Source organism: Neisseria cinerea (assembly GCF_900475315.1).
Taxonomy (GTDB): domain Bacteria; phylum Pseudomonadota; class Gammaproteobacteria; order Burkholderiales; family Neisseriaceae; genus Neisseria; species Neisseria cinerea.
Window position 1 is genome coordinate 1555932 of sequence record NZ_LS483369.1, and the last position, 57671, is coordinate 1613602.

A 57671-nucleotide genomic window follows, 5' to 3' on the forward strand; every position below is an offset into this window, starting at 1 on the left:
TCGGCACCGCGCACAACGGAATAAGAATAGTGATAATAGCCGCCGCCGTTGGCACACGAGCCCATAGACAATACCCAGCGCGGCTCGGCGAGCTGGTCGTATACGCGGCGCAGGGCAGGCGCCATTTTGTTGGTCAGCGTACCTGCCACAATCATCAGGTCGGCCTGACGGGGGGACGGACGGAAAATGATGCCAAAGCGGTCAAGGTCGTAACGCGCCATGCCCGCATGCATCATTTCTACGGCGCAGCAGGCCAAACCGAAAGTAACCGGCCACAATGAACCGGTACGCATATAGTTCAACACCGTATCCGCGCTGGTGGTGATGAAACCTTTTTTCAAAACGCCTTCTATTCCCATTCCAGCGCACCTTTTTTCCATTCGTAAATAAAGCCTACCGTCAGAACGACGATAAACACCAGCATAGACCAAAAGCCGTACGCGCCCAAATCTTTGAACACGACTGCCCACGGCAACATGAACGCGACCTCCAAATCGAAGAGGATGAAGAGGATGGCGACGAGGTAATAGCGCACGTCGAACTTCATCCTTGCGTTTTCAAAGGCTTCGAAACCGCATTCGTAAGGCGCGTCTTTTTCGGCGTAGTGGCGTTTCGGGCCTAAAATCGTGCCGAGCAGGATAAACAGCACGCCGGCTGCAAGACCGACAAGGATAAAGACAAAGACGGGAAAGTAAGCGGACAACATGGTTACACCCAAATCCGTTAACAAAATTTCTACAATAATTTCGTATTTTAGCGAATTTCAAAAACCTTTAAAAGGAAAACAGGCAAAAAAGTCCAATAAATACAATTATTTTATGATAACGATTATTATTTGAGTTTTTTGTAAATACCCTATCTGATTTTCCCTTTTCCGCTTACCCCTCGCATTCTTCCTTACCCGCATACAACAATGCCGTCTGAAAGCTTCAGACGGCATGGGATAATGTATGGTAAAACTATCGGACAGTCTGCAAGACTTCACGCACGCCAGCTTTAAGTTCTGCCCCAAAACGCCTGCCCAATAGTGTGCCGAAATCGTCCTGCCGTGTGTAATCGACCAAATCCGGAGCTTTGACGACATTGCGCGCCACGCTGTAGACATTGCCGATACCGTCTATCAACCCGACTTTCTGCGCATCCGCACCCGTATACACTCGACCGCTGAACACATCGGGATACTGTTGGAACTTAAGTCGGCTGCCACGTCCTGCTTTAACAGCCTTGATAAATTCTCCGTGTATGCCGGTCAGCATTTCTTCCCAGATTTTCGACTGTTCGGGCGTTTCGGGAGAAAACGGATCGCCCATACCTTTGTTGCTGCCTGCAATTTTAACCCTGCGTTTCACGCCGATTTTTTCCATTAATTCAGTAGCATCAAAACTGCTGCCGATAACGCCGATGCTGCCGACGATGCTGGACGGGTCCGCATAAATTTTGTCTGCCGCCGCCGCAATATAGTAGCAGCCTGATGCACACATATCCTCCGCCACGAGATAAACGGGAATGTCGGGATGTTGCGCTTTCAGACGGCGTATTTCATCAAAGGCAGTATTGGATACGACGGGAGAGCCGCCCGGACTGTTGGCGCGGATGATAATGGCCTTTGCCTGCGGGTTCTTGTAGGCGGCTTCCATGCCGTCTTTCAGTTTCTTGACCTGATCTTCGACGCCGTTGCCGATTTCTCCGTACAGGTTGACGACTGCCGTATGCGGCGTATTGCCTTCCAGCCGCAACGCCGTTTCATCTTTACGGAAAATGCCGGCAAGCAGGGCAATCAAAATCAGGGTGCCGACGGCACGCCAAATGTTTTTCCACATCCGTTCCCTGCGCCTGTCCCGATAGGCGGACAGCAGCACTTCACGCATGATGTCGCGCTCCCAAGAAGTTTCCATGGTATTTTGGGCTTCAGAGGCTTCGTTTTCCCTCCTAATCCGATATTGCATACTTGACCTTTCTTAAAATATCCCGAAGGGCAGAACTGTTCATTCTGCCCGATTTTTCCGTTCTACGCCCATTGCGTCCAAGTTGTCGGACACTTCTTTCCACGCAGCATCCAGAAGCTGCACCACCTCACCCTCTGCCTTAATGCCGAACTCGATATGCGGCCTGACTGCCGTTCCGTCCGCATTGGTCCAACCGACGCTGGGCAGGCTGTAAGAACGCACGCCGGGATAAGTTTGTTCGATATACTCCATAAGCGGCGTCAGCCGTGATTCCGGCTGCTCGAACACATACACGCTGCGGCTGCCGCGTTCGGTTTGGTTGAAGCGGTCGGCGTAATAAGTATTCAAAACCCATTCGGCCATTGGGTGCGCCATCACAGGGAAGCCGGGGAAGAAATAATGCTCGCGGATGGAAAATCCGGCGATATTATTAAACGGATTGGGCACCAATTCCGCGCCTTCGGGAAAATCCGCCATCTTCAGGCGTTGGGCGTGTTCGGGCGAATCGAGCGGCTCGCCGCGTTTAAGGGTCACGCCTTCGATAAACTTAGCGGCTTCAGGATGGCGGACGACGGGCAAATCCAAAGCGGCGGCGGCCGCTTGGCGGGTATGATCGTCGGGCGTGGCGCCGATACCGCCGGTAACGAAAGTCGGCATGCCGTCTGAAAAGCTGCGGCGCAGTTGTTTGACCAGCAAATCGGGTTCGTCGGGCAGATATTGCACCTGATTGAGCTTCAGTCCGTGCGATTCCAATAAGGATTTGAAAAAGGCGAAATGCTTGTCTTGACGGCTGCCATGAAGAATTTCATCGCCGATGATGATGAGGTTGAACAAATGCTGTCGGTCTTTCATAATCTTTCCTTCTGCCTAAAGGCTATATTCATGATTCCCCATGATTACTGTTCCAATATTGCTTATTAGGTGCAACGGATAGGAGAGACTCATGTCTGTAATCGGCATTGTTGCGTTTTTCATGTTCATTATCAGCCTTTTTGTGTGTGCGTTTGTGCTGATTGTTCAGTATTTGATTATTCGCCGTAAAATTCATCAAGACAAACGTGCAGTCAATTTTCGCGCCAAATATGCTACGCTTTCCACATTTTTTATACAATGGGTTGTTCTGAGCGCATTCAGCTCCTTACCTGCAAACCGTATGATTTTTTCACTGGCAGTCTTTACGGATATTTTACTTGGTTTTTTGTGGTTGTTTTTTGTTGCAACCAATGCAGATGAAATGTGGCGTTTGACCGGGCAAAAAGGCTACTTGTTGTGGCCTTTGGCAGCTGCTTCGGTTTGGGCAGCATGCTTCATTATATTCAGCTTCGGATAGCGTCTCAATAATTGCGGACAAATGCCGTCTGAAAACCTGAATGCTTTTTCAGACGGCATTAAACTAGATTATCTCATCTATTTATAAGATAATAAGTTCAAATCATGTGCAGAGCGGTTTACCTCGTTCTGCTTTTATTTTTAGTCCGAAGGATTCCACATGAGTCAAAACAATACTATCCTGCAACACCTCCCCATCGGTCAAAAAGTCGGCATCGCCTTCTCGGGCGGTCTTGATACCTCTGCCGCGCTGTTGTGGATGAAACTCAAAGGCGCGCTGCCTTATGCCTACACTGCCAACCTCGGCCAGCCCGACGAAGACGACTACAATGCCATTCCCAAAAAAGCAATGGAATACGGTGCGGAAAACGCCCGCCTGATCGACTGCCGCGCGCAGTTGGCACACGAAGGTATCGCCGCCATCCAATGCGGCGCGTTCCACGTTTCCACCGGCGGCATCGCCTATTTCAACACCACGCCTCTGGGCCGCGCCGTGACCGGCACCATGCTCGTTTCCGCCATGAAAGAAGACGACGTCAATATCTGGGGCGACGGCAGCACCTACAAAGGCAACGACATCGAGCGTTTCTACCGCTACGGCCTCTTGACCAATCCCGCGCTGAAAATCTACAAACCTTGGCTCGACCAACAATTTATCGACGAACTCGGCGGCCGTCACGAAATGAGCGAATTTCTGATTGCCAACGGTTTCAACTACAAAATGTCGGTTGAAAAAGCCTACTCCACCGATTCCAATATGCTCGGCGCGACGCATGAAGCCAAAGATTTGGAATTCCTCAACAGCGGCATCAAAATCGTTAAGCCCATCATGGGCGTTGCCTTCTGGGACGAAAACGTCGCAGTCAAACCTGAAGAAGTCAGCGTACGCTTTGAAGAAGGCGTGCCGGTTGCATTGAACGGCAAAGAATACGCCGACCCCGTCGAACTCTTCCTCGAAGCCAACCGCATCGGCGGCCGCCACGGCTTGGGCATGAGCGACCAAATCGAAAACCGCATCATCGAAGCCAAATCGCGCGGCATCTACGAAGCCCCGGGCATGGCGTTGTTCCACATCGCCTACGAACGTTTGGTGACCGGCATCCACAACGAGGACACCATCGAACAATACCGCATCAACGGCCTGCGCCTCGGCCGTTTGCTCTACCAAGGCCGCTGGTTTGACAGCCAAGCCCTGATGTTGCGCGAAACCGCCCAACGCTGGGTCGCCAAAGCCATTACCGGCGAAGTCACCCTCGAACTGCGTCGCGGCAACGACTACTCGATTCTGAACACCGAATCGCCTAACCTGACCTACCAACCGGAACGCCTGAGCATGGAAAAAGTCGAAGACGCCGCGTTCACCCCGCTCGACCGCATCGGCCAACTCACCATGCGCAACCTCGACATCACCGACACCCGCGCCAAACTGGGTATCTACTCGCAAAGCGGTTTGTTGTCGCTGGGCGAAGGTTCGGTATTGCCGCAGTTGGGCAATAAGAAATAAAGCAGCCCTGTCATTTTGAACTGTTTCAAACGGGAAAGGTCGTCTAAAATTCAGTTTTCAGACGACCTTTCTATTTTTTCCTCAAATCATTTGAAATCATGAAATTCTTTTCCCACTTTTATCTTGAAAACCATATGTATTTCAACGACTACTTGAAATACGTCCTGATTTTCGCCGCTCTTGTCGTCCTACTGCTCGCCGTATCGCAATACCTGCGCCACCGCATGGACACCAAATACCGCGACCTGAGCATTATCGCCTTACTGCTGCTTATCCTCATCAGCGGCATCCAATACCTCTCATACAGCGAACGCCAAAACTTCGCCGCGGACACCTCGCGCATGGTCGGTTTTCTCAATGCACTGATTGAAAATCAAAAAGTGGAGAAACAAGACATCATCGTCAACAGCACGCACCTATACAACGGCATGATTATCGGCATCAAAAGCCAATATTACGAAGTCCATTTCAATCAAGACTTCTCCGCCTACACCCTGACCCCCACCAATCTGGTCAACAACAACATCGAACTCATCGACAAAGAATAACAGGACACACTCATGGAAGCATACTCCCTCCTTGCCCTCAAACTCCTCATGGGTATTTTAGGTTTGGTCTTTCAAATTAATATCTTGGGAAAAGGAAACCTCGCCCCCACTTCCGCTATGGACCAAGTACAAAACTATGTGCTTGGCGGCATCATCGGCGGCGTGATTTACAGCGACAGCGTCGGGCTGTTGCAATTTTTCCTCGTGCTGATTTTGTGGACGCTGTTGGTCTTGAGTCTGAAATTCATCAAAAACCACAACCGCTGGATCAAATCCGTAATTGACGGCAAATCTGTTTGGGTCATCATCAACGGTAAAATCCAAGCAGAAGAATGTATGAAAAACGGCATCAGCGCACACGACCTCATGTTCAAACTCCGCGCCGCCGGCATCTACGAAATCTCAGCCGTCAAACGCGCCGTGATGGAACAAAACGGGCAACTTACCGTCATCCAATACGGCGACGAAAGCCTGCGCTATCCGCTGATTACAGACGGTCAAGTCGATCCCGACATCCTCGAAATCATCAACCGCGATGAAGCGTGGCTGCAACAGGAACTCGACCGCCTCAAGCTCACTGCCGTGCAAGTCTATATCGGCGAATACATCGATGGGAAACTGGTGGCACATCCTTATCCGTAACTGCCGGAAATCCGATAACGGATTTATCTCCCGCCTTCCCAAGAAAGCGGTGCGGACAACCGTCAAACACCTAAAAAAATGCCGTCTGAAACTTTACTGTTTCAGACGGCATTCCATATCCAAGCCTATTTCCTCTGTCTGCCCATATCGGCGGCGGCAGTAAACAAAACATCGGTTGAAGAATTCAACGCTGTTTCTGCCGAATCCTGAATCACGCCGATGATAAAGCCGACTGCAACCACCTGCATAGCGACATCGTTATTGATACCGAACAGGCTGCACGCCAAAGGAACCAGCAGAAGGGAACCGCCTGCCACGCCGGATGCGCCGCACGCACTGACGGTTGCCACCAGGCTCAAAAGCAACGCAGTGGCAAAATCAACATGAATCCCTTGAGTGTACGCGGCCGACATTGCCAACACGGTAATCGTAATCGCCGCACCCGCCATATTGATGGTTGCGCCCAAAGGAATGGAAATCGAATAAGTATCTTCATGCAAACCCAACTTTTTCGCCAAAGCCATATTGACAGGAATATTGGCGGCAGAAGAACGGGTAAAGAAAGCATATACGCCGCTTTCGCGCAAACAGGTAAACACCAGCGGATAAGGATTACTGCGGATTTTCCACCATACAATGACCGGATTGACCACCAATGCGATAAACACCATACAGCCAAGCAGGACAGCAAGCAGCTTCACATAACCGGAAAGCGCGCCGAAACCTGTTTCCGCAATCGTGGACGATACCAAACCAAAAATACCCAGAGGGGCAAAGCGGATAATCCATTTCACAACAGTAGAAACCGCTTCCGCCAAATCGGCGACGACCTGCCGCGTTACGTCCGAACCATGATTGCGCAATGCCGCACCCAAAACCAAAGCCCAAGCCAAAATACCGATATAGTTGGCATTGGCAATCGCGTTAATCGGGTTGGCAACCAAACTCATCAGCAGGGATTTCAAAACCTCCACAATACCGGAAGGCGGCGCATTGGATACCTCGCCCGCACCCGCCAATACGATGTGTACGGGAAACACCATGCTGGCCACTACCGCCACGACGGCGGCGGCAAACGTTCCAATCAAATATAAAATGATAATAGGCTTGATAAACGCCTCATTGCCTTTTTGATGCTGCGCAACGGCTGCTGCGACCAAAACAAAAACCAAAACAGGGGCAACGGCTTTAAGCGCACCGACAAACAGGCTGCCGAAAAGACCTGCCGCCAAACCCAGTTGCGGTGAAACCGAACCGATTACAACACCCAACACCAAACCGACGGCAATCTGTTTGACCAGGCTGACACTGTTAATCGCATTAAGTAAGGATCTGCCGAATGCCATTATTCTTCCTTATGTTGTTATATGTTAAGAAACGTTGTATTTTAAAAGAAATCTCATCTCCCGTGTTTTTTTATTTTTTCCGCATGCCGATTTAAAACAAAATACCATCAAACAAATAAATAAAGACACAACAAACCACAACCGTTAAAATGCCCGAAATTTATATGCCGTCTGAAATACCTTATCCCTTTCAAACAATATAAGGCAGCCGTTCAAAACCCAGTAGAAACAATGTTAGAATCAAAAAGACCGATACCACCGCCCGACACGCATACCATTATGATCAAATTGACCGCCCCGCTCCTTCTGGCTCTATCTTTCTTCCCATCAGCACATGCGCTTGCCGCCGACCATACCGAAAATAAGGCAGAGGGTTCCATACTGACGAAAAATAAAAATACAAACACCGAATCGGTCAAATTAAAACCCAAATTTCCCATCAGTATCGATACGCAAGACAGTGAAATTAAAGATATGATAGAAGAACACCTGCCACTCATCACACAGCAGCAGGAAGAGGTTTTGGATAAGGAACAGGTGGGCTTCCTTGCCGAAGAAGCGCCGGACAACGTCAAAACCATGCTCCGCAGCAAAGGCTATTTCAACAGCAAAGTCAGCCTGACGGAAAAAAACGGCGGCTACACAGTACATATCATACCCGGCCCGCGCACCAAAATCAGCAATGTCAGCGTCGCCATCCTCGGCGACATCCTTTCAGACGGCAACCTTGCCGAATACTACCGCAACGCTATGTCAAACTGGCAGCAGCCGGTGGGCAGCGATTTTAATCAGGACGACTGGGAAAGCAGCAAAACATCCGTTCTCAGCGCGGTAACGCGCAAAGGTTATCCCCTGGCCAAACTCGGCAATACGCAGGCTACCGTCAACCCGGATACCGCCACCGCCGATTTGAACGTCATTGTAGACAGCAACCGCCCCATATTATTCGGCAACTTTGAAATCACCGGCACACAGCGTTACCCTGAACAAATCGTTTCCGGCCTTGCGCGTTTCCAGCCCGGTATGCCGTACGACCTAGACCTGTTACTCGACCTCCAACAGGCCCTCGAACAAAACGGACATTATTCCGGCGCATCCGTACAAGCAGACTTCGACCACCTTCAAGACGACCGCGTTCCCGTCAAAGTCAGCGTAACCGAAGTCAAACGCCACAAACTCGAAACCGGCGTACGGCTTGATTCGGAATACGGTTTGGGCGGCAGGATCGCCTACGACCATTACAACCTCTTCAACAAAGGCTATATCGGTTCGGTCGTTTGGGATATGGACAAATACGAAACCACGCTTGCCGCCGGTATCAGCCAACCCCGCAACTACAGGGGCAAATACTGGACAACCAACGTTTCCTACAACCGTTCGACCACTCAAAACCTCGAAAAACGCTCCCTCTCCAGCGGCATCTGGCATGTACGCGACCGTAACGGCATCGATGCGCGGCTGGGTGTGGAATTCCTTGTAGAAGACCGAAAAATTCCCGATACGGATTACGATTTGGGAAAAAGCCATGCCACCATGCTGACCGCATCATGGAAACGACAGTTGCTCAACAGCGAACTGCACCCTGAAAACGGCTATTACCTGGACGGCAAAATCGGTACGACTTTGGGCAAATTCCTGTCCTCTACCGTTCTGACGCGTGCCTCCGCCCGTGCCGGCTATTTCTTCACGCCCGAAAACAAAAAAATCGGTACGTTCATCATACGCGGTCAGGCAGGGTACACCGTTGCCCGCAAAGATGCCGAAGTTCCTTCAGGGTTGATGTTCCGCAGCGGCGGCGCGTCCTCCGTACGCGGTTACGAACTCGACAGTATCGGACTTGCAGGTCCGAACGGATCGGTTCTGCCCGAGCGTGCCGTCTTTGTGGGCAGCCTGGAATACCAACTGCCGTTTACGCGCACCCTTTCCGGCGCGGTGTTCCACGATATGGGCGATGTCTCCACCAATTTCAAACACATGACGCTGAAACACGGCTCCGGTTTGGGTGTGCGCTGGTTCAGTCCGCTCGCACCGTTTTCCTTCGATATTGCCTACGGGCACAGCGATAGAAAAATCCGTTGGCACATCAGCCTGGGAACACGCTTCTAAACCGGTATAGCCGTTTCAGACGGCACCGACGCAACTATTTTGAAACAGACACCATGACCGATACTTCACCGACCGTCAACGACACACGACAAATGCCGTCTGAAAACCGCCCTACCCCGCCGGTAAAAAAACGCAAACTGTTCCGTAAATCGGCAGCGGTATTGCTGTGCATCCTCATCCTGATAACGTCGTTTGCCGGCTGGCTTGCCGGTACGGAATCCGGTTTACGCTTCGGTCTGTACAAGATTCCGTCATGGTTCGGCGTAAACATCTCTTCCAAAAACCTCAAAGGTACGCTGATAGCCGGATTTGACGGCGACAACTGGTCGATAGAAACCGAAGGTGCCGACATCACCGTCAGCCGTTTCCGATTCGATTGGAAACCGTCCGAGCTGATACGCCGCCGCCTGCACATTACCGAAATATCCGCCGGCGACATTTCCATCGTTACCAAACCGACCCCGCCTAAAGAAGAGCGTCCGGCACAAGGGCTGCCGGACAGTATAGACCTGCCTGCCGCCGTATCCGTCGACCGCTTTGAAACAGGTAAAATCAGCGTGGGCAAAGCCTTTGACAAACAAACCGTCTATCTCGAAAGGCTGGATGCTTCATACCGTTATGACATCAAAGGACACCGCCTCGACCTGAAAACCGCCGACACCCCGTGGAGCAAATCGACCGGTGCAGTCGTAATCGGTCTGAAAAAACCTTTTGTCCTCAACACCGCCATCTACACCAAAGGCGAACTGGAAGGCGAAACCATACACGGTACGGCGCGCCTGTGGGGTAGTTTGCAGGATATGCACACCGACCTGATACTGGATGGCGACAATATCCATTTATCGGGGAAATCCATCATCCACCCGTTTGCCGAATCATTGGATAAAACATTGGAAGAAGTGCTGATTAAAGGATTCAACATCAATCCGTCCGCCTTCCTGCCCTCCCTACCCAAAGCAAGGCTTAACTTTGACCTGACCGCCATTCCGTCTTTTTCAGACGGCATCGCACTGGATGGTTCTCTCGACCTGGAAAATACCGAGGCCGGTTTTGCCGACCGCAACAGCATCCCCGTCCGACAGATTTTGGGAGACTTCGTCATCGGTCAGGATGGTGTGGTACATATTGATAATGCGGGCATTGCCCTGCTCGAACGGGGAAATATCAACCTGTCCGGCGATATCGATACCGGAAAAAACATCCTGCAACTGGATATAGGCATAGACTCTGTCGGCTCGGATGATGTGATTCAAACCGCAATCAACGGCAAGTTGAACGGAAATATCGGCATCAAAGGCCCAACCGCCTCACCAGGCATCACTTGGAAACTCAGCAACGGTACGGCACGCACGCACGGCAGTCTGGGTATTGAAAGCGACCCCGCAAACGGACAGCAAAAACTGGTGTTCGACACCGTTGGCATTGAAGCAGAGCAAGGCAGTTTGACCGCGCAAGGCTACCTCGAACTGTTTAAAGACCGCCTGCTCAAACTCGATATCCGCTCCCAAGCATTCAACCCCGCAAATATCGACCCGAAGTTTCCGTCAGGCAATATCAACGGCTCAATAAACCTTGCAGGAGAACTCGCAAAAGAGCAGTTTTCGGGAAAAATGCGGTTTTCCCCCAGCATACTCAACGGCGTACCGCTTAACGGTCATGCCGACATTGTTTACGAATCCCGCCACCTTCCGCGTGCCCTGATTGATTTGCGTCTGGGACAGAACATTATTAAAACAGACGGCAGCTTCGGTAAAAAAGGCGACCGTCTCAACCTCAATATCACCGCCCCCGATTTATCCCGCTTCGGTTTCGGACTGGAAGGCTTGTTAAACATACACGGCCATCTTTCCGGGGACCCATCCGAAGGCATCAAAACATTTGAAACCAACCTTTCCGGTACGGCACGCGGCCTGCATATCGGCAAGGCGGCAAACATTCGTTCCCTCGATTTCACACTCAAAGGTTCGCCCGATATAAACCGTCCGCTCCATGCCGACATAAAAGGCAGCAGCCTCTCCGTATCCGGCGGGGCGGCAGTTATCGACACTGCCGACCTGACACTGGACGGCACGGGCGTGCAACACCGTATCCGTACGCATGCCTCCATGACTCTGGACGGCAAGCCGTTCAAATTCGACTTGGACGCTTCAGGCGGTATCAACAAGGCACTTACCCTATGGAAAGGCAGTATTAGTGTTTTCGACATCGGCGGCGCATTCAACCTCAAGTTGCAAAACCGTATGATGCTTGAAGCCGGTGCGGAACGTGTGGCCATGAGTACGGCAAACTGGCGAGCCATGGGTGGCAGCCTGAATCTGCAACACTTTTCCTGGGATAAAAAAAGCGGCATATCGGCAAAAGGCAACGCACACAGCCTGCACATTGCCGAGCTGCACAATTTCTACAAACCGCCCGTCGAACACAATCTGGTTTTAGACGGAGATTGGGATGTCGCCTACGGGCATAATGCGCACGGCTACCTCAACATCAGCCGCCAAAGCGGGGATGTCGTATTGGACGGGAAACATGCTTTGGGCTTGAATGCGCTTTCCTTGAAAACCCGTTTCCAAAACAACCGCATCGAAACCCTGCTTGACAGCGGCACGCGTTTCGGACGGATTAATGCCGATTTGGATATCGGCAACGCCTTCGGCGGTAATATGGCTGCCGCACCGATTGGCGGGAGGATTACCGTTTCCCTTCCCGATTTCGGTGCATTCAAACCCTTTCTGCCCGCTACCGTACAAAATATCACCGGCAACCTGAACGCCGACGCGCATATCGGCGGACGGGTGGGCTCTCCGTCCGTCAACGCCGCTGTCAACGGTAACAGCAACTACGGGAAAATCAACGGCAACATCACAATCGGGCAAAGTAATTCTTTCAGTACCTCGCCCCTGGGCGGGAAACTCAACCTGACCGTTGCCGATGCTGAAGTATTCCGCAATTTCCTACCGGTCGGACAAACTGTCAAAGGCAGCCTGAATGCCGCCGTAACCCTTGGCGGCAACATTGCCAATCCGCACTTGGGCGGCAGCATCAACGGCGAAAAACTCTACTACCGCAACCAATCCCAAGGCATCATCTTGGATAACGGTTCACTGCGTTCCCATATAGAGGGTAGGAAATGGATAATTGACAGCTTGAAATTCCGTCATGAAGGGACGGCGGAACTCTCCGGCACGGTCAGTATGGAAAACAGCGAACCCGATGTCGATATCAGCGCGGTATTCGACAAATACCGCATCCTGTCCCGCCCTAACCGCCGCCTTCTGGTTTCCGGCAATACGCGCCTGCTCTATTCTCTGCAAAAAGGCATATCCGTTACCGGTATGATTAAAACAGATCAAGGATTGTTCGGCTCGCAAAAATCCTCAATGCCGTCTGTCGGAGATGATGTCGTCGTATTGGGAGAACCCAAAAAAGAAGCCGCCGCAACCCTCCCCGTCAGCATGAACATTACCTTGGATTTAAACGACAATATCCGCTTCGTCGGTTATGGTGCAGACGTTACCGCAGGCGGAAAGCTGACTCTGACCTCGCATCCCGGAGAGAGCGTACAGGGAATAGGTACGGTACACATTGTCAAAGGACGTTATAAAGCATACGGGCAGGATTTGGACATCACCAAAGGCAGGGTTTCCTTTGTCGGACCGCTCAATGCCCCCAACCTCAACATCCGTGCCGAACGCCGCCTTTCCCCCGTGGGGGCGGGTGTAGAAATTTTAGGCAGCCTCAACAGCCCGCGCGTTACCCTGACGGCAAACGAACCGATGAGTGAAAAAGACAAGCTCTCATGGCTCGTCCTCAACCGTGCCAGCAGCGGCAGCAGCAGCGACAACGATACCCTGTCTGCCGCCGCAGGCGCACTACTTGCCGGACAAATCAACGACCGAATCGGACTGGTGGATGATTTGGGATTTACCAGCAAACGCAGCAGAAACGCGCAAACCGGCGAACTCAATCCTGCCGAACAGGTACTGACTATCGGCAAACAACTCACCGGCGACCTCTACATCGGATACGAATACGGCATTTCCAGTGCAGAACAATCCATCAAAATGGTTTACCAGTTGACCCGTGCCATACAGGCGGTTGCCCGCATCGGCAGCCGTTCGTCGGGCGGCGAGCTGAAATACACCATACGTTTCGACCGTTTCTTCGGTTCAGACAAGAAAGACACCACGGAAAACGGCAAAGAAAAATAGTCGGATTTCAGACGGCAAAGCCAACGATTCAAGCTGCGCCGTCTGCAAATCACACCGTCAAAAAGAGCTTTTGCTTAAATACAATTAATTGAATTTAAACGATTATTAAATAAATTCAACACAAAAAACCGTAATAATCTATTTGACAATACATAAAAATATCGGTTACAACCGGATTTGATACAAGAAAAATACTGATGCCGTCTGCAACCGTTTCAGACGGCATTACGAGAAAATCTTTTAGGAGAATCCACATGTCCCAACACTCCTCCTGCTCCGAAGAAAAAAAATTCTTTGGGCATCCCTTCCAGCTTTCCACCCTCTTCCATATTGAATTGTGGGAACGTTTTTCCTTCTACGGAATGCAGGGCATCCTGCTGATTTACCTCTACTACACTGCCAACAAAGGAGGTTTGGGGATAGACAAAACCCTTGCAGGCGGTATTGTCGGCGCATACAGCGGCAGCGTGTACCTGTCCACCATTTTGGGCGCGTGGTTTGCCGACCGAGTATGGGGTGCGGAAAAAACCCTCTTCCTCTCGGGCATCGTCGTGATGCTCGGACACATCGTCCTTGCCGCAGCACCGGGCCTGTACGGCCTTTTAATCGGGCTGATATTCATCGCATTGGGCAGCGGCGGCGTGAAATCTACGGCCAGTTCAATGGTGGGCGCATTATACGAACAAGACGAAATGCGCCCGCTGCGCGATGCAGGTTTCTCCATCTTCTACATCGCCATCAACATCGGCGGCTTCTTAGGCCCCTTATTGACCGGACTGCTTCAAGAAAATATCGGTTTCCATTATGGCTTTGGCGCAGCAGCGGTCGGTATGGCATTCGGCTTGTGGCGTTATTCCTTAGGTCGTAAAAACCTCCCACATCCCACGGTTCCCCATCCGCTTTCAAAAGGACAAGGCAAAACTGCGGCTGCCATCGGCATTGCCTTTATTGCCGCACTTGCAACCGCTATCAAAACCGGGCTTATCAACGTCGACAATTTCTCCACCGTCCTACTGTCTACCATCATCCTTGCCGTAATCGTCTATTTTACCCGGCTGCTGACCAATCCCCACGTTAGTTCCGACAATAAGCGGCACATCATCGCCTATATGCCCCTTTTCCTGACCATCTGTATGTTTTGGGCGGTCTGGTTTCAAGTCTATACGGTCGCCACGGTCTATTTTGACGAAACCGTTAACCGCACCATAGGATCATTTACCATACCGGTCTCATGGAAAGACTCCATACAAAGCATGTGGGTTATCCTCTTTTCCGGCGTGATGGCGGCTATTTGGACCAAAATGGGGCGTAAACAGCCTAAAACTCCCCTTAAATTTGCTATGGCGGTATTTGTAACCGGCGCATCCTTTCTATGTTTCATTCCCTTTATCTCATCAGGCACCCCGATGCCTATTATGGTTTTCTCACTGATTATCCTTGCCATCACGATAGGTGAATTAATGATTTCCCCTATTGCGCTATCCATATCCACCAAAATTGCCCCTCCTTTATTCAAAACCCAAATGGTCGCCCTCAACTTTCTTGCTTTTTCATTAGGTTTTACTTTGGGAGGAGTATTGTTTGAAAAAGGTTATCATGCCGGTAACGACATCGGATTTTACCAACTGCTCTTCTACATCGGTGCAGCAACAGGCACATTGCTCCTGCTGCTTATCCCTGTTTTAAATAAAATGCTGAAAGGTATAGACTGAAACCTGTTTTTGCCACAAAAATGCCGTCTGAAAACCTTCAGACGGCATTTTTCATATAATCCCCAATACCATTCGTATTGCAACCCGACATTAAAGGATGCCTATTTCCTTTCCGATATACGGAAATAAAATGCCGTCTGAAACATTCGTTGTATCAGACGGCACTTTTATGTCGGATGCACACAGGACAGGCGGTAAGCCGGGTTCTGTCTCGGACAGTCATTCCTCTAGGCATACCGTTGCCAGTATGCTCAAGCAACCTACCCGAACGCTCGGCGGGCAGCGTCATTGCGTTCTGTTTGGTCTTGCTCCGAATGGGGTTTGGCCTGCCGCATATTGTTACCAAATGCGCGGTGCGCCCTTACCGCACCTTTTCACCCTTACCTGTGCTGCCAAAGCAGCCATCGGCGGTTTTGCTTTCTGTTCCACTTTCCGTCGCGTTACCGCGCCCGGCCGTTAACCGGCATTCTACCCTGCGGAGCCCGGACTTTCCTCCCCGTATGCCTTACGCGATACGCAGCGACTGTCTGCCCGTCCCGTGTGCGGCGCGGATTATAACACGAAACGCAAAAATGCCGTCTGAAACGGTACAGGTTTCAGACGGCATACAGTCTAAACTACACGCCTTGTTTCAGGCTGGCTTCGATAAAGCCGTCCAAGTCGCCGTCCAATACGGCTTTGGTGTTGCCGACTTCGTAGCCTGTACGCAAGTCTTTAATGCGTGAGGAATCCAAAACGTATGAGCGGATTTGGCTGCCCCAACCTACATCGGATTTACCTTCTTCCAATGCCTGTTTCTCTTCGTTACGTTTGCGCATTTCCAATTCGTACAGTTTGGATTTCAACATTTCCATCGCGGCCGCTTTGTTGGCGTGTTGCGAACGGTCGTTTTGACATTGCACCACAATACCGGTCGGCTCGTGGGTAATACGCACGGCGGAGTCGGTTTTGTTAATATGCTGACCGCCCGCGCCCGATGCACGGTAGGTGTCAATGCGCAAATCGGCGGGGTTGATTTCGATTTCGATGGAATCGTCGATTTCCGGATAGGCAAACACGGAGGCAAACGAGGTATGGCGTTTGTTGTTCGAGTCAAACGGCGAGTAACGCACCAAGCGGTGAACGCCGGTTTCAGTACGCAGCAAACCGTAGGCGTATTCGCCTTCCACTCGGATAGTCGCGCGGTTGATGCCCGCGATTTCGCCGTCGTCTTCTTCGAGGATTTCGATTTTGAAGCCTTTGCGCTCGGCGTAGCGGCTGTACATGCGGAACAGCATACCCGCCCAGTCTTCCGCTTCGGTACCGCCCGCGCCTGCAGTGATGTCGATAAAGCAGTTGTTCGGGTCGGCAGGCTGGTTGAACATCCGTTTAAACTCCAAATCCGCCATCTGTTTTTCCAGTCCCGACACGTCTTCCTGCACGGCGGCAAAACCTTCTTCGTCGTTTTCTTCGACGGTCATTTCAATCAGCATGCGGTTGTCTTCGATGCCCGACGCGATGTTGTCGAGCGTCAATACGATGCCTTCGAGGATTTTGCGCTCTTTGCCGATTTCTTGGGCGCGTTTCGGGTCGTTCCACAGCTCAGGGTCTTCAGAAAGACCGATGACTTCTTCCAATCGGTCTTTCTTACCCTGATAATCCATATAAACGCGGATGTCTTCGCTGCGCTTTTCCAAATCGTTCAGGGTGTTGTTGAGCTGGTTGATTACTTCGGCTTCCATGATTCTTTTGTTCTTTCAAAATTTTAGGGGCGTATTGTACGGGATTCGGGTATTTTTTTCTATGGATAAAGCCTTCTGGAAACACGTTCAGACGGCATGACTGTCAATAACGGTATGCCGCCAGTTTACGTTTAATTTCAGGCAATGCGGCACGTGCGGCCTCTTCACCTAACCGGATGGCGCGTTTTTTCTGATCGAATCCGCCAACAGACCCCAAATCCAACACCTGCGGTTTGATGACAACATTTGCCTGCCCCAATTCGTTTTGCAGTGCGGAAACGCTCATTACGTTCAGTGTCTGATCGAGATAAGAGAAGAACCCTTGATTGACATTTTTGCTCGGACGTGCGGAAATATCGACGGCAATGACAAAATTCGCTCCCTGCCGCCTGGCCGAACTGACAGGGACGGGCTGCGACAGACCGCCGTCAACATATTTGTGCCTGCCGATGATGACTGGCTGGAACACATTGGGAATTGCTGCGGAAGCACGAACCGCCTGTCCGACATTCCCCTGATTAAAAGCGACGGCTTTGCCGGTTTCAAAATCAGTGGCAACGGCGGCAAATTTAATGGGAAACTGCTGGATTTGCAATCCACCGACCTTTTGGTTGATATAAGACTGCAGTTTTTCACCTTTGATAAAACCACTGGTGGACAAGGTTAAATCGACTAAATCCGTTTTACCTAAAATCTCGGCTTCCAATTCAAGGCGGTCTGGAGACATTCCTGATGCATAAAGACTGCCGACTATCGAACCTGCCGATGTACCGGTTACAACCTTCACAGGAATACCATTTTCTTTCAAAACCTTAATAATCCCTATATGGGCAAATCCTTTAGATGCCCCGCCACCGAGAGCCAAACCGACCACTGCAGTAGGTTTAGAGGTTTGTACGGGTTTGCGTGCAGTTTGGCTCCCTGTCGTACCGCATGCGGTAAACAGCAAAATTGCCGGCACAGCCCAAAACTGTTTGATTTTTGAAAAATTTAACATATTTATTATTCCTTTACCTGATACGGTCACTGCATTCTACACATTTTCCAATATTAGGAATTATCTCATAACGGCCCCATTCCCTAAACATCAACCTCATTCCCTTCACTCTATTAGTAGAATATTTATTATATATATTCAATGTGTTACTAAGATTTCAATGATTCAGTGTAAGTTTTACATAATAAATATCGTCTAATAGCATATCAATAGAAACAGGAAATTTTATGAAAAACGGAACAATCTGGCAGACGGCATTATCCATGCTGATTTTACGTTTGTTTGCCGCATATGAATTTTTAGAATCAGGTTTGCAAAAATGGAACGGGGAAAACTGGTTTTCAGAAATTAACAGCCAATTCCCTTTCCCATTTAACATCTTTCCTGACAGCTTAAACTGGAATCTCGCCATGTATGCAGAGCTCTTGTTACCTGTCTTATTGCTCTTAGGACTGGCAACACGCCTTTCAGCATTAGGACTGATAATAGTTACTGCTGTCGCATGGGCTGCAGTTCATGCCGGTTTGGGCTACAATGTCTGCGACAACGGCTATAAAATGGCTTTAATTTATATCGTGGTTTTGATCCCCCTGCTGCTTCAAGGAGCGGGTATTTGGTCGCTTGACCAACTGATCAAACACCGTTTTTGCGCCAAATGCCGTCTAAAAAACAATTGATTCGGTCGAGGAAGGCGACTTTAAAAACTTCCAACTTAACTGCCTATTTTTTATTTAGAAAGGAATTACCATGAAAAAAACCGTAGCAGCAGCCCTGGCCGGCGCATTATCCCTGTCTTTAGCATCCGGTGCAGTTGCCGCCGACAAACCTGCTACAGCAGAAAAACCTGCCGCTAAAGCAGCAGAAGGTACTTGCGGATCTGCAAAAGCTACTGAAGGAAAATGCGGGGCAAGTGCAAAAAAAGCGCCTGCCAAGCAAGCAAAAGCTACCAAAGCAGCAGAAGGTAAATGCGGCGAAGGTAAATGCGGTTCTAAATAACACCGTATTCTGAAAAGCCGCATTTTGACGATAAATGCGGCTTTTTAACAACAAATAAAGGTTGTTACAGGCTCTTTTTTAATATTCTGTTGATTTTGCATTATGATGCAAAGTAATTGTTTTGTAATTTATTAAGTTTAGATGACCAAATCGACAGTATTTTAAAACATTGCTTTTTTCATCATCAAATTTCTTTATACTGCCTCCGGATGAAATCATGATTCAACATGCAGGCTTAGGCTACCGCCGCGACTTGGCGGAAGACTTTCTTTCACTTTCAGACAACAGCCCGATACGCTTTATCGAGGCCGCCCCCGAAAACTGGATGAAAATGGGCGGCAGGGCGCGCAAACAATTTGACCGCGTGGCGGAACGGCTACCGCTGGCGTTGCACGGATTATCCATGTCGCTGGGCGGACAAGCCCCGCTGGATACCGATTTGATAGACGGCATCAAAGAAATGATGCGCCGTTATGACTGCACGTTTTTCTCCGACCATTTGAGCTACTGCCACGACGGCGGTCATCTTTACGATTTGTTGCCGCTGCCTTTCACTGAAGAAATGGTGCAACATACTGCGCGCCGTATCCACGAAGTGCAGGATCGGTTGGGCTGCCGTATTGCCGTAGAAAACACGTCCTACTACCTGCATTCTCCGCTTGCCGAGATGAACGAGGTTGAGTTCCTCAACGCTGTTGCCCGTGAAGCCGACTGTGGCATTCATTTGGACGTGAACAATATTTACGTCAACGCCGTCAACCACGGACTGTTGTCGCCTGAAGCCTTTTTAGAAAATGTGGACGCAGAGCGCGTGTGCTATATCCATATTGCCGGACATGATGTGGAAACGCCCGAGCTTTTGATTGATACGCATGGCGCGGCGGTTTTGCCGACCGTTTGGGATTTGCTCGAACTCGCCTATGCCAAACTGCCGACGATTCCGCCCACCCTATTGGAACGCGATTTCAATTTTCCGCCTTTTGCCGAACTCGAAGTCGAAGTCGCCAAAATTACCGACTATCAAACGCGTGCCGGAAAGGAACACCGCCGTGCAGCCTGAAACCTCCGCCCAATACCAACACCGCTTTGCCCAAGCCATACGCGAAGGCGAAGCCGCCGACGGATTGCCGCAAGACCGCTTGAACGTCTATATCCGACTGATACGAAACAACATTCACAGCTTTATCGACCGCTGTTATACCGAAACGCTGCAATACTTTGACAGTGAAGAATGGGGACGTCTGAAAGAAGATTTCGTCCGCGACGCGCACGCCCAAACGCCCTATTTTCAAGAAATCCCCGGCGAGTTCCTCCGATATTGCCAAAGCCTGCCGCTTTCAGACGGCATTTTGGCACTGATGGATTTTGAATATACACAATTGCTTGCAGAAGTTGCGCAAATTTCAGATATTCCAAATATTCGCTATTCAAATGACATTAAATATACTCTATCCCCTACGGCTTTTATACGGCGATATCGCTATGATGTTATTGATAGCCTGCAGGAAATAGATTGGGGCTTATTAATCTGGAGAGACAGTGAAGATAATGTAATGTACCAAACACTGGATGATTTCGAAGCTATGCTGCTGGAAATGATGAACTCATCCTCAATTTCACTTAACATGCTAACCCAAACTCTTATCGAATTTATGCCTGATACCGATAATTGGAAAAAAATGTTGATAGACAAATGGTTAAACTGGATTGATCAAAGAATTATAATCCCTGCTTTACCCGCTGCATCCCAAAATATAGAAAACAGCTCTGCATTTCAAAAGCACATATCCGCATAAAACCACCCTATTCCCGATACTATGCCGCTACCCGACCTGACCGATGCCGAATTAATGGAGTCGCGCAAACTGCTTCTGCATTTTACGCAGCTCCAATTGCCTGACTATCCTGATTTGGCTGAAGATTTAGTGCAGGAAACATTACTGTCTGCATACAGCGCAGGCAACAGTTTTCAAGGCAGGGCGTTTGTCAACAGCTGGCTTTTTGCCATATTGAAAAACAAAATTATTGACGCATTACGTCAAATCGGGAGGCAAAGGAAAATCTTTACCGCACTGGATGACGAACTGCTGGATGAAACATTTGAAAGCCATTTTTTCCCAAACGGGCATTGGACACCGGAAGGGCAACCTCAACATTGGAACACTCCGGAAAAATCATTAAATAACAACGAATTTCAAAAAATTCTGCAAAGCTGCCTATACAACCTTCCTGAAAACACCGCACGGGTATTCACCCTGAAAGAAATACTCGGTTTTTCATCCAACGAAATACAACAAATGTGCGGTATCAGTACAGCCAACTACCACACCATTATGCACCGCGCCCGAGAATCATTGCGCCAATGCTTACAAATTAAATGGTTCAACCAAGAAAACCCGAAGTAAACGTTATGAAAAAATGCCGCGATATTACCCTGCTTCTTTCCAAACATCAGGAACGGGAAACCACCCCGAGCGAGAAGATTTCAATATACATACATCTGCTGTTCTGCCCGCATTGCCGGGAATATAAAAGACAGCTTCAAACCATCAAAATATCACTGGCAAAAACAACCCGAACTTCAAAATAAATGCCGTCTGAAATATCAACCTTCAGACGGCATAGCAGGAAATAAATCAAACTAATTTACTGTTGTAGACAGTTCATCCATAATATACACTTCAAAAGCAGCATATTTTCTATAATAAGAAATACAAATATTCCAAACATGCAAAGTTACATGAGTGTTGCCATGTGTTTATCTCATTTAATAGAATATTATCTCCCTCGCTTAACCCCATATTTCTAAATAACAAATTTACAACCATCAAGGAAATCCTAATGCGTTCTACCTTACCCCTTATTTTACTTCCCATTTTACTGATCTCCTGCAGTACATTAAACAGTTCTTCTCAATGGGAAAATATCGGCACTATCTCAAACGGCAATATTCATGTATATATCAATAAAGACAATTTCAAAAAGAACGGAAATATTATAATTTTTCAAGATAAAAAAGTTGTTATCGATCTAAAACAAGAACGTTTCGCCAACACTCCCGCATATAAGACAGCCATTGCCGAATGGGAAATCCACTGCAACAATAAAACATACCGCTTAAGTTCACTACAGTTGTTTGATACAAAAAACGTAGAAATTTCCAGACAATCCTACACAGCCTCTTCGCTTCGCCCAATGAGTATCTTATCTGGAACATTAACTGAAAAACAATATGAAATCGTATGCAAAAGAAAACTATGATTGATATTTATCCACAAATTTATCCATAGGTATTCAAATTTAAATACTTTCTAAAACGCCGTAATATCAATACTCGCCGAATACTAGAAACCATTCGGATAAGTTATACTCAAACTTATCCACAGCATTTCGGATTAATAAATTTACTGCTTTAATATAAAACATTTAACATCCATCCACTATCCAACTGTGGCTTTTATATAACATTTTGCATTTTTATTCCTATTTAACTAACGCTTTTCCATATAGATATCACAGTTTAATTCAATAACCTTAACTATAAATAATTAACTGGTTTATAAAAAATGAAGGGCTGTCCTAGATACCTAGGATAGCCCTTTATCTTTCCCCATTAAGTTTCCTAACGCAAACGCTTACCTGTTTCTCCATCAATAATCTGACTCGGTAATTTTTGCCTACCTATCCTTCCTCCTATAACCCATACATTCCGTCCAAATTGTCTTTTAACTTCCCTTTCTGTCCTACATGCACGTTTACCCGCCCTATTGCATGAGGTAGAAACTAAAGGCATACCCAATACCTGACACAAACGTCTTGCTCCATCATGATCGGGAACCCTGACTGCCAACTTATTGCGCCTCTTACCACGCAACTTAGGTAATACGCCAGATTTAGCCAACAATAGGAAAGTCTTAGGAGCAGGCCATTCTTTTATAAGTATATTCTGTAAATTTTCAGATGGCATTTTAAGCAAAGGCCGTAATTGTTCAAATTGATTCCCGATGACAATCATCCCCTTATGTTGCGGTCTTTTTTTCAAATGTGTTAACTTACTAAGTGCATTAGCTAATGTTGGAAGACACCCCAATCCATAACATGATTCCGTTGGATAAGCTACCAAACCGCCTTTTTTCAAATAAACTCTTAACTTACGTTGCGCTGATGCAGCGATAATTCTCGGAAATAACATAATATAAATGCCGTCTGAAGCGTATAATTCATACTTAGCTTCAGACGGCATCATCCTCTTTCTAATTAACGATTAATAGCTTTATCAGCAATATCTTTACGGTATTGCATGCCGCCGAAGCTGATTTTTTCCAATGCGCCATACGCCGTGGCTTTGGCTTGAGCCACATCGTCGCCCAATCCTACGACACACAATACGCGCCCACCGTTGGTCAATACGTCGCCTTTCTCGTTTGCCGTTGTACCTGCATGGAAAACTTTGCCTACTTGGTTGGCAGCATCTAGACCGGAAATAACATCGCCTTTTTTAGGTGTTTCGGGATAATTTTGAGCCGCCAGCACCACACCTACGGCAGTTTGCGGGTTCCATTCCGCGGTTACGCTATCGAGTTTGCCGTCTATTGCTGCTTCAACCAAATCCGCCAAATCGCTGTTCAGACGACTCATAATCGGCTGAGTTTCGGGATCACCAAAACGGCAGTTAAACTCAATCGTATAGGGTGCGCCACTTTGATCAATCATCAAACCTGCGTACAGGAAGCCGGTAAACTCATGTCCTTCCTCTTTTATACCCGCTACAGTCGGCAAAATAATCTCGTTCATCGCGCGCTCGTACACGGCTGGCGTTACCACAGGCGCGGGACTGTACGCACCCATACCGCCTGTATTCGGGCCTTTGTCGCCGTCTAAAAGACGCTTGTGGTCTTGGCTGGTCGCCATAGGCAATACATGATTACCATCAACCATGACGATAAAGCTCGCTTCTTCGCCTTGCAGAAAATCTTCAATCACAACGCGTGCACCGGCATTGCCCATTTTGTTGCCCAGCAGCATATCGTCAATCGCAACATGCGCTTCATCCAAAGTCATCGCCACAATTACGCCTTTACCTGCCGCCAAACCATCGGCTTTGATGACGATGGGCGCACCTTTCTGATTGACGTAATCGTGTGCAGCATCGGCATTTTCAAAGGTTTGATATTGCGCGGTCGGAATGTTGTATTTCGCCATAAATGCTTTGGCAAAATCTTTAGAACTTTCCAACTGCGCCGCATATTGTGTCGGACCAAATATTTTCAGCCCTGCGGCACGAAAATCATCCACAATACCTGCCGCCAAAGGCGCTTCAGGGCCAACGACGGTAAAAGTAATATTTTCTTTACGACAGAATTCGATCAAATCCTGATGCGCAGTCAAGGCGATGTTTTGGAGCTTGGGTTCAATCGCCGTACCGGTATTACCGGGCGCAACAAATACTGTTTCCACTTTGGGCGACTGTGCCAATTTCCAAGCCAACGCGTGTTCGCGACCACCATTACCAATAACCAGCAGTTTCATGTCATCTCCTTGACAAATATGTACTTTTAACGAAAACTCAACACAAGGGGACTTTTGTCCCGTTTGAAGAAATTTTAGTGAAATCAAACAAAAAACCGCTTCATTCCACTCTGTAACCTATTCAACTTATCCACAAATTAAAAAGGACAAGCAACCATGCAAAAATGTATTGATGAAATCCAAAAAAAATACCGCGAATGGTGTCATTTACTACCGCAATTAGAAGAAGACATCCGGCGTTGGAAACATGCCATAGCTTTGATTCGCGATATGGACAATTTCTATACCCATGAGTATCAGGTTTGCCATCAGGCCATTGAAGATGGAGTAGAACTGGATTTGCGTACAGAAGGCGAATACAGCATTATGAGTGAAGATGCATTATGGAACGCGCTGGGCGAATTCCATCAATTAGCCTGGCTATATTTGCGCTCTAGCGTCGATGCCCTGGACAGATATACGCAAGAAGATTAATGAGCAAAGAGGTCGTCTAAAAACCCTAAGATATGAATTTTCAGACGACCTTTTCATTCAAAAGGCTTTTCCGTATCTACTTCAATCTGCCGTGTATTCTTCCAAGCCATAACACAAGCCTCATATTTTGCCAACGACAAACTTACCGTCAATCGGCAATCCAACTGTAAATCCTGCTCCAATATATCTGCCTGATATTGTTTAGCGATGCGTATTGCTTCGTTCAAAAACGGATACTCACATTTTAGCCAAACGGTTTTTTCAATATTCTTTTCAACCACTTCCGCGATCACCAACGCCTGAGCCGTTGCCTCTTTGTATGCGTGAATCAGACCAGGAACTCCCAATAAAGTACCGCCAAAATAGCGCACAACAACGACCAAAACATCGGTTACACCTACCGAATCAATCTGCCCTAAAATCGGCCGACCCGCGCTTCCTGATGGCTCTCCATCATCATTGGCACGAAATTGCATACCATCCACACCCAAACGATAGGCATAGCACAAGTGTCGTGCTTTATGATGTTCTTCCTTTAACGGATCAAGGTATTTTTTCACATCAGCCAATGTCCGAATCGGATAGGCAAATGCAATAAAACGGCTGCCTTTATCTTTAAACTCAGCCTGTGTCGGGGAAGTAATGGTGTTATAAGTCGTAATCATGCTGAAATGTTTTCAGACGACTTTATTAATAACAAGGTCGTCTGAACGTTTCACGTGAAACATCAATTTTTCAATGCTTCTGTTAATTGCGGGACGATTTCGAATAAATCGCCTACCAACCCGTAATCGGCCACATTGAAAATCGGTGCATCAGCATCTTTGTTGATTGCGACAATCACTTTGCTGTCCTGCATACCGGCAACGTGTTGAATCGCACCTGAAATACCGATTGCAAAATAGAGCTGCGGCGCAACCACTTTACCGGTTTGTCCGACTTGCACGTCATTCGGCGCATATTCGGCATCAACTGCCGCACGGGATGCACCAATTGCCGCGCCTAAAACATCTGCCAACGGTGTCAGCACTTCATTGAATTTTTCCGCACTACCCAAAGCACGACCACCGGAGACAATGACTTTTGCCTGAGTCAACTCGGGACGATCGGAACAGGAAAGCTTACGGCTCACAAAACGGCTCAGGTTTTGAGCAGAGATTGCTTCAACATTAACTGCCTCGGCATGACCGCCTTGTGCAGGAGCTGCATCAAAAGCCGTTGCTCGAAAGGTCAGCACCAATTGTTCCGAATCAGCTTGCACGGTTTCAAATGCATTACCCGCATAAATCGGGCGTACAAAAGTCGTGTTATCCACAATCTCGGTCAAATCAGAAATTTGCGATACGTCTAATAAGGCTGCTACGCGGGGTAGAAGGTTTTTACCGAATGTAGTCGCCGTTGCAGCAATATAGCGGTAATCCGCCGCCAATTTGACAACCAGCGGAGCCAACTCTTCAACCAAACCTTCGGCATAATGGACAGCATCTGCAACCAAAACTTTTTCCACACCCGCTACTTGTTTCGCGGATTCCACTACAGCCGATGAGCCATTTCCGGCAACCAATAAATCGACTTTACCCAGTTTGGCGGCAGCGGTAACAGCATGCAAAGTAGCAGGATTCAACTGTTTGTTATCGTGTTCGGCAATAATCAATACGCTCATTTCAGTCTCCTCAAATCACTTTGGCTTCGTTTTTCAATTTTTCAACCAATTCAGCAACGCTTGCTACTTTTATGCCTGCCTGACGCGCTTTAGGCTCTGCAAATTTCACCGTTTTCAGACGAGGTGAAATGTCGGCAACTAAATCGGCAGGAGTCAGTTTTTCCAAAGGTTTTTTCTTTGCCGCCATAATATTGGGGAGTTTGACAAAGCGCGGTTCGTTCAGACGCAAATCTGCACTGATGACTGCAGGCAGTTTCAACGCAATCGTTTCTTCGCCGCCATCGATTTCGCGCACAATCTGCACTTCGTCGCCTTCAATTTGTACTTTTGAAGCAAACGTACCTTGCGCCGCATTCAGCAAAGCTGCCAACATTTGCGCCACTTGGTTGGCATCATCATCGATCGCTTGTTTGCCCAAAAAGAAAATTTGCGGATTTTCTTTGTCCGCAACAGCTTTCAGCAGCTTAGCAACTGCCAACGGCTCCAATTTCGCATCAGTTTCAACATGAATTGCACGGTCGGCACCCATAGCCAAAGCGGTACGCAACGTTTCTTCGCATTTTTTCTCACCCAAAGAAACCGCTACGATTTCGCTTACTTTTCCGGCTTCTTTCAGTCGGACGGCTTCTTCCACTGCGATTTCGTCAAACGGGTTCATTGACATTTTGACATTGCCGATATCCACATCCGAACCATCGGCTTTTACACGAACTTTGACGTTGTAGTCCACTACGCGCTTTACTGCGACCAGTGCTTTCATTGAATTCTCCTAAAAAGAACGCTGCTTTCACCATCAAGTGAAACCAAACCTTCTTCTCTATAAAATCAAATCCGTTTTTCTTAAAAACGAATTCATTCAGAAATTTTCGGATAATGCTTGCCGATTATACCATTTTAAAGCATTTACTCAGGCTGGTAGATATACATTCTTATACTTATCAAACTGGAAAATATCAGGCGCTATATCAGCTTCAGACGACCTTTTAGCCTTTGTCTGCTGCGACACAATCCATCAGCGTTTCATAAACCAAATCTGCAGTCGGAATTTGCCCGATATTGCCCAAATTTTTTGCAACAGTCGAAACTTGAACGCCTGTTTTAATCGGATCGGTATCTGTATAAATACCGACCACAGGTTTTTCCAAAGCATTTGCCAAATGCAGCAAACCGGTATCCACGCCGACAATTCCGACCGCGTGTTTCAGCAGATACGCCGCCTGCAATAAATTCATTTTGTTGCACACGATGGCAAATGGCAGTCCGTCTGCAATCTGTTCGGCACGCGTTTTTTCAGTTTCATTCCCCCATGGCAGATAAACATTGCATTGTTGTTCTTCATTCAGCTTTTGCAGAAACGCCCGCCAGTTTTCCACAGGCCATAACTTACTGTCCCGACTGGTCGCATGCAAAGCCGCATAATACGGCTGCTCCAAATTTTTCAGACGACCTGCTTCAGGAACGATCAAGCCGAATACCTGCGTTTCCGGCATTACATACCCAAATACTTGGGCGAACAGCTCACGATTGCGCCAAACAGCATTTTTCCCCTTAGGTACAGCGTATGTTTTCGCATACGCCAACGCAGCCAACCCCTCGCGCGCGCTGTGTTTATCCAAACCATAAATAGGGGATTTTGCCATTTTAGCGAAACACGAGCTTTTAATCAGACCTTGACTGTCCAATACAAAATCAAATGTTTCCTGCCGCAAGGCCTGTTTCAGACGACCTATTTCCTGCCAAGTTTCTGCCTGAAAGAGATGTTTGCGCCATTGCCGCCATTTCATCACATGGATTTTTTTCACAAACGGATGCAGGCGCGCAATATCCGCAAATCCGGCTTCACACAGCCAATGGAGTTCCACATCAGGGCATTGTCGCGCCAAATCTTCGATTGCGGGCAAAGTGTGAATTAAATCGCCCATACTAGACAAGCGGACAAGCAAAATTTTCATATTTAGGAAGGGTGTTTCACGTGAAACAATTTTAACTTATTGATTATTAATATATTTTTTAATTTCTTCAGCGTTTTTTAAGATCATTACACCGGCAGAACGCATTTCCTGCCATGCCGTTTCAATGGTATCCGGCGCAATGCCCCGACAAGCCGCTTCATTAACGATAACCTGCCAATTGCCGCCTTTAAGCAACTGCAAAACCGTTGTTTTCACACAATAATCCGTAGCCAAACCGCCGACAATGACCGTATCCGTATTTTGACAACGCAGCCATTCAATCAATCCAGTGCTCAGTTTTTCCTCGATATCGTGAAAACACGCGCCGTAAGGATGCAATTCAGGATCAACGCCTTTCCAAACGCAATAATCGTATTCTTTGGCAGAAGGCAGTCCGTCCAACAATTCATATCCGCGTGTACCGACCATTGCATGAGCCACCCAAGTTAAATCCGCATCGGGCAAACCTGTCGGCTTCAACATATCAACAGGGTTATCCACAAGCCATTTCGCTGCCGCATGATGCGCATCTTTCGTCATCACGCGCAAATCCGCCAAAGCGGCTTGGGCATTCAACTCTTCTACAATCAAATGCCCCTCATTCACAGGAAGCTCTTTAGGACACAAAGGCGTAAAAGTTTTTTGTGCATCGACATCAATGGAAACAATCATCTCATCATTTCAACGCAATTAAAATGCCCTGTATTATAACAAATTACTGCCCAAAAGCGGTAAAACCGACTGTGATAAGATAACGTTTTTCCGAAAAACTTATCCACAACTCTCATGACTTACACCATCACCCCCATCGCCACCGCCCGCTCGCCCTACAAACAGAAATTCGGCGTCGCCCGTCAGCCCGGCTTGGTTCCCGCCGCAGAAGTTTGCATCGAGCTAAATCCCGAATTTACCGCAGACAGCGTACGCGGATTGGAACACTTCGATTATGTGTGGATAAGTTTTATCTTTCACGGCGTACTGGATGAAGGCTGGGCACAAATGGTGCGCCCGCCACGGCTCGGCGGCAAACAAAAAATGGGCGTCTTCGCCACGCGCAGCCCCCACCGCCCCAATCACCTCGGACTGTCACTCTTAAAGCTCGAACGCATCGAAACCGGCAAACCCGTCCACCTCCATTGCAGCGGCGCAGACCTACTCGATGGCACGCCGATTATCGACATCAAGCCCTACATCCCCTTTGTCGAATCCAAACCCGACGCATTATCTGGCTTCGTCAGCGGCAAACCCGAAGAGCTTGAAGTTGTATGGTTGGAAAACATCGGCGCGGAAAATTTATCTGAAAGCACCCAAAACCTCATCAGCCAAAGCATTGCTCAAGACCCGCGCCCCGCCTATCAGAATATTCCCGAACGGATTTACGTCATGAATATTGAGGATTATGAAGTCAGGTTTCAGATAGAGGGAAACCACGCGACGGTTATTGAGATAAGCGTTGTTTAAATTTAGTTATTTTATTATTTGATTCTATTAAAAAACATGCCGTCTGAAAATTTCAGACGGCATGTTTTCTTTACCCATTCCGAATGTAGGATAAATATTCAAAAACAAGGACGATTTTTCAGATGTAAGACATTTCATTATCGTACAGCTACAGTTTTCAGTAATTTCAACTTTTCAATCAATGTAAATGTTGATGAAAACACAACTAAAACAGCAGCTAATAATTAAGGTTTTGTGATATTTGCAGATTGAGTTTCGCATTTCTAATCAGTTTTATTCAAATTTGCTGATTTTTTGTTTAAATAACTTCTAAAACAAATTTAAATTTTTTTATGATGATTTTGATGATTACTGTCAGAAGCGGGTATAAGTCATAAATCTTCAAAATTTTCATAATCTTCTAAAAAAATAATATTGGGTTTAACACCTACCGTCCCGATAGAATATAAGTGGATAAAATTTATATAATTTCTTTTTTTGTGGATAAACTTAATATTTCCCTCTTTATTTCCACAAATTTATCAACAAAATTTCTGTTATTCACATGCCGTCTGAAGCATCTCCTTTTGCTACAATAATGCTGTTTTCAAAATTTATAAGCCTCATTATGTCCAAGCCCACCGTTTCCCCTATGATGCAGCAGTATCTCGCCATCAAATCGCAGCACGCCGACAAGCTGGTGTTTTACCGCATGGGCGATTTTTACGAGCTGTTTTTGGATGACGCGGTGGAAGCGGCGAAGCTGTTGGACATCACTCTGACCACGCGCGGGCAGATGGAAGGCGTGCCGATTAAGATGGCAGGCGTACCGTTTCACGCGGCGGAGCAGTATCTGGCTCGACTGGTGAAGATGGGCAAAAGCGTGGCGGTGTGCGAGCAGGTGGGCGAAGTCGGCGCGGGCAAAGGGCCGGTGGAACGCAAAGTCGTGCGCATCGTTACGCCCGGCACGCTGACCGACGCGGCGTTTCTGGAAGACAAGGAAACCAACCGCATCGCGGCAGTGAACTCGGATAAAAAACACATCGCCATCGCGTGGGCATCTTTGCAAAGCGGCGAATTCAAAACCAAGCTGACAACGGCGGACAAACTCGCCGACGAGCTGGCGCGTTTGCAGGCGGCGGAAATCCTGTTGCCCGAAGGCAAAAGCCTGCCTGATGGTTTTCAGGCAACATCTGCCAACATTACGCGCCTGAACTCATGGCAGTTTGCTGCCGACGCAGGCACGAAATTATTGACCGAATACTTCGGCTGCCAAGACCTGCACGGCTTCGGTTTGGACGGCAAGGAACACGAAGCCGCCGTCGGCGCGGCGGGCGCGCTGTTGAACTACATCCGCCTGACGCAAAACCTGATGCCGCAACACCTCGACGGCATTTCGCTCGAAACCGACAGCCAATATATCGGCATGGACGCCGCCACGCGCCGCAATCTCGAAATCACGCAAACCCTCTCCGGCAAAAAATCGCCGACCCTGTTTTCCATACTCGACGGCTGCGCCACCCACATGGGCAGCCGCCTCTTGGCACTTTGGCTGCATCACCCCTTACGCAGCCGCGCCCACATCCGCGCCCGCCAAGAAGCCGTTGCCGCGCTGGGTTCGCAATACGAAACCCTGCAAGGCCGTCTGAAAAACATCGCGGACATCGAACGCATCGCCGCCCGCATCGCCGTCGGCAACTCCCGCCCGCGCGACCTCGCCGCCCTGCGCGACAGCCTGTTTGCCCTATACGAAATCGAATTGTCCACTGAGGGCAGCAGCCTGTTGGAAACCCTCAAAGCCGTTTTCCCCGAAACCCTGCCCGTCGCCGAAACCCTCAAAGCCGCCGTGATGCCCGAGCCTGCCGTCTGGCTCAAAGACGGCGGCGTTATCAACCAAGGCTATTCGGCAGAACTCGACGAGTTGCGCCACATCCAAAACCACGGCGACGAATTCCTGCTCGACCTCGAAGCGCGCGAACGCGAACGCACCGGCCTCTCCACCCTCAAAGTCGAGTTCAACCGCATCCACGGCTTCTACATCGAGCTATCCAAAGTTCAAGCCGAACAAGCTCCCGCCGACTACCAACGCCGCCAGACCTTGAAAAACGCCGAACGCTTCATCACCCCCGAACTCAAAATCTTCGAAGACAAAGTCCTGACCGCGCAAGAGCAGGCGTTGGCATTGGAAAAACGCCTGTTTGAAGCCCTGCTGAAAGAAGTTCAGACGGCCTTGCCGCAGCTTCAAAAAGCAGCCAAAGCCACCGCAGCCCTCGACGTACTTTCTACGTTTGCTGCGATTGCGGCCGAACGCGGCTTCGTCTGTCCCGAGTTCGCCGACTACCCCGTCATCCATATCGAAAACGGCCGCCATCCCGTCGTCGAGCAACAAGTGCGCCACTTCACCGCCAACCACACCCGCCTCGACCACAAACACCGCCTCATGCTTTTAACCGGCCCAAACATGGGCGGCAAATCCACCTATATGCGCCAAGTTGCCCACATCGTCCTCATGGCGCACACCGGCAGCTTCGTCCCCGCCGATGCTGCCCAAATCGGCCCCATCGACCAAATCTTCACCCGCATCGGCGCTTCCGACGACCTCGCCTCCAACCGCTCCACCTTCATGGTCGAAATGAGCGAAACCGCCTACATACTCCACCACGCCACCGACCAATCCCTCGTCCTCATGGACGAAGTCGGACGCGGCACCTCCACCTTCGACGGCCTCGCCCTCGCGCACGCCATCGCCGAACACCTGCTGCAAAAAAACAAATCCTTCAGCCTCTTCGCCACCCACTATTTCGAACTGACCAAACTGCCCGAAGCCCACGCAACGGCAGTCAACATGCACCTCTCTGCACTCGAACAAGGACAAGACATCGTCTTCCTCCACCACATCAAACCCGGCCCCGCCAGCAAAAGCTACGGTATTGCCGTCGCCAAACTCGCCGGCCTACCCAACCGCGCCCTCAAAGCCGCCCAAAAACATCTGAGCGAACTCGAAGCCCAAGCTGCCAACGCACAACCGCAGCTCGATATTTTCAACCTCATACCATCCGAACAAGATGAATCAGACGGCAACCGACCGTCAGAAAAATATGAGGACGCAGCCCCCGAAGGGGTTTTGACGAAAGCTCTAAACCTCCTCAATCCCGACAGCCTGACCCCATTGGAAGCCCTATCCGAACTGTACCGTTTAAAGGAGTTATCCCGACAGTCATCCTAAAATTTGTTTTGACAGGCTTTGTCTCCTTTTACCCGATTCAAAGCACATAAAAAATGCCGTCTGAACCTTTCAGACGGCATTTGACAACTTTTCCTATATCTTCTCCACATCCAACATCATAAGCGTTACCCATTCCCCATTGTAAAAATGCCGTCTGACGGCTATCCAGCCGAATGACCGATAAAAGGCTTGCGCATCAGGCGTGTAAAGATACAACTGCCGTATACCTAACGAGCGCGCAGCCTCTATGCAATGCGCAACCAAGTATCTGCCCACACCTTTTCCACGGTGCTCGGAAAGCACAAAGACATCGCCCAACCAATATTCATATTGCGGGAACGTAGTAATATCATGCCGTTTGAGCGCCGCCGAACCCAGCAGTACATGAGAATGACCGATAGCGGCAAAAGCCAGTGGCAAATTATCGTCCCTCAAGCACTCGTGATAATAGCTGCGGATTTTATCCACAGAAGACCAAGGGGCAAAATCATGCCATTCTTCAAACAAAGCCTGAGCCAGATTGTCAATATGCCGCACCTCTAAACGCACAATGGAAACAACATCATTCTTGCTCAGGCCACCGTATTTTCTTTCCTCAAAATCAGAATGCATCGGTTAATTTCCCGCCGCTTTCGTCCCTCCTGCACCATAAACCGCATTCCAAGCATTGTCCAAGCGCAGTCCCGCCTGTCTCAACTCTTCCTCCTGCCGCGCTTTCATCGCCATCGCATTGGGAATTTCCGCTTCCAAACGGGTAATATCCGCCTGTGCCGCCTGCAACCGTCTGCGCGCATCTTCCAAATCCGACTGCATCCCGATAATTTTTCCATCAAGATTGTTTTGTTTTTGCAATAAGGCGCGGTAACCGGATTGGATACTAAGTAAATTGTCTTCAGCATCCCCTGCCCATACACTGGTAGAAAAAACAACCATCAGAAAATAAAATATTTTTTTCATTTTTAACTTCCGTTTAAATGCCGTCTGAAGCCGTATTCCGACATCAGACGGCATCGCCCACACCTGTGGATAACTTAAGCGCGGATACGTTTCAACACTTCTTCTTTGCCGATTAATGCCAACACGGCATCGACGCTTGGGGTTTTCGCCGTACCGCATACAGCGAGGCGCAGGGGCATGCCGAGTTTGCCCATTTTGATGCCTTCTTCGTCGCAGAAGGGTTTGAACAGGTCGTGGATGGCTTCGGCGTTCCAGTCTTCCAGCCCTTCGAGGCGTTCGGCGAAGCGCAGCATACGGGCGGCGGCTTCGTCGTCCCAGTGTTTCTGCACGTCCGCTTCGGCCGGCGTTTGTTTAACGTAGAAGTAGAGGCACTCGTCGGCAAGCGTGTTCAGGTCTTGGGCGCGGTCTTTGACCAATGCCAACACGTCCTCCAAAGCAGGCTTGCTTGTTTCGTGGATATCGCGCAGGGCGAGGCGCGGTTTCACCATTTCGGCAAGTTTTTCGTTGGCGGTAATTTTGATGTGTTCGCCGTTGATCCAGTAGAGCTTTTTCAAGTCCATACGGCTTGGAGACGGGGAAACATCTTTCAAATCAAACCATTCGATGAATTGTTCCATCGTAAAGAACTCGTCGTCGCCGTGTGCCCAGCCCAAACGCGCCAGATAGTTGAGCATGGCTTCGGGCAGGATACCCATCGCGCCGAAATCGGTAATGGCAACGGTATCGCCGCTGCGTTTGGAGATTTTTTTGCCTTGTTCGTTAAGAATCATGGGCAGGTGGCCGTATTCGGGCAGGTTTGCGCCGATGGCTTTTAAGATGTTGATTTGTTTCGGGGTGTTGTTCACATGGTCATCACCGCGGATAACGTGGGTAACGCCCATGTCGTAGTCGTCCACGACGACGCAGAAGTTGTAGGTCGGCGTGCCGTCGGCGCGGGCGATAATCAGATCATCGAGTGCTTCGTTGGGAATGGAGATTTCGCCTTTGACCAAGTCCGTCCACTGGGTAACGCCGTCCAAAGGCGTTTTGAAGCGGACGACGGGTTGCACATCGGCAGGGATTTCGGGCAGGGTTTTGCCCTCTTCGGGACGCCAGCGGCGGTCGTAAGTCGCCGTGCCTTCTTTTTCGGCTTTCTCGCGCATGGCTTCCAGCTCTTCTTTGCTGCAATAGCAGTAGTAGGCATGGCCTTTTTCTAAAAGTTCGGCGATGACTTCTTTATAGCGGTCGAAACGGCGGGTTTGGTACACGACGTTGTCGGCGTTGTCGTAGTTCAGGCCGACCCATTTCATGCCGTCGAGGATGACGTTGACGGATTCGGCGGTGGAACGCGCCAAGTCGGTGTCTTCAATACGCAATAGGAACTCGCCTTTGTGATGGCGGGCAAACGCCCATGAAAACAAGGCGGTGCGCACGCCGCCGATGTGCAGGTAGCCGGTGGGGCTGGGGGCGAAACGGGTTTTGACGGTCATGATGGCTCCAGAATCTTTTAAAACGCCTTATTTTACTGTTTTTACCGTGCTTAAGCATTAAAAATGCCGTCTGAAGCTTACTTGCGGATAAGTTTCAGACGGCATTCCGTTGTTTTCAACCAAACAGCCAATTAAAAAAACGCCTCCCCCATTTTTCCAAACGGTAAAGGGTGAGGGCATATCCTTCATGAAGGATAAAATTTTTCTTTCCGCTCGCGGTATCAAAACGTGTCGTCGGCGTGGCGGAAACATAAACCCGAACCCCTAAATCCCCGGCCATTTCCGCAGCACGGGCCAAGTGATAGGGATCGCTGACGATTACTACGCTGGAAATACCGTTGGCCTGTAAAATCGGACGGATGTTGTTCAGATTTTCATAGGTATTGCGCGACGTGTTTTCAAATAAGATATTGTGCGCCGGAACACCTTGCTTGAGCGCATACCGCCGCCCGACTTCGGCCTCCGTCATGTAACCCTTTTTACTTCTGCCGCCGGTAAAAATAATTTTACCGACCCTGTGCCCCTGATAAAGCGCGATGGCATGGTTGATGCGTTCCCGAAAAACAGGGGACGGGCGTTTGTCCCATGCAGCAGCTCCCAAAACCAATGCGGCATCCGCACGGGTACCTGCGGGTAAAACCCCTTCATTCAGCCGATACACCGTCCAAACGGATGAGGCAAACAACGAGGCAAACAAAAAAAACCAAAAGCAAAAACCGCCAAGCAGGTAATAGCGCAACCCTTCACGGCTGCGAAACAGCCGTTTTTTCACAATATTGCTTCAATATTTTCCAAAGGCCTTCCGATGGCAGCCTTACCGTTCGCCAAAACAATCGGGCGTTCCAGTAAAGCGGGGTGTTCGACAATCGCCTGCAGCAGCGCATCGTTATCCAAATCCGGATTATCCAAACCCAAATCCCGATACAAATCATCCTTGACGCGCATCATGCCCCGAACCGAATCCAAACCCAATTTGTTAAAAATATCCCGTAATGCAGGCAAATCAGGCGGGTTATCCAAATACCCGACCACATCGGCCGATATCCCGCGTTCCTCCAAAAGGGATAAGGCGGCTCGTGACTTACTGCAACGTGGATTGTGGAAAATTTTAATTTCAGACATGGTATTTCCTTATTTGTCGGCAACAGCCTCATTATCGGCTTCTGTAGAATTTTACTCAATATCCTCCTTCAAACCATAGACAGCCGCACCAAACGGTTTACAATACCCCAATCCATATACGGAGGACAAAAAATGAAACACTTACCGCTTGCCGCAATCGCACTTGCCGGCGTACTGGTTTCCCATACTGCATCGGCAGACGAGCTTGCCGACTGGAAAGACAATGCCGCACAAACCCTGCAATCACTCAAAGCCCCTGTCCGCATAGTCAATCTTTGGGCAACCTGGTGCGGCCCGTGCCGCAAAGAGATGCCGGTTATGTCCAAATGGTACAAAGCCCAGAAAAAAGGCAGCGTCGATATGGTCGGTATCGCGCTTGATACATCCGACAATATCGGAAACTTCCTCAAGCAGACCCCGGTCAGCTACCCGATTTGGCGCTATACCGGAGCAAGCAGCCGAAACTTTATGAAATCCCACGGAAACAATATCGGTGTATTGCCCTTTACCGTCGTCGAAGCCCCGAAATGCGGATACAAGCAGACCATTACCGGGGAAGTAAACGAAAAAAGCCTGACGGAAGCTGTCAAACTAGCCTATTCAAAATGCCGTTAAATCTCTTATGCCGTCTGAAATGACTTCAGACGGCATTTTTCCCTCCCAGCCTTCGGTATCCGCCAAACTTATCCACTATCTAAAAACAAACGGAATCTTTATAATCTCCGTTACTTACTTATTGTTCAGACAGCATACCGCTCCCCCCCCATTTTCAGGCAAATAACCTGATACGGTATGCCCCTCTATAGGAACTCTCATGATCCGTTTCGAACAAGTTTCCAAAACCTATCCCGGCGGTTTTGAAGCCCTGAAAAATGTCAGCTTCCAAATCAACAAAGGCGAGATGATTTTTATTGCAGGACACTCCGGTTCAGGCAAATCCACCGTCCTCAAGCTAATTTCGGGCATTACCAAACCAAGCAGGGGCAAAGTCCACTTCAACAAACAAGACCTCGGCACACTGACCGACAACCAAATCGGCTTTATGCGCCAACATATCGGCATCGTGTTCCAAGACCACAAAATCCTCTACGACCGCAACGTCCTGCAAAACGTCATCCTCCCGCTGCGGATTATCGGTTATCAACCGCGCAAAGCCGAAGAACGCGCCCGCATCGCTATTGAAAAAGTCGGCTTAAAAGGGCGAGAATTGGACGATCCCGTAACCCTCTCGGGCGGTGAACAACAACGCCTGTGCATTGCCCGCGCCGTCGTTCACCAGCCCAGCCTGCTGATTGCCGACGAACCCTCGGCCAACCTCGACCGCGCCTACGCGCTCGACATCATGGAATTGTTCAAAACCTTCCACGAAGCAGGAACCACCGTCATTGTTGCCGCCCATGACGAAACCCTTATGGCGGACTACGGACACCGCATCCTGCGCCTCTCGAAAGGACGTCTCGCATGAGCATCATTCACTACGTCTCGCTGCACGTCGAATCCGCACGCACCGCACTCAAACAACTCATGCGCCAACCTGTCGGCACGATACTGACCCTCCTGATGCTCGCCGTCGCCATGACGCTGCCGCTATTTATGTATTTGGGCATCCAAAGCGGACAAAGCGTTTTAGGCAAACTCAACGAGTCGCCGCAAATCACAATCTATATGGAAACCGCTGCCGCACAAAGCGACAGCGAGACCGTGCGCAGCCTGCTGACGCGCGACAAACGGCTCGACAACATCCGCTTTATCAGCAAAGAAGACGGTCTGGAAGAATTACAGTCCAATCTCGACCAAAATCTAATTTCCATGCTTGACAGCAACCCCCTGCCGGATGTCTTTATCGTTACCCCCGACCCGGCAACTACTCCCGACCAAATGCAGGCAATCTACCGGGACATTACCAAACTGCCTATGGTCGAATCCGCCAACATGGATACAGAATGGGTACAGACACTGTACCAAATCAACGAATTCATCCGTAAAATTTTATGGTTTCTTTCACTGACGCTGGGGATGGCGTTCGTCCTTGTCGCACACAACACCATCCGCCTGCAAATCCTCAGCCGCAAAGAAGAAATCGAAATCACCAAGCTGCTCGGTGCGCCTGCATCGTTTATCCGCCGCCCATTCCTTTATCAAGCCATGTGGCAGAGCATTCTTTCCGCCGCCGTCAGTCTGGGGCTTTGCGGCTGGCTGCTCTCCGCCGTGCGCCCGTTGGTCGATGCCATCTTCAAACCCTATGGGCTTAATATCGGCTGGCGTTTCTTCTACCCGGGAGAAATCGCGCTGGTGTTCGGCTTCGTCGTCGCACTGGGGATATTGGGGGCGTGGCTTGCCACCACCCAACACCTGCTCGGTTTTAAAGCCAGAAAATAATCCCGATAAAATGCCGTCTGAAGCCGTTTTCAGACGGCATTTCAATTTGCCAGTATAATGGCGCATTTTTCCAACAAGGAACCTACCATGCTGACCCCGGAACAAGTAAAAGCCATGATTGAAGGCGTGGCAAAATGCGAACATATCGAAGTAGAAGGCGACGGACACCATTTTTTCGCCGTCATCGTTTCATCAGAATTTGAAGGCAAAGCACGCCTTGCACGCCACCGCCTGATTAAAGACGGGCTTAAAGCCCAACTGGAAAGCAACGAACTGCACGCACTTTCCATTTCGGTAGCCGCCACACCGGCAGAATGGAATGCCAAAGCACAATAACCGCCATACAAAATGCCGTCTGAAACAAATTGTTTTCAGACGGCATTTTTTTATATCAAACCGTTTACTCGCCGCGTTTTTCCAAAGCGGCTACGGCTGGCAGCTCTTTACCTTCCAAGAACTCAAGGAACGCGCCGCCGCCGGTGGAGATGTAGCCGATTTGGTTGGTAACACCGAACTTGGCAATCGCCGCCAGCGTGTCGCCGCCGCCCGCAATCGAGAACGCTTTACTTTGGGCGATGGCTTCGGCAAGGGCTTTCGTGCCGCCTGCGAACTGGTCAAACTCGAACACACCGACCGGACCGTTCCACACCACCGTGCCGGCGGCTTTGAGCAACTCGGCAAGCGCGGCGGCGGATTTCGGACCGATGTCCAAAATCATGTCGTCTTCGGCAACGTCGGCAATGTCTTTAACGACCGCTTCGGCATCGGCGGCAAAGGCTTTGGCAACGACGACATCAGTCGGCAGCGGTACGGAGCCGCCTTTGGCCGCCATTTTCGCCATGATTTTTTTGGATTCTTCCACCAAATCATGTTCCGCCAAAGATTTGCCGATGGCTTTGCCTTCCGCCAACAGGAAAGTGTTGGCGATGCCACCGCCGACGATGAGTTGGTCGACTTTGTCCGCCAGCGATTCAAGGATGGTCAGTTTGGTGGACACTTTGCTGCCGGCGACAATCGCCACCATCGGGCGCGCAGGCTCTTTCAGGGCTTTGCCCAAAGCGTCGAGTTCGCCCGCCATCAATACGCCGGCGCAGGCAACGGGCGCGGCTTGGGCAACGGCTTCGGTCGAGGCTTGGGCGCGATGGGCGGTGCCGAACGCGTCATTGACGAACACGTCGCACAAGGCGGCGTAGGCTTTGCCCAGCTCCAAATCGTTTTTCTTCTCGCCTTTGTTGATGCGCACGTTTTGCAGCATGACGACATCGCCAGCGTTCAGGGTAGGTTTGTTTTCACGCCAGTCGTTCAATACTTTTACGTCTTTGCCCAACAGGCCGCCCAAATGCGCGGCAACGGGCGCGACATCGTCTTCGGGATGGAATTCGCCTTCGGTCGGGCGGCCCAAGTGGGTCATCACAATAACGGACGCACCGTTGTCCAAGCAGTATTTGATGGATGCGAGCGAGGCGCGGATACGGGTGTCGTCGCTGATTTTGCCGTCTTTGAACGGCACGTTCATATCGGCGCGGATGAGGACGGTTTTACCTTGCACGTCTTGTTCGGTCAATTTTAAAAATGCCATCATAAGTCCTTTTTTCCAAATAGGTTTTATTGTAGGGGAACGAATCATGCCGTCTGAATTGTTTCAGACGGCATGACGAAACATTTATCCGGAGATGCGTTCGATTGTCGCACCGACTTTACCGAGCTTTTTCTCAATATTTTCATAACCGCGATCCAAGTGGTAAATCTGTTCGACCACAGTTTCCCCCCGTGCAACCAAACCGGCGATAACAAGGCTGGCGGAAGCGCGCAAGTCCGTCGCCTTGACGACCGCACCGGAAAGCTGCTCCACCCCTTGGACAAATGCCGTATTGCCCTCGGTCGTTATTTTTGCCCCCATCCGGTTTAACTCCGGAACATGCATAAAGCGGTTTTCAAAAATTGTCTCTACCACACGGCAGCTCCCCTCAGACACGGCATTCAACGCCATGAACTGCGCCTGCATATCGGTAGGAAAGCCGGGATGGACGACCGTACGGATGTCCACCGCCTTCGGACGTTGACGCATATCGATGGCAATCCAATCGTCTCCGACTTCGATTAACGCCCCGGCCTCGACCAATTTATCCAAAACCACTTCCATGGTTTTCGGTGCGGCATTTCGCAAAACCACCTTGCCGCCGGTCATTGCCACCGCACACAGGAACGTACCCGCTTCAATCCGGTCGGGAACAACGCTGTGTTCGCAGCCGTGCAACTCATCCACTCCTTCCACAATCATGGTTGAGGTTCCTATACCGCTGATTTTCGCACCCATTTTGACCAGGCATTCCGCCAAATCAACCACCTCAGGCTCGATGGCGCAATTTTCCAAAACCGTCGTACCCTCGGCCAGAGTAGCCGCCATCAGCAGGTTTTCCGTACCGCCGACCGTTACCACATCCATTGCCACACGCGTGCCTTTAAGCTTACCCTTGGCTTTGACGTAACCGTGTTCGATAACAATCTCAGCACCCATCGCTTCCAAGCCTTTCAAATGCTGGTCGACAGGGCGGGAACCGATGGCACAACCGCCCGGCAGACTGACTTGCGCCTCACCGAAACGCGCCAGCGTAGGGCCGAGTACCAAAATTGAGGCGCGCATGGTTCTGACCAATTCGTAAGGGGCACAGGTATTGTTTACCGTACCTCCGTTGATTTCAAATTCGCTGATATTGTCGGTCAGAACGCGTGCGCCCATCCCTTGAAGCAGTTTTTGCGTGGTTTTGACATCAGCCAGCATGGGGACGTTTTTCAGGCGGAGCGTACCTGATGTCAGCAAGCCGGCACACATCAGCGGTAAAGCTGCATTTTTTGCACCGGAAACTGTAATTTCGCCGTTGAGCGGCCCGTTTGCGGAAATTTTCAGTTTATCCACGTTTGTTCTTCCATGATAATCTCGGGAGGTATCTCCCTGAATAAGGTATATTTTCCGAATGGCAGAATTATAAAGGATTTTTACCGCCGATACGTTGTACTGAAAAGAATTTGGTGAAATACCGGCTATTTTTAGCATTACATTAAAAAAACAAATAAAAAAGCCGAGCTTTAAAGCTCGGCTTTTTTATTTTATCTGGTGGGTCGTGAGCGATTCGAACGCTCGACCAACGGATTAAAAGTCCGCTGCTCTACCGACTGAGCTAACGACCCAGTAAGTTTTGAATTTTATATATCAGCTTAGTTGTTGTCAACCCCTCTCAGGAATTCAGACGGCATTTTTATTTATCAACCTGTTTTTTCGTATAAATTAATGATGTCAATATCGACGCTCCCAATGCGCCGAACACCACCGACAAAGAAATGGAAATCGGGATGTGTACCCAATGCATCATCAGCATTTTCAGACCGATGAAACTCAAAACAAATGCCAATCCATATTTCAGGAATACAAAACGTTCCGCGACATCTGCCAGAAGGAAATACATCGCCCTCAAACCCAAAACGGCAAAAATATTGGATGTCAACACGATGAACGGGTCTGTGGTTACCGCAAAAACCGCCGGTATGCTGTCCACCGCAAATATAACATCACTCAACTCAATCATGATTAAAACTAAAAACAGCGGAGTGGCTATTTTTTTGCCGTTTTCGATGGTGAAAAATTTATCTCCGTGAAATTCAGAGCCGACGGGAATAATTTTCTTCACAACACCCAACAGCCGGTTGCCGGACAAGTCTTCTTCATCCTCCTCCGACTTCATCATGCGTATACCCGTGTACAGCAGGAACGCGCCAAAAAGGTAAAGTATCCATTCAAACTGCCGAACCAGTGCCGCACCGATAAAAATCATTACGGCACGCAAAACCAATGCCCCAAATACGCCGTACAGCAAAACACGGTGCTGATACTTCGGAGCAACTTTAAAATAGCCGAAAATCATCAGGAATACGAATATGTTGTCCACCGCCAGCGACTTTTCCAAAATATATCCGGTAAAAAACTCCAAAACTTTTTCTTTAGCTACTGCGGCTCCATACACGGGATTGCCGGCAAGCTCGATATACAGCCATCCGGCAAACAGGCAGGATACGGCAACCCATAATCCGCTCCACGCCAACGCTTCTTTGATGCCGACTTTATGGCTGCCGTTTTTCCTCAGTGAAAGCATATCGACGGCAACCATAAGCAATACGGCGGTAAAAAAAACGCCGTAAAACAACGGCGTCCCGACTTCGGGGAATTCAGACATTATTCAATCTCCTATTTTGAGGATTTTATTCACCAGCTGAGATAAAACATGGCCTTCGCCAAAAACACAATCAGCAGCATATGGGTAAAGACAACGGCGTGTATGTATTTCGACCACCTCACGGTTAACGTGGAGCGCGCCATTTTGACGACGGCTATGGCAAAGTGCACCAACACGCTGCATGCAAGCAGGATTTTCAAGGCCAGCATCGTACCGAAGGATGTGGTAAACGGTTCACCCAATACAGGAAGATAACGGTTTGCCGCCATCACGATGCCGCTGGCAAACAAGAGTCCGACCACTGCCGGCATCACCCTGACGGCGCGGTAAGACATGGCTTTTTCCACTTCCCGCCGCGACTCCCTGGACACCCTGCCTGTATGCAGGACGGACAACACCAGCATTTCAAAAAATACGCCTCCGACAAAGGCAATGGCGCAATACAGGTGGACAATGTGCGCAACGGCATAAATGCTCATACGATACCCCTACCTAAATCTGTGAATGCCGATTGTATCACTCGCATACAGAATCCGCATTTCGCACTGTCTGGCAAATCATTTCCGCCATTCTCCCACTAGCCCCGCGATGTTGGGAAATGAATTTTTCGATACGCTCACTCATCGGTGCGCCGCTTCCTCCTTGCGCCAATACCGATTCGACCGCCTCACGCCATCCGTCTGCAGAATCTACCTGGATTGCCGCACCGGCCTCCAGTGCATGGCTGCATGCCTGGGCAAAGTTGTAAGTAGAAAAGCCGAATATCGTAGGAACATGACAGGAAAGCGGTTCGATGATGTTTTGACAGCCGGAATCCACCAAGCTTCCTCCGACAAAGGCGACATCGGCACTTAAATAATACGCATGCAGTTCCCCCATACTGTCCCCTATCCAGACCTGCGTATCGGCCGCCACCGGCAAACCGTCACTGCGCCGCTGAACCTTAAACCCGAAGCGTTCTGCCGTTTCAAATGCCGTCTGAAAATGCTCTGGATGCCGTGGGACAATAACCAAAAGTGCATTTCCGCGATATTTCCGCCATGCCGCCAACAGTTTCTCCGCCTCGTCCTCCCCTTTGTATACGCGCGTGCTGCCGCACACGGCAACCGGACGGCCTCCGATTCGTTTTTTAAATTTATCCGCCAGTATATTCATACTTTCAGACGGCATCATGTCGTATTTGGTATTGCCGCACACACTGCTTTCCCGTACGCCTATCCGCATCAGGCGGGCGGCATCCGCCTCCGTCTGAGCCAGACAGCCGGACAATGAAGCTGCTGCAGGACGGATCAGGCTGAGTATTTTTAAATATCCTTTCAGAGATTTTTCCGACAGCCTTGCATTTGCCAAAAACAGCGGAATCCCTTCCTCCCGACACGCCGTCATCAGGTTGGGCCAGATTTCCGTTTCCATCAACACGCCGAACAAAGGGCGGTGTTCGCGCAAAAACTGCCTCACCCATGCCTTTCTGTCATAAGGCAGGTAACGGCATTGCGCATCAGGAAACACCGCCTGAGCCGTTTCCCGCCCTGTCGGTGTCATCTGGGTAATCAGCAGCGGCACGCCGGGAAAACGCTGCCTTAACTCATTCACCAGCGGTAAGGCGGCACGCGTTTCACCGACAGACACCGCATGTATCCAAATCGCACCACTAACCGGATGCGGATGCGGTTTGCCGAAGCGCTCCCCCCAATTTTCCCTATACGCCGGAGATTTCTCCGCCCGCTTGCGAAGCCGGTGCCGTATCAATACCGGCACAAACCGCCACAACACATCATAAAGCCATTGAAACATTAAAATTTTCCGTAAAACAAATGCCGTCTGAACGGTTCAGACGGCATATCCTGAAACAGTTTTAAATATCGTACGTCGTCGAAGCGGTATCTCCGCCTTTGCCCGTCCAGTTCGTATGGAAAAACTCGCCTCTCGGTTTATCGGTCCGTTCGTACGTATGCGCACCGAAATAGTCACGTTGCGCCTGCAGTAGGTTGGCAGGCAGCCGTTCGGACGTATAGCCGTCTAAAAACGTAACGGCGGAAGCCATACACGGCATGGGGATACCGCATTCGATTGCCTTGGCAACCACTTTTCGCCATGCCGGAAGGCATGTTTCCAAAATATTTTTAAAGTAGGGATCAGTACCTAAAAACACCAAATCCGGATTGTTTTCATAGGCATCGCGGATATTGCTTAAGAATGCGCTGCGAATGATGCACCCCTCGCGCCAGAGCAAGGCCGTTTTGCCGTAGTTTAAATTCCAGTTATAGGTTTCCCCAGCTTCCCGAATCAGCATAAATCCTTGCGCATACGAAATTATTTTTGATGCAAGCAATGCTTGGCGCAAATTGTCGACCCATTGTTTTTTATCCCCATCCACAGGGAAAACTTTTTGTCCGAACAATTTACTGTTTTGAGTACGCTGTTCTTTCAGCGAAGAAACACAACGGGCAAACACGGCTTCTGAAATCAGCGTCAGCGGAATACCTAAATCCAGCGCATTGATACCCGTCCATTTCCCCGTTCCCTTTTGTCCTGCCGTATCGAGGATTTTTTCAACCAGCGGTTCGCCTCCCTCGTCTTTGTACGCCAAAATGGATGCCGTAATTTCAATAAGATACGAGTTAAGCTCGGTTTGATTCCATTCGGCGAATACTTGATGCATTTCTTCGTGGGACATACCTAGGCCATCTTTCATAAATTGGTATGCCTCGCAAATCAACTGCATATCGCCGTATTCGATACCGTTGTGTACCATTTTGACGAAATGTCCCGCCCCATCCCTGCCGACCCAATCGCAACACGGCTCACCTTGAGGGGTTTTCGCGGCAATCGCCTGGAAAATCGGTTTAACAGCTTCCCATGCACGCTCATCTCCGCCCGGCATGATAGACGGGCCGTGCCGCGCGCCTTCCTCTCCGCCGGAGACCCCCATGCCGACAAACAAAATACCTTTTTCGGAAAGGTAACGGGTGCGTCTGTTTGTATCCGGATAATTAGCATTTCCTCCGTCAATGATGATATCGCCCTTATCCAAAAGCGGCAACAGCTGTTCGATAAAGTTGTCAACCACCGAACCTGCCTTAACCATCAGCATAATTTTTCTTGGTTTTTCCAGTTTATCAACCAAGTCCTGCAACGAATATGCGCCGATAACGTCCGTACCTTGTGCAGCACCTTTTAAAAATTCGTCAACTTTAGAAACAGTCCGGTTATAGGCAACAACCTTAAAACCATGATCGTTCATATTCAGAATCAAGTTTTGTCCCATAACGGCCAAACCGATTAAACCCAGATTGCCTTTCATTCCTGGAAGCTCCGTCATTGATTTAATTTATCAACTTTAACTCTACCTGATTTACATCTATTTAACAATATTTAACGTTTAAAGTTTTGAAAAAGGTTCTTTACGCTTTTGCCAGACGTGCGTTGAAGAATTTAATTTAAATATAATTTTAAATAATAAAAAGCTGATGATATTGAGTCTGAAAACCTTCTGTGAATAACTTTTTTTTGTATTTATTTTCAATAGGATGTTTTTTTATTTTGGGTGTCGGCAAGTTAGCAGGGGTTTTGTGCATTTCTGTGGATAGATTTGCCTGGAATTTAAGACCTGTGAATAACTTTACTGTTATGCAGCGATATTCTCGGTTTTGTTCCTCTGCGGGTGTTCGTATATTTCATGGAGGACGTAGCGGGGTGATTTATGGTGGCGGATGTTGCGTATTGGTGGAAATTTTTTAAAAAATATAGGTGATTTATGCAGAACGTTCAAAACGGAAATAACAAAAAAACCATCTTGTGCATAAGTGGTGGAAAATTTATGGAGAAATCAGATTGTTTAATAAACTCAATATGTTATTTTTAATTGTAGTGTGTATAAATAAAAAATAGAAGTATGATGATATATAAAAATGCCGTCTGAAACATTGGATTTCCTTGTTCAGACGGCATTGGGGGGTAAGTTGGAAGTTATCCACACTTCTTGAGGTTTAAGTCGTGAAATGCAGGAGGCAAGTCTTCGCTGTTGGAAAATTCGACCCATTCGTAGGTGGTCTCGTCCGCCAGAACTGCGCGTAATAGTGCATTGTTAATGGCATGTCCTGATTTGTAGCCTTCGAATGCGCCGATGAGCGGATGCCCGACGATATACAAATCGCCGATGGCATCAAGGATTTTGTGGCGGACAAACTCATCGGGATAGCGTAAACCTTCGGGATTCAGGACATCCGTGTCGTCAATCACGATGGCGTTGTTCAAATTGCCGCCTAAGCCGAGATTGTGGGCACGCATCATTTCAACTTCGTGCATAAAGCCGAAAGTGCGCGCGCGTGCGATTTCATCGATGTAGGATTTGCCAGCGAAATCGATTTCAAAAGTGGGCGAGCTGCGGTTGAAAACCGGATGGTCGAATTCGATGGTCAGGGTAACTTTAAATCCGTCATACGGTGTAAAGCGCACCCATTTTCCCGCTTCTTTGACTTCGACGGGTTTGAGGATTTTTAAAAAACGCTTTTGCGCCTTTTGGTCGACAACGCCCGCATCTTGCAGGAGGTAAATAAACGGCAGGCTGGAGCCGTCCATAATCGGGATTTCGGGCGCGTTCAACTCAATCAATGCATTGTCGATACCGTAGGCGGACAGTGCGGACATGATGTGTTCGATGGTGCCGACGCGCACGCCTTTGTCGGTAACGATGGTGGAGGAAAGGCGGGTATCGTTGATCAAATAAGGGGTCAGCTTGATTTGTTCGCCCATCTCGCCGTCCAAATCGGTGCGGCGGAAGGAAATCCCGCTGTTTTCAGGCGAGGGGTGCAGGGTCAGCGCGACCCGTTCGCCCGAATGTAGTCCGACTCCGGTAACGCTGATGGATTTAGCCAAAGTTCTTTGCAGCATAAACCGCTTCCTTATCAATGGGGTAAGTTGAGGAATGATACGATAAAACCGGAAAAACAGGCTATGTTTTTCAATAGTATTTGCCAATACGGATGTTTTATTTAAAACAAAATGCCGTCTGAAACGATTTGTTTGTGTTTCAGACGGCATGGGTCAGGCAGCTTTATTCGTACACTTTCAACAGCTCGACTTCAAATATCAAAGTGGCGTGCGGGGGAATCACACCGCCGGCACCGTGTGCGCCGTAACCCATTTCCGAAGGGATGGTCAGCTTGCGTTTGCCGCCTTCCTTCATGCCGCCGAAGCCTTCGTCCCAACCTTTGATAACTTGTCCGACGCCGAGCGTGATGGTCAGCGGTTGGCGGCGGTCGAGGCTGGAGTCGAATTTGGTTCCGTTTTCCAGCCAGCCGGTGTAGTGGACGGTGATTTCTTTACCCTTTACCGCCTCTTTGCCGAAGCCTTCCTGCAAATCTTCAATAATCAGGCTGCCCATATCTGTCCTTTCGTTGCTTGTTGGTTAAAACGGCAAGGGTAACATACCGTCCGTCGAAGTCAAATGCCGCTCAAACGTCAGCTGCACCGGTGCAGCTGAAACGGCTGTGTTTGTTGGACTGTTTTATTTTTTTCGTAAAGGTTCCATGCTTTTTCATGGAAATAGAAAACGACGGTGTTGATTAGGGGCTCGACCAGTGCGACCGCCCCCGATACGCCTATACTGCCCGTCAGTACATAGGTTACACTGAAGGCGACGCTGAAATGCAGTGCGGCAAAAGTCAAGGTTTTAAGCATCATCATCTCCTTGATTGAAAAATTAATTGAAAATTTACGGAGAGATGATAAAGATTATCCTAAGGCTGCGCGGTTTAAATTTGCTATTTACTGTTAGTGTAAATGAATCATTTTTCAAATAGGGATAAAAATTATGAATCAGAAGAAAGTAGTCGTATTGGATGCGGATACTTTACCCGGTCGGGCTTTTCACTTCGATTTCCCGCACGAGCTTGCGGTTTACGGCACGACAGATGCTGCGGAAACGGCGGTACGCGTATGCGGTGCGCACATTGTCATCACCAATAAGGTTGTCATTTCTGCCGATATCATTGCGGATAATCCTCAGCTTGAGCTGATTGCCGTCAGTGCGACCGGTGTGAACAATGTCGATATTGAGGCTGCGAAGGCGGCTGGCATTGTCGTATGCAATGTCCGCGCCTACGGAAACGAATCGGTTGCGGAACATGCCTTTATGCTGATGATTGCCTTGATGCGGAATTTGCCTGCTTATCAGCGTGATGTTGCGGCAGGATTATGGGAGAAGTCGCCGTTTTTCTGCCATTACGGTGCGCCGATTCGGGATTTGAACGGTAAAATGCTGGCGGTTTTCGGACGCGGCAATATAGGACGGACGCTTGCCCGATATGCACAGGCGTTCGGTATGAGGGTGGTGTTTGCCGAACACAAACACGCGCCCGCTGTGCGTGAAGGCTATGTTTCCTTTGAAGATGCGGTACGGGCTGCTGATGTGTTGTCGCTGCACTGTCCGCTGAACGCCCAAACTGAAAATATGATAGGCGAAAACGAATTACAGCAGATGAAGCCCGGTGCGGTTTTGATCAATTGCGGGCGCGGCGGGCTGGTGGATGAAAACGCGCTGGTTGCCGCACTCAAATACGGGCAGATCGGCGGGGCAGGTGTTGATGTTTTGACGGAGGAACCGCCTAGGGGCGGCAATCCCCTGTTGAATGCCCGCCTTCCCAATCTGATTGTTACGCCGCATACCGCGTGGGCAAGCCGTGAAGCGTTGGACAGGCTGTTCGATATATTGTTGGCGAACATTAACGCCTTTGTGAAAGGCGAGGCGCAAAACCGGGTGGTTTGAGCTTGTCGGGATGACGAAAAAAATGCCGTCTGAACGCCCAAAGGGTTCAGACGGCATTTTTTTGATATTTCTGCTTAACCGACTTTGTCGCCCGGTTGCGCGCCTGCGTCGACATCGAGGAGCTTCAGTTTGCCCTCTGCTGTGGCGGCGGAGAGGATCATGCCTTCGGATACGCCGAATTTTGCCATTTTGCGCGGGGCGAAGTTGGCGACGGCGATGACCATGCGGCCGTTCAATTCGGCTGGATTTGGGTAAGACGCGGCGATGCCGGAGAAGATGATGCGTTTTTCAAAACCGAAATCGAGGTCGAATTTCAAAAGTTTGGTGCTGCCTTCGACGGCTTCGCAGTTCAATACTTTGGCGACGCGCATGTCGATTTTCATGAAGTCGTCGAAGCTGGCCTGTTCGGCGACTTTTTCGTATTTGCTCTCTTCGGCGGCAGGCGCGGCTGCCGCGGCGATGCTTTGTTTGTTGGCTTCGATTAAATCGTCCACTTGTTTTTGCTCCACTCGTTGCATTAAATGTTCGTATTTGTTGATGGCGTGTTCGCCCAAGGTTTCGCGTGTATTTGCCCAAGTGATGGCTTCCAAATTCAGGAATTTGGCGGCATTTTCGGCCACTTTCGGCAATACGGGGGCGAGGTAGGCGGTTAACACGGTAAAGGCGTTGATGAGCTCGCTGCATACTTTGTGCAGGCGTGCGTCTTGGCCTTCTTGTTTGGCGAGTTCCCAAGGTTTGTTGGCATCAACGTATTCGTTGACAATGTCCGCCAAGGCCATGATGTCGCGCAGGGCTTTGGCGTATTCGCGGCTTTCGTAGCATTCGGCAATGGCTTCGCTTTGCGCAGTTAGTTTTGCCAGCAATGCACTGTCGGCAACGTCTTTCAGACAGCCTTCAAAGCGTTTGGCGATGAAACCTGAAGCACGGGCGGCGATGTTGACGTATTTGCCGACGAGGTCGCTGTTGACGCGCGAAATAAAGTCTTGCAGGTTCAAATCGATGTCTTCGATTTTGCTGTTGAGTTTGGCAGCGATGTAGTAGCGCATCCACTCGGGGTTCAGGCCTTGTTCCAGGTAGGATTTGGCGGTGATGAAGGTGCCGCGCGATTTGGACATTTTTTGTCCGTCGACAGTCAAGAAGCCGTGTGCGTACACGCCAGTCGGGGCGCGGTGGCCGGAGAAATGCAGCATGGCGGGCCAGAACAGGGCGTGGAAATAGAGGATGTCTTTGCCGATGAAGTGGTACATCTCGGTTTGGCTGTCGGCTTTGAAGTATTCGTCAAAATTGACGCCGATGCGGTCGCACAGGTTTTTAAACGACGCCATGTAGCCGACGGGCGCGTCCAGCCAGACGTAGAAGTATTTGCCCGGCGCGTCGGGGATTTCGAAACCGAAATACGGCGCGTCGCGGGAGATGTCCCAGTCGGACAGGGTGGTTTCTTCGCCTTCGCCCAGCCATTCTTTCATTTTGTTGAGGGCTTCAGGTTGCAGATGGGGCTTGCCGTCGTGCGGATTGTTGCCGGAAGTCCATGCTTTGAGGAAGTCGGCGCATTCGCCCAGTTTGAAGAAAAAGTGTTCGGATTCGCGCAATTCGGGTTTGGCACCGGATACAGCGGAATACGGGTTAATCAGTTCGGTCGGGGAATAGGTCGTGCCGCAGACTTCGCAGTTGTCGCCGTATTGGTCTTGGGCGTGGCATTTCGGGCATTCGCCTTTGACGAAGCGGTCGGGCAGGAACATTTGTTTTTCTGGGTCGAAAAGTTGTTCGATGACGCGGCTCTCAATCTTGCCGTTGGCTTTCAGCGCGCGGTAAATGTCTTGGGAAAACTGTTTGTTTTCAGGGGAATGGGTGCTGTAATAATTGTCGTAGCCGATACCGAAACCGGTAAAGTCGGCGAGGTGTTCTTCGCGCACTTTGGCAATCATGTCTTCGGGAGCAATGCCTTGTTTTTGCGCGGCAAGCATTACAGGCGTGCCGTGAGTGTCGTCGGCGCAGCAGTAGTAGCATTCGTGGCCGCGCAGTTTTTGGAAGCGCACCCAAACGTCGGTTTGGATGTGTTCGACCATGTGGCCGAGGTGGATGCTGCCGTTGGCATAGGGCAGGGCAGAGGTAACGAGGATTTTGCGTGTCATGGTTTATGCTTTTGGGGATAGATGGTAAAGGGGAATTATACCGTAAATCCGATGGATAAATGCCGTCTGAAGCCTGAAAAATCAGGCTTCAGACGGCATGTTCGCAAACTATCCGGACTTATTCGACCGTAACGGATTTCGCCAGGTTGCGCGGTTTGTCCACATCGGTACCGCGTGCGAGGGCAACATGGTAGGAAAGGAGCTGCACGGGGATAGTATGCACGACGGGGGATAATTCGCCGACATGGCGCGGCGCGCGGATAACGTGCACGCCTTCGGTGGCATTAAAATTGCTGTCGAGGTCGGCAAAGACGAAAAGTTCGCCGCCGCGTGCGCCGACTTCCTGCATATTGGCTTTGACTTTGTCCAACAGGCTGTCGTTGGGCGCGATGACGACGACGGGCATGTTTTCGTCCACTAAGGCAAGCGGCCCGTGCTTCAGCTCGCCGGCAGGATAGGCTTCGGCGTGGATGTAGGTGATTTCCTTCAGTTTTAACGCGCCTTCGAGGGCAATCGGGTAATGGATGCCGCGCCCCAAAAACAGAGCGCTGGTTTTCTTGGCAAACTGTTGCGCCCATGCGGCAATTTGAGGTTCGAGGTTCAAAGCGTGCTGAACGCTGCCGGGAAGCTGGCGGAGTTCTTCGGTATAACGTGCTTCATCTTCGCCGGATACCAAGCCGCGTACCTTCGCCAGCGTTACCGCCAAACCGAACAGTGCAACCAGTTGCGTGGTAAATGCTTTGGTCGAAGCGACGCCGATTTCCGCACCGGCACGGGTATAAAGCACGAGGCTGCTTTCGCGCGGCAGGGCGGATTCCATCACGTTGCAGATGGAGAGGCTGTGGCGGTGTCCCAAGGATTTGGCGTATTTCAAAGCTTCCATCGTGTCCAGCGTTTCGCCGGATTGGGAAATGGTAATGACCAGTTGGTCAGGATCGGCAATCACGCTGCGGTATCGGTATTCGCTGGCGATTTCGACGTCGGTCGGAATTTTGGCGATGGATTCGAGCCAGTATTTGGCGGTCAGCGCGGCATAATAGGAAGTGCCGCAGGCAAGGATTTTGACGCTGCGGATGCTTTCAAATACGCTTTTGGCGTCTTTGCCGAAGTTTTCGGGGATGAAGCCGCCGTCGAGGAAAACTTCCGCCGTGTCCGCAATCGCGCGCGGTTGCTCGTGGATTTCCTTTTGCATAAAGTGGCTGTACGGCCCCAGCTCCAAAGAGGCAAGGGAGAGTTCGGATACCTTGACTTTGCGTTCGGCGGGCAGGCCGCTTTTATCGGTCAGCCTTTTGATGCCGTCTGAAGCCAGCAGCGCGATGTCGCCGTCTTCGAGGTACGCCACGCGGCGCGTAAAGGCGATGACGGCGGATACGTCCGAAGCGATAAAGGTTTCATCGTCGCCCAAAGCGACCAAAAGCGGGCAGCCCATACGTGCCACGACCATCTCGTCCGGGTTGTCCTGAGCCATGACGGCAATCGCATATGCGCCGTGGAAACGGGCGGATGCGGATTGCACGGCTTCAAACAGCCTGCCGCCGTTTTGCGCGTATTCGTGATTGATGCTGTGTGCGATGACTTCGGTATCTGTTTGAGATTCAAAACGGTATCCCAAACCTTCCAAACGTTCGCGTTCGCTTTCAAAGTTTTCGATAATGCCGTTGTGTACGACGGCAATCATACCGCCGCTGATGTGCGGGTGGGCGTTCGGCTCGGTAACGCCGCCGTGTGTCGCCCAGCGCGTATGTCCGATGCCGATGCTGCCCGCTATTCCTTTTTCACGGGCCGCGTCTTCCATCAACTGAACCCGGCCGACACGGCGCACGCGCTTGATGTTGCCGTCGGTATTGACGGCAATGCCTGATGAATCATACCCCCGGTATTCGAGGCGTTTGAGGCCGTCGGTCAGAAAATCGACGACGTTGTGATGGGCGCGGATGGCGCCGACGATACCGCACATGACTGTTCCTTAGTATCAGGTTGAAAAAAACAGGCGCGGACGGCTCCCGTGCCGCACCTTCCGCTTCGGATTATAAACCGCCTTCCGTGTCGGAAAACAGCAAAATGCCGTCTGAAGGTTTCAGACGGCATTGTTTTGCCGGTTTACGGCCGGTATTCGGGTTTCATGCCGTTGGGCAGAAGCTGCCAGACGTAACCCGGTTCTTTCATTTTACCTGCCGTTTCCCCTGCTTCGTCGCCGTAACCCCAGAAATAATCCACGCGCACCGCGCCTTTAATCGCGCTGCCGGTATCCTGCGCCATAATCAGGCGGTTGAGTGCTTTACGGGTAACCGGGTGGGCGGTAGCGACAAATAAGGGTGCGCCCAAGGTAATGTAGTGCCGGTCGACTGCACCGGCATATTCACCCATCAGCGGAGTGCCCAGTGCGCCGACGGGACCGTCATTGTTGCTTCCGGCAAGCTCGCGGAAAAAGACATAGCTGGGGTTTTGCCCCAAAACTTCGGCGAGGCGTTGCGGATTTTGCCGCATATAAGACTTAATGCCCTGCATGGAGGTTTGTCCGAGTTTGAGGTAGCCCTTATCCGCCATGTATTTTCCGATGGAAACATACGGATGCTCGTTTTTGTCGGCATAGCCGATGCGGATGTATTTGCCGGACGGAGTTTTCAGACGGCCCGAGCCTTGTATGTGCATGAAAAAAAGTTCGACGGGGTCATCGGCATATCCGAGGATGGGGGCTTTGCCGTCAAGCGCGCCGCCGTTGATTTGGTTTCGCGTGTGGTAAGGGAGGAAGCGGCTTCCTTCAAACCTGCCTTTAATTGCCGTTGTGCGTGCGGTGATGGGGAATTGGGAGAGGTCGGCGGTATGCGTGCCTCCGGCATTGTCGATTGTGCCGCTGTTTCTTCCCGTCTGCCTGATGCGGACAAGGTTTTTTCCGCTCCTCAAACCTGCAGGCAGCGGGACGGAAATAAAATCATTGGGAATGCCATAAATAGGGAAGCGGGCTTGGGCCGTCCGTCTGTCATCCCCTTGCAGTACCGGTTCGTAATATCCGGTAACCGTGCCGGCAAGGCTTCCGTTGCCTGCAACCTGCCAAGGGGTGAAATAGCGTTCAAAAAAGTATTTTGCCGGCAAATGTTGCACAGGGGTTTGAAAGGCTTGGGCACACACATCCTGCCAGCCTTGGCGGTTTTTCAAACTTGAGCATCCGAGCCTGAAAGACTGCAGGCTCTGGGTAAAGTTTTGCGCGCTCCAGTGCGGCAGGCTGTCGTGAGGAACCGCCGTGTAAACCGCCCCTCCGCCCGAAACTGCCGTACCGGCGGGAAAAGGGGTGCCCGCAGGGCGGTCGGGGCCTTGAATAACGGATGTATCGGGAATCGGGAGGGTTTGGATGCTTTTGCTTTGACAGGCGGCAAGAATGGCGGCAACCATGCCGAACAGCGCCGTTTGAAACAGGTGTTTTTTCATAATGGGGCAATGCTGTTGAAATCCTTGAATCGGATTTTCAAGAGACTGATTTCTTAAAGTTTTAAAAAATGGGATTTTAACACAGCCCTGAAGTTTTCCGGCTGCTGGGTAGTCTAAAAATAAAATAAAATAGTTTATATTCTCATTTACAAGTCATACATATAAATGTCCTGATAATATGCCGTCCATTTACTTATAAACTGATACTTATGCTGGTTGCTTTTTTAATTATGTTGCGCGAGGGTATCGAAGCTGCGCTCATCGTCGGTATCGTTGCAGGTTTTCTGAAGCAGTCCGGCCATTCGAAACTGATGCCTAAGGTCTGGTTCGGGGTTGTTCTTGCTTCTTTGATGTGTTTGGGGCTGGGGTACGGAATCCATTCGGCAACGGGCGAGATTCCCCAGAAGCAGCAGGAGTTTGTCGTCGGTATCATCGGTTTGGTTGCCGTTGCCATGCTGACTTATATGATTTTATGGATGAAAAAGGCGGCGCGTTCGATGAAGCAGCAGCTTCAGGATTCTGTGCAGGCGGCTTTGAACCGTGGCAGCGGCCAAGGATGGGTCTTGGTCGGTATGGCGTTTCTTGCTGTGGCGCGCGAAGGTCTGGAGAGCGTTTTTTTCCTGCTTGCCGTATTCAAACAGAGCCCGACTTGGCAGATGCCAGTCGGTGCGGTAGCGGGGGTTTTGGCTGCCGCCGTTATCGGCGCGTTGATTTATCAGGGCGGGATGCGTCTGAATCTGGCGAAGTTTTTCCGTTGGACGGGGGCGTTTCTGATTGTTGTTGCCGCCGGCCTGCTTGCCGGTTCGCTGCGTGCGCTGCATGAGGCAGGTATTTGGAACTCGCTTCAGGACATTGTGTTCGACTCATCAAAATATTTGCACGAAGACAGTCCGTTAGGTGTGCTGCTCGGCGGATTTTTCGGCTATACCGACCATCCGACGCAGGGCGAGGCCTTGGTTTGGCTGCTGTACCTTATTCCCGTCATGACTTGGTTTTTGCGCGGCAGCAGGCCGTCTGAAACTTTAACCCGTAAAGAGGAACTGAAATGAGAAAATTCAATTTGACCGCATTGTCCGTTATGCTTGCCTTAGGTTTGACCGCGTGCCAGCCTCCGGAGGCGGAGAAAGCTGCGCCGGCAGCGTCCGGTGAGGCGCAAGCCGCCAACGAGGGCGGTTCGGTTAGTATCGCCGTCAACGACAACGCTTGCGAACCGATGGAGCTGACCGTACCGAGCGGACAGGTTGTGTTCAATATTAAAAACAACAGCGGCCGCAAGCTCGAATGGGAAATCCTGAAGGGCGTGATGGTGGTGGACGAGCGCGAAAATATCGCCCCCGGACTTTCCGACAAAATGACCGTAACTCTGTTGCCGGGCGAATACGAAATGACTTGCGGCCTTTTGACCAATCCGCGCGGCAAGCTGGTGGTAACCGACAGCGGCTTTAAAGGCACTGCCAACGAAGCGGATTTGGAAAAACTGTCCCAACCGCTCGCCGACTATAAAGCCTACGTTCAAGGCGAGGTCAAAGAGCTGGTGGCGAAAACCAAAACCTTTACCGAAGCCGTCAAAGCAGGCGACATTGAAAAGGCGAAATCCCTGTTTGCCGCCACCCGCGTCCATTACGAACGCATCGAACCGATTGCCGAGCTTTTCAGCGAACTCGACCCTGTCATCGATGCGCGTGAAGACGACTTCAAAGACGGCGCGAAAGATGCCGGGTTTATCGGCTTCCACCGTATCGAACACGCCCTTTGGGTAGAAAAAGACGTATCCGGCGTGAAGGAAATTGCAGCGAAACTGATGGCTGATGTCGAAGCCCTGCAAAAAGAAATCGACGCATTAGCGTTT

At 49.9% G+C, this 57671-nt stretch carries 55 protein-coding genes, 1 tRNA gene and 1 other RNA gene (2 of these 57 cut by a window edge); 24 read left to right on the top strand and 33 right to left on the bottom strand.

Translation table 11 applies throughout. The features are described from left to right. From DQM57_RS08055 to DQM57_RS08070, 4 genes are all read right to left on the bottom strand, one after another. On the bottom strand, positions 1-359 hold the 5' portion of the coding sequence (locus tag DQM57_RS08055; RefSeq protein WP_002215610.1) for a NuoB/complex I 20 kDa subunit family protein. 124 nt of this gene lie to the left of the window's left edge; the window shows 359 of its 483 coding nt (coding positions 1-359); its start codon is at positions 357-359; its stop codon lies beyond the left edge, outside the window. After that, positions 350-706, bottom strand: a complete 357-nt coding sequence (locus DQM57_RS08060) for an NADH-quinone oxidoreductase subunit A (RefSeq protein ID WP_002215607.1) — start codon at positions 704-706, stop codon at positions 350-352. Before DQM57_RS08060 ends, DQM57_RS08055 begins: the two co-directional genes overlap by 10 nt. A 253-nt stretch (positions 707-959) precedes the next feature. Then, positions 960-1946 (bottom strand): S49 family peptidase, encoded by a 987-nt coding sequence (locus tag DQM57_RS08065; RefSeq protein ID WP_111727470.1) that lies wholly within the window; start codon positions 1944-1946, stop codon positions 960-962. 39 nt (positions 1947-1985) lie between these two features. Beyond that, the gene (locus DQM57_RS08070) at positions 1986-2798 is read right to left on the bottom strand and encodes a competence/damage-inducible protein A (protein WP_111727471.1); all 813 of its coding nucleotides are present in this window, start codon (positions 2796-2798) and stop codon (positions 1986-1988) included. A 91-nt stretch (positions 2799-2889) separates the two neighbouring features. On the opposite strand from DQM57_RS08070, the gene DQM57_RS08075 reads away from it, so the two are divergent. The 4 genes from DQM57_RS08075 (at position 2890) to DQM57_RS08090 (ending at position 5969) form a co-directional block, all read left to right on the top strand. Next, positions 2890-3276: a hypothetical protein gene (locus DQM57_RS08075; RefSeq protein ID WP_111727472.1), complete on the top strand. Its 387-nt coding sequence runs from the start codon at positions 2890-2892 to the stop codon at positions 3274-3276. A 159-nt stretch (positions 3277-3435) separates the two neighbouring features. Beyond that, a complete protein-coding gene (argG, locus tag DQM57_RS08080; RefSeq protein WP_111727473.1) occupies positions 3436-4779 on the top strand; it encodes an argininosuccinate synthase in 1344 nt (447 codons plus the stop codon). Between the two features lie 98 nt (positions 4780-4877). Beyond that, positions 4878-5327, top strand: a complete 450-nt coding sequence (locus DQM57_RS08085) for a DUF3290 family protein (protein WP_111727474.1) — start codon at positions 4878-4880, stop codon at positions 5325-5327. A gap of 12 nt (positions 5328-5339) precedes the next feature. Beyond that, positions 5340-5969, top strand: coding sequence for a DUF421 domain-containing protein (locus DQM57_RS08090; protein ID WP_111727475.1), 630 nt, complete (start codon positions 5340-5342; stop codon positions 5967-5969). Positions 5970-6094: 125 nt separating this feature from the next. On the opposite strand, the gene sstT is transcribed toward DQM57_RS08090, so the two are convergent. After that, the gene (sstT, locus tag DQM57_RS08095; protein ID WP_107860362.1) at positions 6095-7315 is read right to left on the bottom strand and encodes a serine/threonine transporter SstT; all 1221 of its coding nucleotides are present in this window, start codon (positions 7313-7315) and stop codon (positions 6095-6097) included. 231 nt (positions 7316-7546) lie between these two features. On the opposite strand from sstT, the gene DQM57_RS08100 reads away from it, so the two are divergent. The 3 genes from DQM57_RS08100 to DQM57_RS08110 all read left to right on the top strand — a co-directional run bounded on the left by DQM57_RS08100 (position 7547) and on the right by DQM57_RS08110 (position 15341). Beyond that, complete coding sequence (locus DQM57_RS08100; RefSeq protein ID WP_107960981.1) at positions 7547-9421, top strand: autotransporter assembly complex protein TamA; 1875 nt, start codon at positions 7547-7549, stop codon at positions 9419-9421. Positions 9422-9474: 53 nt separating this feature from the next. Next, positions 9475-13629, top strand: coding sequence for a translocation/assembly module TamB domain-containing protein (locus tag DQM57_RS08105; RefSeq protein WP_111727476.1), 4155 nt, complete (start codon positions 9475-9477; stop codon positions 13627-13629). Between the two features lie 254 nt (positions 13630-13883). After that, positions 13884-15341 (top strand): oligopeptide:H+ symporter, encoded by a 1458-nt coding sequence (locus tag DQM57_RS08110; RefSeq protein ID WP_111727477.1) that lies wholly within the window; start codon positions 13884-13886, stop codon positions 15339-15341. Between the two features lie 179 nt (positions 15342-15520). Here the strand turns inward: DQM57_RS08110 and rnpB are convergent. The 3 genes from rnpB to DQM57_RS08125 form a co-directional block, all read right to left on the bottom strand. Further along, an RNA gene (gene rnpB / locus DQM57_RS08115) (RNase P RNA component class A) lies at positions 15521-15880 on the bottom strand. Between the two features lie 78 nt (positions 15881-15958). Further along, on the bottom strand, positions 15959-17062 hold the full coding sequence (prfB, locus tag DQM57_RS08120) for a peptide chain release factor 2 (protein WP_107860358.1): 1104 nt from the start codon (positions 17060-17062) through the stop codon (positions 15959-15961). A 103-nt stretch (positions 17063-17165) separates the two neighbouring features. Continuing rightward, positions 17166-18059, bottom strand: coding sequence for a patatin-like phospholipase family protein (locus DQM57_RS08125; RefSeq protein WP_111727478.1), 894 nt, complete (start codon positions 18057-18059; stop codon positions 17166-17168). Positions 18060-18286: 227 nt separating this feature from the next. Here DQM57_RS08125 and DQM57_RS08130 point away from each other — a divergent pair, with 227 nt between their 5' ends. The 7 genes from DQM57_RS08130 to DQM57_RS08160 all read left to right on the top strand — a co-directional run bounded on the left by DQM57_RS08130 (position 18287) and on the right by DQM57_RS08160 (position 22316). After that, positions 18287-18736, top strand: coding sequence for an HvfX family Cu-binding RiPP maturation protein (locus tag DQM57_RS08130; protein WP_108044176.1), 450 nt, complete (start codon positions 18287-18289; stop codon positions 18734-18736). 70 nt (positions 18737-18806) lie between these two features. Then, positions 18807-19055 (top strand): HvfA family oxazolone/thioamide-modified RiPP metallophore, encoded by a 249-nt coding sequence (locus DQM57_RS08135; RefSeq protein WP_108044175.1) that lies wholly within the window; start codon positions 18807-18809, stop codon positions 19053-19055. Positions 19056-19272: 217 nt separating this feature from the next. Continuing rightward, positions 19273-20115, top strand: a complete 843-nt coding sequence (locus DQM57_RS08140; protein ID WP_111727479.1) for an HvfB family MNIO-type RiPP peptide maturase — start codon at positions 19273-19275, stop codon at positions 20113-20115. Then, a complete protein-coding gene (locus tag DQM57_RS08145) occupies positions 20105-20851 on the top strand; it encodes an HvfC family RiPP maturation protein (RefSeq protein ID WP_111727480.1) in 747 nt (248 codons plus the stop codon). Before DQM57_RS08140 ends, DQM57_RS08145 begins: the two co-directional genes overlap by 11 nt. A 21-nt stretch (positions 20852-20872) precedes the next feature. Then, positions 20873-21460 carry a sigma-70 family RNA polymerase sigma factor gene (locus DQM57_RS08150; protein ID WP_111727481.1) on the top strand — a complete coding sequence of 196 codons (588 nt, stop codon included), beginning with the start codon at positions 20873-20875 and terminating at the stop codon, positions 21458-21460. A 5-nt stretch (positions 21461-21465) separates the two neighbouring features. Continuing rightward, entirely contained in the window at positions 21466-21645 is a 180-nt protein-coding gene (locus DQM57_RS08155; RefSeq protein ID WP_107860351.1) for a zf-HC2 domain-containing protein, read from the top strand. A gap of 251 nt (positions 21646-21896) precedes the next feature. Next, on the top strand, positions 21897-22316 hold the full coding sequence (locus tag DQM57_RS08160; RefSeq protein WP_107860350.1) for a surface-adhesin E family protein: 420 nt from the start codon (positions 21897-21899) through the stop codon (positions 22314-22316). 361 nt (positions 22317-22677) lie between these two features. On the opposite strand, the gene DQM57_RS08165 is transcribed toward DQM57_RS08160, so the two are convergent. After that, positions 22678-23247: an L-threonylcarbamoyladenylate synthase gene (locus tag DQM57_RS08165; protein ID WP_107860349.1), complete on the bottom strand. Its 570-nt coding sequence runs from the start codon at positions 23245-23247 to the stop codon at positions 22678-22680. A 65-nt stretch (positions 23248-23312) separates the two neighbouring features. After that, entirely contained in the window at positions 23313-24584 is a 1272-nt protein-coding gene (purD, locus tag DQM57_RS08170) for a phosphoribosylamine--glycine ligase (protein ID WP_111727482.1), read from the bottom strand. A gap of 156 nt (positions 24585-24740) precedes the next feature. On the opposite strand from purD, the gene DQM57_RS08175 reads away from it, so the two are divergent. Continuing rightward, the gene (locus DQM57_RS08175; RefSeq protein ID WP_111727483.1) at positions 24741-25058 is read left to right on the top strand and encodes a DUF4298 domain-containing protein; all 318 of its coding nucleotides are present in this window, start codon (positions 24741-24743) and stop codon (positions 25056-25058) included. 53 nt (positions 25059-25111) lie between these two features. Here the strand turns inward: DQM57_RS08175 and DQM57_RS08180 are convergent, their stop codons facing one another. From DQM57_RS08180 to DQM57_RS08200, 5 genes are all read right to left on the bottom strand, one after another. Beyond that, positions 25112-25723, bottom strand: coding sequence for an IMPACT family protein (locus DQM57_RS08180; protein ID WP_111727484.1), 612 nt, complete (start codon positions 25721-25723; stop codon positions 25112-25114). Between the two features lie 62 nt (positions 25724-25785). Then, positions 25786-26721: an electron transfer flavoprotein subunit alpha/FixB family protein gene (locus tag DQM57_RS08185; RefSeq protein WP_111727485.1), complete on the bottom strand. Its 936-nt coding sequence runs from the start codon at positions 26719-26721 to the stop codon at positions 25786-25788. 10 nt (positions 26722-26731) lie between these two features. Next, complete coding sequence (locus DQM57_RS08190) at positions 26732-27481, bottom strand: electron transfer flavoprotein subunit beta/FixA family protein (protein ID WP_003677057.1); 750 nt, start codon at positions 27479-27481, stop codon at positions 26732-26734. 223 nt (positions 27482-27704) lie between these two features. Next, positions 27705-28673 (bottom strand): lipopolysaccharide heptosyltransferase I, encoded by a 969-nt coding sequence (gene waaC, locus DQM57_RS08195; RefSeq protein ID WP_111727486.1) that lies wholly within the window; start codon positions 28671-28673, stop codon positions 27705-27707. Between the two features lie 36 nt (positions 28674-28709). Further along, positions 28710-29345 (bottom strand): nicotinamidase, encoded by a 636-nt coding sequence (locus DQM57_RS08200; protein ID WP_111727487.1) that lies wholly within the window; start codon positions 29343-29345, stop codon positions 28710-28712. A 114-nt stretch (positions 29346-29459) separates the two neighbouring features. Here DQM57_RS08200 and tsaA point away from each other — a divergent pair, with 114 nt between their 5' ends. Both tsaA and mutS read left to right on the top strand, forming a co-directional pair. Beyond that, entirely contained in the window at positions 29460-30134 is a 675-nt protein-coding gene (tsaA, locus tag DQM57_RS08205) for a tRNA (N6-threonylcarbamoyladenosine(37)-N6)-methyltransferase TrmO (protein ID WP_111727488.1), read from the top strand. A gap of 607 nt (positions 30135-30741) precedes the next feature. Then, a complete protein-coding gene (gene mutS, locus DQM57_RS08210) occupies positions 30742-33339 on the top strand; it encodes a DNA mismatch repair protein MutS (RefSeq protein WP_111727734.1) in 2598 nt (865 codons plus the stop codon). Between the two features lie 93 nt (positions 33340-33432). Here mutS and DQM57_RS08215 read toward each other — a convergent pair whose 3' ends face one another. The 5 genes from DQM57_RS08215 to arsC form a co-directional block, all read right to left on the bottom strand. Beyond that, complete coding sequence (locus DQM57_RS08215; protein WP_111727489.1) at positions 33433-33951, bottom strand: GNAT family N-acetyltransferase; 519 nt, start codon at positions 33949-33951, stop codon at positions 33433-33435. A gap of 3 nt (positions 33952-33954) precedes the next feature. Then, positions 33955-34350 (bottom strand): coiled-coil domain-containing protein, encoded by a 396-nt coding sequence (locus DQM57_RS08220; RefSeq protein ID WP_108044161.1) that lies wholly within the window; start codon positions 34348-34350, stop codon positions 33955-33957. Positions 34351-34370: 20 nt separating this feature from the next. Continuing rightward, positions 34371-35765: a glutamate--tRNA ligase gene (gene gltX, locus DQM57_RS08225; protein WP_111727490.1), complete on the bottom strand. Its 1395-nt coding sequence runs from the start codon at positions 35763-35765 to the stop codon at positions 34371-34373. Between the two features lie 115 nt (positions 35766-35880). After that, positions 35881-36537, bottom strand: a complete 657-nt coding sequence (locus tag DQM57_RS08230) for a YdcF family protein (RefSeq protein ID WP_107860337.1) — start codon at positions 36535-36537, stop codon at positions 35881-35883. Next, complete coding sequence (gene arsC, locus DQM57_RS08235; protein WP_107860336.1) at positions 36534-36887, bottom strand: arsenate reductase (glutaredoxin); 354 nt, start codon at positions 36885-36887, stop codon at positions 36534-36536. Before arsC ends, DQM57_RS08230 begins: the two co-directional genes overlap by 4 nt. Positions 36888-37019: 132 nt before the next feature. Between arsC and DQM57_RS08240 the strand changes: the two genes are divergently transcribed. From DQM57_RS08240 to DQM57_RS08255, 4 genes are all read left to right on the top strand, one after another. Further along, positions 37020-37502, top strand: coding sequence for a TlpA disulfide reductase family protein (locus DQM57_RS08240; protein ID WP_107860335.1), 483 nt, complete (start codon positions 37020-37022; stop codon positions 37500-37502). Positions 37503-37701: 199 nt separating this feature from the next. Continuing rightward, a complete protein-coding gene (ftsE, locus tag DQM57_RS08245) occupies positions 37702-38352 on the top strand; it encodes a cell division ATP-binding protein FtsE (protein ID WP_111727491.1) in 651 nt (216 codons plus the stop codon). Beyond that, positions 38349-39266: a permease-like cell division protein FtsX gene (gene ftsX, locus DQM57_RS08250; RefSeq protein ID WP_111727492.1), complete on the top strand. Its 918-nt coding sequence runs from the start codon at positions 38349-38351 to the stop codon at positions 39264-39266. The genes ftsE and ftsX overlap by 4 nt, the downstream gene beginning before the upstream one ends. Positions 39267-39353: 87 nt before the next feature. Then, the gene (locus DQM57_RS08255; protein ID WP_002218280.1) at positions 39354-39602 is read left to right on the top strand and encodes a BolA family protein; all 249 of its coding nucleotides are present in this window, start codon (positions 39354-39356) and stop codon (positions 39600-39602) included. A gap of 64 nt (positions 39603-39666) precedes the next feature. Here the strand turns inward: DQM57_RS08255 and DQM57_RS08260 are convergent, their stop codons facing one another. From DQM57_RS08260 to DQM57_RS08305, 10 genes are all read right to left on the bottom strand, one after another. Then, on the bottom strand, positions 39667-40845 hold the full coding sequence (locus tag DQM57_RS08260; protein WP_039854426.1) for a phosphoglycerate kinase: 1179 nt from the start codon (positions 40843-40845) through the stop codon (positions 39667-39669). Between the two features lie 84 nt (positions 40846-40929). Beyond that, positions 40930-42183, bottom strand: a complete 1254-nt coding sequence (murA, locus tag DQM57_RS08265) for a UDP-N-acetylglucosamine 1-carboxyvinyltransferase (RefSeq protein ID WP_039854428.1) — start codon at positions 42181-42183, stop codon at positions 40930-40932. Positions 42184-42379: 196 nt separating this feature from the next. Beyond that, positions 42380-42455 (bottom strand) — tRNA-Lys (locus DQM57_RS08270). Positions 42456-42523: 68 nt separating this feature from the next. Beyond that, entirely contained in the window at positions 42524-43495 is a 972-nt protein-coding gene (locus DQM57_RS08275; RefSeq protein WP_111727493.1) for a TerC family protein, read from the bottom strand. 29 nt (positions 43496-43524) lie between these two features. Further along, positions 43525-43974 carry a CopD family copper resistance protein gene (locus DQM57_RS08280; protein WP_111727494.1) on the bottom strand — a complete coding sequence of 150 codons (450 nt, stop codon included), beginning with the start codon at positions 43972-43974 and terminating at the stop codon, positions 43525-43527. 37 nt (positions 43975-44011) lie between these two features. Then, a complete protein-coding gene (gene waaA, locus DQM57_RS08285) occupies positions 44012-45289 on the bottom strand; it encodes a lipid IV(A) 3-deoxy-D-manno-octulosonic acid transferase (protein ID WP_111727495.1) in 1278 nt (425 codons plus the stop codon). Positions 45290-45350: 61 nt separating this feature from the next. Next, on the bottom strand, positions 45351-46799 hold the full coding sequence (gene gnd / locus DQM57_RS08290; protein ID WP_111727496.1) for a decarboxylating NADP(+)-dependent phosphogluconate dehydrogenase: 1449 nt from the start codon (positions 46797-46799) through the stop codon (positions 45351-45353). 665 nt (positions 46800-47464) lie between these two features. Continuing rightward, positions 47465-48388: a UDP-3-O-acyl-N-acetylglucosamine deacetylase gene (gene lpxC / locus DQM57_RS08295; RefSeq protein WP_111727497.1), complete on the bottom strand. Its 924-nt coding sequence runs from the start codon at positions 48386-48388 to the stop codon at positions 47465-47467. A gap of 163 nt (positions 48389-48551) precedes the next feature. After that, positions 48552-48881 (bottom strand): FKBP-type peptidyl-prolyl cis-trans isomerase, encoded by a 330-nt coding sequence (locus DQM57_RS08300; RefSeq protein WP_002240914.1) that lies wholly within the window; start codon positions 48879-48881, stop codon positions 48552-48554. Between the two features lie 77 nt (positions 48882-48958). Then, positions 48959-49177, bottom strand: a complete 219-nt coding sequence (locus DQM57_RS08305; RefSeq protein WP_002249615.1) for a DUF2061 domain-containing protein — start codon at positions 49175-49177, stop codon at positions 48959-48961. A 133-nt stretch (positions 49178-49310) separates the two neighbouring features. Between DQM57_RS08305 and DQM57_RS08310 the strand changes: the two genes are divergently transcribed. After that, entirely contained in the window at positions 49311-50264 is a 954-nt protein-coding gene (locus DQM57_RS08310; RefSeq protein ID WP_111727498.1) for a D-2-hydroxyacid dehydrogenase, read from the top strand. A gap of 74 nt (positions 50265-50338) precedes the next feature. Here DQM57_RS08310 and metG read toward each other — a convergent pair whose 3' ends face one another. The 3 genes from metG to mltA all read right to left on the bottom strand — a co-directional run bounded on the left by metG (position 50339) and on the right by mltA (position 55822). Further along, positions 50339-52396, bottom strand: coding sequence for a methionine--tRNA ligase (gene metG, locus DQM57_RS08315; protein ID WP_111727499.1), 2058 nt, complete (start codon positions 52394-52396; stop codon positions 50339-50341). A gap of 118 nt (positions 52397-52514) precedes the next feature. Next, the gene (glmS, locus tag DQM57_RS08320; RefSeq protein WP_108044148.1) at positions 52515-54353 is read right to left on the bottom strand and encodes a glutamine--fructose-6-phosphate transaminase (isomerizing); all 1839 of its coding nucleotides are present in this window, start codon (positions 54351-54353) and stop codon (positions 52515-52517) included. Positions 54354-54496: 143 nt separating this feature from the next. Next, positions 54497-55822, bottom strand: a complete 1326-nt coding sequence (mltA, locus tag DQM57_RS08325; protein ID WP_111727500.1) for a murein transglycosylase A — start codon at positions 55820-55822, stop codon at positions 54497-54499. Between the two features lie 209 nt (positions 55823-56031). Here mltA and efeU point away from each other — a divergent pair, with 209 nt between their 5' ends. Together efeU and efeO are read left to right on the top strand one after the other, a co-directional pair. Continuing rightward, positions 56032-56871 (top strand): iron uptake transporter permease EfeU, encoded by an 840-nt coding sequence (gene efeU / locus DQM57_RS08330; RefSeq protein WP_111727501.1) that lies wholly within the window; start codon positions 56032-56034, stop codon positions 56869-56871. Next, positions 56868-57671 carry the 5' portion of an iron uptake system protein EfeO gene (gene efeO / locus DQM57_RS08335; RefSeq protein ID WP_111727502.1) on the top strand. The gene runs 363 nt beyond the window's last position, so only the first 804 of its 1167 coding nucleotides appear in the window; it begins with the start codon at positions 56868-56870; the stop codon falls past the right edge of the window. Before efeU ends, efeO begins: the two co-directional genes overlap by 4 nt.

Bases quoted from the DNA above. Each gene is read 5' to 3' on its own strand.
- DQM57_RS08060 (WP_002215607.1), bottom strand. From the start codon at position 706: ATGTTGTCCGCTTACTTTCCCGTCTTTGTCTTTATCCTTGTCGGTCTT.
- DQM57_RS08065 (WP_111727470.1), bottom strand. From the start codon at position 1,946: ATGCAATATCGGATTAGGAGGGAAAACGAAGCCTCTGAAGCCCAAAAT.
- DQM57_RS08070 (WP_111727471.1), bottom strand. From the start codon at position 2,798: ATGAAAGACCGACAGCATTTGTTCAACCTCATCATCATCGGCGATGAA.
- DQM57_RS08075 (WP_111727472.1), top strand. From the start codon at position 2,890: ATGTCTGTAATCGGCATTGTTGCGTTTTTCATGTTCATTATCAGCCTT.
- argG (WP_111727473.1), top strand. From the start codon at position 3,436: ATGAGTCAAAACAATACTATCCTGCAACACCTCCCCATCGGTCAAAAA.
- DQM57_RS08085 (WP_111727474.1), top strand. From the start codon at position 4,878: ATGAAATTCTTTTCCCACTTTTATCTTGAAAACCATATGTATTTCAAC.
- DQM57_RS08090 (WP_111727475.1), top strand. From the start codon at position 5,340: ATGGAAGCATACTCCCTCCTTGCCCTCAAACTCCTCATGGGTATTTTA.
- sstT (WP_107860362.1), bottom strand. From the start codon at position 7,315: ATGGCATTCGGCAGATCCTTACTTAATGCGATTAACAGTGTCAGCCTG.
- DQM57_RS08100 (WP_107960981.1), top strand. From the start codon at position 7,547: ATGTTAGAATCAAAAAGACCGATACCACCGCCCGACACGCATACCATT.
- DQM57_RS08105 (WP_111727476.1), top strand. From the start codon at position 9,475: ATGACCGATACTTCACCGACCGTCAACGACACACGACAAATGCCGTCT.
- DQM57_RS08110 (WP_111727477.1), top strand. From the start codon at position 13,884: ATGTCCCAACACTCCTCCTGCTCCGAAGAAAAAAAATTCTTTGGGCAT.
- prfB (WP_107860358.1), bottom strand. From the start codon at position 17,062: ATGGAAGCCGAAGTAATCAACCAGCTCAACAACACCCTGAACGATTTG.
- DQM57_RS08125 (WP_111727478.1), bottom strand. From the start codon at position 18,059: ATGTTAAATTTTTCAAAAATCAAACAGTTTTGGGCTGTGCCGGCAATT.
- DQM57_RS08130 (WP_108044176.1), top strand. From the start codon at position 18,287: ATGAAAAACGGAACAATCTGGCAGACGGCATTATCCATGCTGATTTTA.
- DQM57_RS08135 (WP_108044175.1), top strand. From the start codon at position 18,807: ATGAAAAAAACCGTAGCAGCAGCCCTGGCCGGCGCATTATCCCTGTCT.
- DQM57_RS08140 (WP_111727479.1), top strand. From the start codon at position 19,273: ATGATTCAACATGCAGGCTTAGGCTACCGCCGCGACTTGGCGGAAGAC.
- DQM57_RS08150 (WP_111727481.1), top strand. From the start codon at position 20,873: ATGCCGCTACCCGACCTGACCGATGCCGAATTAATGGAGTCGCGCAAA.
- DQM57_RS08155 (WP_107860351.1), top strand. From the start codon at position 21,466: ATGAAAAAATGCCGCGATATTACCCTGCTTCTTTCCAAACATCAGGAA.
- DQM57_RS08160 (WP_107860350.1), top strand. From the start codon at position 21,897: ATGCGTTCTACCTTACCCCTTATTTTACTTCCCATTTTACTGATCTCC.
- DQM57_RS08165 (WP_107860349.1), bottom strand. From the start codon at position 23,247: ATGTTATTTCCGAGAATTATCGCTGCATCAGCGCAACGTAAGTTAAGA.
- purD (WP_111727482.1), bottom strand. From the start codon at position 24,584: ATGAAACTGCTGGTTATTGGTAATGGTGGTCGCGAACACGCGTTGGCT.
- DQM57_RS08175 (WP_111727483.1), top strand. From the start codon at position 24,741: ATGCAAAAATGTATTGATGAAATCCAAAAAAAATACCGCGAATGGTGT.
- DQM57_RS08180 (WP_111727484.1), bottom strand. From the start codon at position 25,723: ATGATTACGACTTATAACACCATTACTTCCCCGACACAGGCTGAGTTT.
- DQM57_RS08185 (WP_111727485.1), bottom strand. From the start codon at position 26,721: ATGAGCGTATTGATTATTGCCGAACACGATAACAAACAGTTGAATCCT.
- DQM57_RS08190 (WP_003677057.1), bottom strand. From the start codon at position 27,481: ATGAAAGCACTGGTCGCAGTAAAGCGCGTAGTGGACTACAACGTCAAA.
- waaC (WP_111727486.1), bottom strand. From the start codon at position 28,673: ATGAAAATTTTGCTTGTCCGCTTGTCTAGTATGGGCGATTTAATTCAC.
- DQM57_RS08200 (WP_111727487.1), bottom strand. From the start codon at position 29,345: ATGATTGTTTCCATTGATGTCGATGCACAAAAAACTTTTACGCCTTTG.
- tsaA (WP_111727488.1), top strand. From the start codon at position 29,460: ATGACTTACACCATCACCCCCATCGCCACCGCCCGCTCGCCCTACAAA.
- mutS (WP_111727734.1), top strand. From the start codon at position 30,742: ATGTCCAAGCCCACCGTTTCCCCTATGATGCAGCAGTATCTCGCCATC.
- DQM57_RS08215 (WP_111727489.1), bottom strand. From the start codon at position 33,951: ATGCATTCTGATTTTGAGGAAAGAAAATACGGTGGCCTGAGCAAGAAT.
- DQM57_RS08220 (WP_108044161.1), bottom strand. From the start codon at position 34,350: ATGCCGTCTGATGTCGGAATACGGCTTCAGACGGCATTTAAACGGAAG.
- gltX (WP_111727490.1), bottom strand. From the start codon at position 35,765: ATGACCGTCAAAACCCGTTTCGCCCCCAGCCCCACCGGCTACCTGCAC.
- arsC (WP_107860336.1), bottom strand. From the start codon at position 36,887: ATGTCTGAAATTAAAATTTTCCACAATCCACGTTGCAGTAAGTCACGA.
- DQM57_RS08240 (WP_107860335.1), top strand. From the start codon at position 37,020: ATGAAACACTTACCGCTTGCCGCAATCGCACTTGCCGGCGTACTGGTT.
- ftsE (WP_111727491.1), top strand. From the start codon at position 37,702: ATGATCCGTTTCGAACAAGTTTCCAAAACCTATCCCGGCGGTTTTGAA.
- ftsX (WP_111727492.1), top strand. From the start codon at position 38,349: ATGAGCATCATTCACTACGTCTCGCTGCACGTCGAATCCGCACGCACC.
- DQM57_RS08255 (WP_002218280.1), top strand. From the start codon at position 39,354: ATGCTGACCCCGGAACAAGTAAAAGCCATGATTGAAGGCGTGGCAAAA.
- DQM57_RS08260 (WP_039854426.1), bottom strand. From the start codon at position 40,845: ATGGCATTTTTAAAATTGACCGAACAAGACGTGCAAGGTAAAACCGTC.
- DQM57_RS08275 (WP_111727493.1), bottom strand. From the start codon at position 43,495: ATGTCTGAATTCCCCGAAGTCGGGACGCCGTTGTTTTACGGCGTTTTT.
- DQM57_RS08280 (WP_111727494.1), bottom strand. From the start codon at position 43,974: ATGAGCATTTATGCCGTTGCGCACATTGTCCACCTGTATTGCGCCATT.
- waaA (WP_111727495.1), bottom strand. From the start codon at position 45,289: ATGTTTCAATGGCTTTATGATGTGTTGTGGCGGTTTGTGCCGGTATTG.
- gnd (WP_111727496.1), bottom strand. From the start codon at position 46,799: ATGAAAGGCAATCTGGGTTTAATCGGTTTGGCCGTTATGGGACAAAAC.
- lpxC (WP_111727497.1), bottom strand. From the start codon at position 48,388: ATGCTGCAAAGAACTTTGGCTAAATCCATCAGCGTTACCGGAGTCGGA.
- DQM57_RS08300 (WP_002240914.1), bottom strand. From the start codon at position 48,881: ATGGGCAGCCTGATTATTGAAGATTTGCAGGAAGGCTTCGGCAAAGAG.
- DQM57_RS08305 (WP_002249615.1), bottom strand. From the start codon at position 49,177: ATGCTTAAAACCTTGACTTTTGCCGCACTGCATTTCAGCGTCGCCTTC.
- DQM57_RS08310 (WP_111727498.1), top strand. From the start codon at position 49,311: ATGAATCAGAAGAAAGTAGTCGTATTGGATGCGGATACTTTACCCGGT.
- metG (WP_111727499.1), bottom strand. From the start codon at position 52,396: ATGACACGCAAAATCCTCGTTACCTCTGCCCTGCCCTATGCCAACGGC.
- glmS (WP_108044148.1), bottom strand. From the start codon at position 54,353: ATGTGCGGTATCGTCGGCGCCATCCGCGCCCATCACAACGTCGTCGAT.
- mltA (WP_111727500.1), bottom strand. From the start codon at position 55,822: ATGAAAAAACACCTGTTTCAAACGGCGCTGTTCGGCATGGTTGCCGCC.
- efeU (WP_111727501.1), top strand. From the start codon at position 56,032: ATGCTGGTTGCTTTTTTAATTATGTTGCGCGAGGGTATCGAAGCTGCG.